This window comes from Moraxella sp. 179-F 1C4 NHS (assembly GCF_045370505.1).
GTDB classification, from domain to species: domain Bacteria; phylum Pseudomonadota; class Gammaproteobacteria; order Pseudomonadales; family Moraxellaceae; genus Faucicola; species Faucicola tetraodonis.
Map to the genome: position 1 here is coordinate 1 of NZ_JBIQEC010000018.1, position 52,407 is coordinate 52,407.

53 protein-coding genes and 2 tRNA genes are annotated in these 52,407 nt (G+C 43.2%); 24 read left to right on the forward strand and 31 right to left on the reverse strand.

Features of this window, described 5'->3' with window-relative positions:
• Window positions 1–359 precede the first annotated feature (359 nt).
• The 8 genes from ACH0AB_RS08775 to ACH0AB_RS08810 all read right to left on the reverse strand — a co-directional run bounded on the left by ACH0AB_RS08775 (window position 360) and on the right by ACH0AB_RS08810 (window position 14,017).
• A complete protein-coding gene (locus ACH0AB_RS08775) occupies window positions 360–2,348 on the reverse strand; it encodes a bifunctional 2',3'-cyclic-nucleotide 2'-phosphodiesterase/3'-nucleotidase (protein WP_406877940.1) in 1,989 nt (662 codons plus the stop codon).
• Window positions 2,349–2,647: 299 nt separating this feature from the next.
• The gene (locus ACH0AB_RS08780) at window positions 2,648–3,742 is read right to left on the reverse strand and encodes an SIP domain-containing protein (RefSeq protein WP_406877941.1); all 1,095 of its coding nucleotides are present in this window, start codon (window positions 3,740–3,742) and stop codon (window positions 2,648–2,650) included.
• Between the two features lie 77 nt (window positions 3,743–3,819).
• Window positions 3,820–5,952 carry a TonB-dependent siderophore receptor gene (locus ACH0AB_RS08785; RefSeq protein ID WP_406877942.1) on the reverse strand — a complete coding sequence of 711 codons (2,133 nt, stop codon included), beginning with the start codon at window positions 5,950–5,952 and terminating at the stop codon, window positions 3,820–3,822.
• 137 nt (window positions 5,953–6,089) lie between these two features.
• Entirely contained in the window at window positions 6,090–7,784 is a 1,695-nt protein-coding gene (locus ACH0AB_RS08790; RefSeq protein WP_406877943.1) for a multidrug ABC transporter permease/ATP-binding protein, read from the reverse strand.
• Between the two features lie 95 nt (window positions 7,785–7,879).
• Entirely contained in the window at window positions 7,880–10,126 is a 2,247-nt protein-coding gene (locus ACH0AB_RS08795) for a TonB-dependent receptor (protein ID WP_406877944.1), read from the reverse strand.
• Window positions 10,127–10,231: 105 nt separating this feature from the next.
• A complete protein-coding gene (gene fhuB, locus ACH0AB_RS08800; RefSeq protein WP_406877945.1) occupies window positions 10,232–12,307 on the reverse strand; it encodes a Fe(3+)-hydroxamate ABC transporter permease FhuB in 2,076 nt (691 codons plus the stop codon).
• Window positions 12,300–13,244 carry an ABC transporter substrate-binding protein gene (locus ACH0AB_RS08805; RefSeq protein ID WP_406877946.1) on the reverse strand — a complete coding sequence of 315 codons (945 nt, stop codon included), beginning with the start codon at window positions 13,242–13,244 and terminating at the stop codon, window positions 12,300–12,302. The genes fhuB and ACH0AB_RS08805 overlap by 8 nt, the downstream gene beginning before the upstream one ends.
• A complete protein-coding gene (locus ACH0AB_RS08810) occupies window positions 13,244–14,017 on the reverse strand; it encodes an ABC transporter ATP-binding protein (protein WP_406877947.1) in 774 nt (257 codons plus the stop codon). The genes ACH0AB_RS08805 and ACH0AB_RS08810 overlap by 1 nt, the downstream gene beginning before the upstream one ends.
• Window positions 14,018–14,188: 171 nt before the next feature.
• Here ACH0AB_RS08810 and ACH0AB_RS08815 point away from each other — a divergent pair, with 171 nt between their 5' ends.
• Window positions 14,189–15,304, forward strand: coding sequence for a TonB family protein (locus ACH0AB_RS08815; protein WP_406877948.1), 1,116 nt, complete (start codon window positions 14,189–14,191; stop codon window positions 15,302–15,304).
• A gap of 150 nt (window positions 15,305–15,454) precedes the next feature.
• Here the strand turns inward: ACH0AB_RS08815 and ACH0AB_RS08820 are convergent, their stop codons facing one another.
• The 3 genes from ACH0AB_RS08820 to ACH0AB_RS08830 all read right to left on the reverse strand — a co-directional run bounded on the left by ACH0AB_RS08820 (window position 15,455) and on the right by ACH0AB_RS08830 (window position 17,480).
• The gene (locus tag ACH0AB_RS08820) at window positions 15,455–16,090 is read right to left on the reverse strand and encodes a nitroreductase family protein (protein WP_065254084.1); all 636 of its coding nucleotides are present in this window, start codon (window positions 16,088–16,090) and stop codon (window positions 15,455–15,457) included.
• A 227-nt stretch (window positions 16,091–16,317) separates the two neighbouring features.
• Complete coding sequence (locus tag ACH0AB_RS08825; RefSeq protein ID WP_007117263.1) at window positions 16,318–16,734, reverse strand: Ohr family peroxiredoxin; 417 nt, start codon at window positions 16,732–16,734, stop codon at window positions 16,318–16,320.
• A 281-nt stretch (window positions 16,735–17,015) separates the two neighbouring features.
• On the reverse strand, window positions 17,016–17,480 hold the full coding sequence (locus tag ACH0AB_RS08830; protein ID WP_007117262.1) for a MarR family winged helix-turn-helix transcriptional regulator: 465 nt from the start codon (window positions 17,478–17,480) through the stop codon (window positions 17,016–17,018).
• Window positions 17,481–17,703: 223 nt separating this feature from the next.
• Here ACH0AB_RS08830 and ACH0AB_RS08835 point away from each other — a divergent pair, with 223 nt between their 5' ends.
• The 9 genes from ACH0AB_RS08835 to ACH0AB_RS08875 all read left to right on the forward strand — a co-directional run bounded on the left by ACH0AB_RS08835 (window position 17,704) and on the right by ACH0AB_RS08875 (window position 24,352).
• On the forward strand, window positions 17,704–18,162 hold the full coding sequence (locus ACH0AB_RS08835; protein WP_159675788.1) for an NfeD family protein: 459 nt from the start codon (window positions 17,704–17,706) through the stop codon (window positions 18,160–18,162).
• Window positions 18,163–18,192: 30 nt separating this feature from the next.
• Entirely contained in the window at window positions 18,193–19,065 is an 873-nt protein-coding gene (locus ACH0AB_RS08840) for an SPFH domain-containing protein (protein WP_095356726.1), read from the forward strand.
• A 120-nt stretch (window positions 19,066–19,185) separates the two neighbouring features.
• Entirely contained in the window at window positions 19,186–19,656 is a 471-nt protein-coding gene (locus tag ACH0AB_RS08845) for a flavodoxin family protein (RefSeq protein WP_007117258.1), read from the forward strand.
• Window positions 19,657–19,766: 110 nt separating this feature from the next.
• Window positions 19,767–21,212 (forward strand): prephenate-dependent tRNA uridine(34) hydroxylase TrhP, encoded by a 1,446-nt coding sequence (gene trhP, locus ACH0AB_RS08850; protein ID WP_007117257.1) that lies wholly within the window; start codon window positions 19,767–19,769, stop codon window positions 21,210–21,212.
• A gap of 383 nt (window positions 21,213–21,595) precedes the next feature.
• Window positions 21,596–21,853 (forward strand): YfhL family 4Fe-4S dicluster ferredoxin, encoded by a 258-nt coding sequence (locus ACH0AB_RS08855; protein ID WP_050324926.1) that lies wholly within the window; start codon window positions 21,596–21,598, stop codon window positions 21,851–21,853.
• A gap of 126 nt (window positions 21,854–21,979) precedes the next feature.
• Window positions 21,980–22,522, forward strand: coding sequence for a hypothetical protein (locus tag ACH0AB_RS08860; protein WP_007117255.1), 543 nt, complete (start codon window positions 21,980–21,982; stop codon window positions 22,520–22,522).
• Between the two features lie 88 nt (window positions 22,523–22,610).
• Window positions 22,611–23,186, forward strand: a complete 576-nt coding sequence (locus ACH0AB_RS08865; protein ID WP_159675793.1) for a hydrolase — start codon at window positions 22,611–22,613, stop codon at window positions 23,184–23,186.
• Between the two features lie 36 nt (window positions 23,187–23,222).
• Window positions 23,223–23,810 carry an HD domain-containing protein gene (locus ACH0AB_RS08870; protein ID WP_406877949.1) on the forward strand — a complete coding sequence of 196 codons (588 nt, stop codon included), beginning with the start codon at window positions 23,223–23,225 and terminating at the stop codon, window positions 23,808–23,810.
• Window positions 23,811–23,827: 17 nt separating this feature from the next.
• Window positions 23,828–24,352, forward strand: a complete 525-nt coding sequence (locus ACH0AB_RS08875) for a hypothetical protein (protein WP_406877950.1) — start codon at window positions 23,828–23,830, stop codon at window positions 24,350–24,352.
• A 66-nt stretch (window positions 24,353–24,418) separates the two neighbouring features.
• On the opposite strand, the gene clpX is transcribed toward ACH0AB_RS08875, so the two are convergent.
• From clpX to rdgB, 4 genes are all read right to left on the reverse strand, one after another.
• Window positions 24,419–25,702: an ATP-dependent protease ATP-binding subunit ClpX gene (clpX, locus tag ACH0AB_RS08880; RefSeq protein WP_309593203.1), complete on the reverse strand. Its 1,284-nt coding sequence runs from the start codon at window positions 25,700–25,702 to the stop codon at window positions 24,419–24,421.
• A 56-nt stretch (window positions 25,703–25,758) separates the two neighbouring features.
• Window positions 25,759–26,433 carry an ATP-dependent Clp endopeptidase proteolytic subunit ClpP gene (gene clpP, locus ACH0AB_RS08885; protein WP_257620036.1) on the reverse strand — a complete coding sequence of 225 codons (675 nt, stop codon included), beginning with the start codon at window positions 26,431–26,433 and terminating at the stop codon, window positions 25,759–25,761.
• A gap of 151 nt (window positions 26,434–26,584) precedes the next feature.
• Entirely contained in the window at window positions 26,585–27,949 is a 1,365-nt protein-coding gene (gene tig, locus ACH0AB_RS08890; RefSeq protein WP_406877951.1) for a trigger factor, read from the reverse strand.
• A gap of 283 nt (window positions 27,950–28,232) precedes the next feature.
• Window positions 28,233–28,883 carry an RdgB/HAM1 family non-canonical purine NTP pyrophosphatase gene (rdgB, locus tag ACH0AB_RS08895; RefSeq protein WP_406877952.1) on the reverse strand — a complete coding sequence of 217 codons (651 nt, stop codon included), beginning with the start codon at window positions 28,881–28,883 and terminating at the stop codon, window positions 28,233–28,235.
• A gap of 523 nt (window positions 28,884–29,406) precedes the next feature.
• On the opposite strand from rdgB, the gene ACH0AB_RS08900 reads away from it, so the two are divergent.
• The gene (locus ACH0AB_RS08900) at window positions 29,407–30,033 is read left to right on the forward strand and encodes a superoxide dismutase (protein WP_406877953.1); all 627 of its coding nucleotides are present in this window, start codon (window positions 29,407–29,409) and stop codon (window positions 30,031–30,033) included.
• A 306-nt stretch (window positions 30,034–30,339) separates the two neighbouring features.
• Here ACH0AB_RS08900 and panD read toward each other — a convergent pair whose 3' ends face one another.
• The 7 genes from panD to ispE form a co-directional block, all read right to left on the reverse strand.
• Window positions 30,340–30,720 (reverse strand): aspartate 1-decarboxylase, encoded by a 381-nt coding sequence (panD, locus tag ACH0AB_RS08905; RefSeq protein ID WP_036589204.1) that lies wholly within the window; start codon window positions 30,718–30,720, stop codon window positions 30,340–30,342.
• Window positions 30,721–30,928: 208 nt separating this feature from the next.
• Complete coding sequence (gene pth, locus ACH0AB_RS08910; protein WP_312524136.1) at window positions 30,929–31,516, reverse strand: aminoacyl-tRNA hydrolase; 588 nt, start codon at window positions 31,514–31,516, stop codon at window positions 30,929–30,931.
• A gap of 37 nt (window positions 31,517–31,553) precedes the next feature.
• Window positions 31,554–32,279: a 50S ribosomal protein L25/general stress protein Ctc gene (locus ACH0AB_RS08915; RefSeq protein WP_007117245.1), complete on the reverse strand. Its 726-nt coding sequence runs from the start codon at window positions 32,277–32,279 to the stop codon at window positions 31,554–31,556.
• A gap of 287 nt (window positions 32,280–32,566) precedes the next feature.
• The gene (locus ACH0AB_RS08920; protein WP_007117244.1) at window positions 32,567–33,517 is read right to left on the reverse strand and encodes a ribose-phosphate pyrophosphokinase; all 951 of its coding nucleotides are present in this window, start codon (window positions 33,515–33,517) and stop codon (window positions 32,567–32,569) included.
• 128 nt (window positions 33,518–33,645) lie between these two features.
• Window positions 33,646–33,721 (reverse strand) — tRNA-Gln (locus ACH0AB_RS08925).
• Between the two features lie 123 nt (window positions 33,722–33,844).
• Window positions 33,845–33,920 (reverse strand) — tRNA-Gln (locus ACH0AB_RS08930).
• 99 nt (window positions 33,921–34,019) lie between these two features.
• Window positions 34,020–34,925, reverse strand: a complete 906-nt coding sequence (ispE, locus tag ACH0AB_RS08935; protein ID WP_406877954.1) for a 4-(cytidine 5'-diphospho)-2-C-methyl-D-erythritol kinase — start codon at window positions 34,923–34,925, stop codon at window positions 34,020–34,022.
• Window positions 34,926–35,054: 129 nt separating this feature from the next.
• Between ispE and ACH0AB_RS08940 the strand changes: the two genes are divergently transcribed.
• Window positions 35,055–35,945, forward strand: a complete 891-nt coding sequence (locus tag ACH0AB_RS08940; protein ID WP_050324937.1) for a DNA adenine methylase — start codon at window positions 35,055–35,057, stop codon at window positions 35,943–35,945.
• A gap of 2 nt (window positions 35,946–35,947) precedes the next feature.
• Window positions 35,948–36,850: a type II restriction endonuclease gene (locus ACH0AB_RS08945; protein WP_007117240.1), complete on the forward strand. Its 903-nt coding sequence runs from the start codon at window positions 35,948–35,950 to the stop codon at window positions 36,848–36,850.
• Here ACH0AB_RS08945 and ACH0AB_RS08950 read toward each other — a convergent pair.
• Together ACH0AB_RS08950 and ACH0AB_RS08955 are read right to left on the reverse strand one after the other, a co-directional pair.
• Window positions 36,824–37,348, reverse strand: coding sequence for a hypothetical protein (locus ACH0AB_RS08950; RefSeq protein WP_282850437.1), 525 nt, complete (start codon window positions 37,346–37,348; stop codon window positions 36,824–36,826). The genes ACH0AB_RS08945 and ACH0AB_RS08950 overlap by 27 nt on opposite strands.
• Before the next feature lie 8 nt (window positions 37,349–37,356).
• Complete coding sequence (locus tag ACH0AB_RS08955; RefSeq protein ID WP_007117238.1) at window positions 37,357–37,569, reverse strand: helix-turn-helix domain-containing protein; 213 nt, start codon at window positions 37,567–37,569, stop codon at window positions 37,357–37,359.
• A 66-nt stretch (window positions 37,570–37,635) separates the two neighbouring features.
• Between ACH0AB_RS08955 and ACH0AB_RS08960 the strand changes: the two genes are divergently transcribed.
• Window positions 37,636–37,851 (forward strand): hypothetical protein, encoded by a 216-nt coding sequence (locus ACH0AB_RS08960; RefSeq protein WP_007117237.1) that lies wholly within the window; start codon window positions 37,636–37,638, stop codon window positions 37,849–37,851.
• Window positions 37,848–38,657 (forward strand): DNA-methyltransferase, encoded by an 810-nt coding sequence (locus ACH0AB_RS08965; protein ID WP_007117236.1) that lies wholly within the window; start codon window positions 37,848–37,850, stop codon window positions 38,655–38,657. The genes ACH0AB_RS08960 and ACH0AB_RS08965 overlap by 4 nt, the downstream gene beginning before the upstream one ends.
• On the opposite strand, the gene ACH0AB_RS08970 is transcribed toward ACH0AB_RS08965, so the two are convergent.
• The 4 genes from ACH0AB_RS08970 to metX all read right to left on the reverse strand — a co-directional run bounded on the left by ACH0AB_RS08970 (window position 38,647) and on the right by metX (window position 42,894).
• Window positions 38,647–39,894: an MFS transporter gene (locus tag ACH0AB_RS08970; RefSeq protein WP_406877955.1), complete on the reverse strand. Its 1,248-nt coding sequence runs from the start codon at window positions 39,892–39,894 to the stop codon at window positions 38,647–38,649. The genes ACH0AB_RS08965 and ACH0AB_RS08970 overlap by 11 nt on opposite strands.
• A gap of 239 nt (window positions 39,895–40,133) precedes the next feature.
• A complete protein-coding gene (locus ACH0AB_RS08975; protein ID WP_050324939.1) occupies window positions 40,134–40,715 on the reverse strand; it encodes a tetratricopeptide repeat protein in 582 nt (193 codons plus the stop codon).
• Window positions 40,716–41,073: 358 nt separating this feature from the next.
• A complete protein-coding gene (metW, locus tag ACH0AB_RS08980; RefSeq protein WP_050324940.1) occupies window positions 41,074–41,682 on the reverse strand; it encodes a methionine biosynthesis protein MetW in 609 nt (202 codons plus the stop codon).
• Between the two features lie 45 nt (window positions 41,683–41,727).
• Complete coding sequence (gene metX, locus ACH0AB_RS08985; RefSeq protein WP_040404239.1) at window positions 41,728–42,894, reverse strand: homoserine O-succinyltransferase MetX; 1,167 nt, start codon at window positions 42,892–42,894, stop codon at window positions 41,728–41,730.
• A gap of 175 nt (window positions 42,895–43,069) precedes the next feature.
• Here metX and ACH0AB_RS08990 point away from each other — a divergent pair, with 175 nt between their 5' ends.
• Together ACH0AB_RS08990 and hemH are read left to right on the forward strand one after the other, a co-directional pair.
• Window positions 43,070–43,465, forward strand: coding sequence for a hypothetical protein (locus tag ACH0AB_RS08990; RefSeq protein ID WP_007117230.1), 396 nt, complete (start codon window positions 43,070–43,072; stop codon window positions 43,463–43,465).
• 126 nt (window positions 43,466–43,591) lie between these two features.
• On the forward strand, window positions 43,592–44,611 hold the full coding sequence (hemH, locus tag ACH0AB_RS08995; protein ID WP_406877956.1) for a ferrochelatase: 1,020 nt from the start codon (window positions 43,592–43,594) through the stop codon (window positions 44,609–44,611).
• 153 nt (window positions 44,612–44,764) lie between these two features.
• On the opposite strand, the gene ACH0AB_RS09000 is transcribed toward hemH, so the two are convergent.
• Entirely contained in the window at window positions 44,765–45,019 is a 255-nt protein-coding gene (locus ACH0AB_RS09000) for a hypothetical protein (RefSeq protein ID WP_007117228.1), read from the reverse strand.
• Window positions 45,020–45,192: 173 nt separating this feature from the next.
• On the opposite strand from ACH0AB_RS09000, the gene ACH0AB_RS09005 reads away from it, so the two are divergent.
• From ACH0AB_RS09005 to ACH0AB_RS09020, 4 genes are all read left to right on the forward strand, one after another.
• A complete protein-coding gene (locus ACH0AB_RS09005) occupies window positions 45,193–45,816 on the forward strand; it encodes a PH domain-containing protein (RefSeq protein WP_312116584.1) in 624 nt (207 codons plus the stop codon).
• 12 nt (window positions 45,817–45,828) lie between these two features.
• Window positions 45,829–46,545, forward strand: a complete 717-nt coding sequence (locus ACH0AB_RS09010; RefSeq protein WP_312536295.1) for a M48 family metallopeptidase — start codon at window positions 45,829–45,831, stop codon at window positions 46,543–46,545.
• 170 nt (window positions 46,546–46,715) lie between these two features.
• The gene (locus ACH0AB_RS09015; RefSeq protein ID WP_406877957.1) at window positions 46,716–48,512 is read left to right on the forward strand and encodes a M61 family metallopeptidase; all 1,797 of its coding nucleotides are present in this window, start codon (window positions 46,716–46,718) and stop codon (window positions 48,510–48,512) included.
• Between the two features lie 169 nt (window positions 48,513–48,681).
• Complete coding sequence (locus tag ACH0AB_RS09020) at window positions 48,682–48,942, forward strand: type B 50S ribosomal protein L31 (RefSeq protein ID WP_007117222.1); 261 nt, start codon at window positions 48,682–48,684, stop codon at window positions 48,940–48,942.
• A 143-nt stretch (window positions 48,943–49,085) separates the two neighbouring features.
• On the opposite strand, the gene ACH0AB_RS09025 is transcribed toward ACH0AB_RS09020, so the two are convergent.
• Window positions 49,086–49,604 carry an RNA pyrophosphohydrolase gene (locus ACH0AB_RS09025; protein ID WP_036596083.1) on the reverse strand — a complete coding sequence of 173 codons (519 nt, stop codon included), beginning with the start codon at window positions 49,602–49,604 and terminating at the stop codon, window positions 49,086–49,088.
• Window positions 49,605–49,948: 344 nt separating this feature from the next.
• Here ACH0AB_RS09025 and ACH0AB_RS09030 point away from each other — a divergent pair, with 344 nt between their 5' ends.
• Both ACH0AB_RS09030 and ACH0AB_RS09035 read left to right on the forward strand, forming a co-directional pair.
• Complete coding sequence (locus ACH0AB_RS09030; RefSeq protein WP_406877958.1) at window positions 49,949–50,395, forward strand: OsmC family protein; 447 nt, start codon at window positions 49,949–49,951, stop codon at window positions 50,393–50,395.
• An 11-nt stretch (window positions 50,396–50,406) separates the two neighbouring features.
• Complete coding sequence (locus ACH0AB_RS09035) at window positions 50,407–50,829, forward strand: MAPEG family protein (RefSeq protein WP_007117218.1); 423 nt, start codon at window positions 50,407–50,409, stop codon at window positions 50,827–50,829.
• Between the two features lie 4 nt (window positions 50,830–50,833).
• On the opposite strand, the gene ACH0AB_RS09040 is transcribed toward ACH0AB_RS09035, so the two are convergent.
• A complete protein-coding gene (locus ACH0AB_RS09040; RefSeq protein WP_406877959.1) occupies window positions 50,834–51,832 on the reverse strand; it encodes a tRNA dihydrouridine synthase in 999 nt (332 codons plus the stop codon).
• Between the two features lie 80 nt (window positions 51,833–51,912).
• On the opposite strand from ACH0AB_RS09040, the gene ACH0AB_RS09045 reads away from it, so the two are divergent.
• Window positions 51,913–52,344 carry a hypothetical protein gene (locus ACH0AB_RS09045; protein ID WP_406877960.1) on the forward strand — a complete coding sequence of 144 codons (432 nt, stop codon included), beginning with the start codon at window positions 51,913–51,915 and terminating at the stop codon, window positions 52,342–52,344.
• Window positions 52,345–52,407 lie beyond the last annotated feature (63 nt).

Consider the following 52,407-nt stretch of genomic DNA (forward strand, 5'->3'; position numbering starts at 1 on the left):
ACTCAGAAGTGAAACTCCAATGCGCCAATGGTAGTGTGGTTCGCCCATGTGAGAGTAGGTCATCGTCAGCTCCCTATTCCAAAACACCCCCTTACAACAGTAAGGGGGTGTTTTTTTGTATTGTACTTTCTCAAGATGTTTTATATAGGGTATTGTCGGAGACCGAAAATGCTGAGACACTACTTTTATGAAAACCCTACAACAAAACACAAGTGTTGTAAAATCTGGTATAAACATAAGAAAGATGGCATGTCAAAGCTTATCTGCTGTACCTTTTAAAGCTTAATAAAATAGAAAAAGAAAAAGTGTGGCAACTACCACACTTTTTAACGATAAATAAAATACAAGTTTTTTGGCGATTATTTTGATAAATCTATCGCATAATCCGCCAAGCCTTTATTTGAACCGTCGTCATTATTTACGATGCTAATATTGGTTAATCCTGCTTTTTGGGCAAAGTCAATTTTGTTTGCACTCGATTTAAAGGTTACAGGACCCGCTGTTTTTACTTTGACAAACCGCCAGCTACGACTGCTACCATTATTGGTTAATGATAAATTCTTAGCCGCTTTGATGTAATTAATCAGCACATCACGATTGGCATCGGGTGATTCGACTACATTGGTACTATTGATGCTGTAGTACTCCTTTAGACCTGATGCACGATAGTTATTGGTTGCGATGATAAATGGTGCGTTGTCTTCAATCGGCTTGCCTTTGTAGGTTAAGTTTTGGATACGGCTACCGATAGGTTTAGTCACATCAATCTCATATTGCACATCGGCTGAGGTAAACATATCAAAGTTATACCCAGGAAAAGTGCTGATTAACGATTGTGGTGTGGTAAGACTTGGGTTTATTTGATTAAAGCGTTTGGCAGAATTCTCTAGCCATTTTTTGATATCACTGCCTTGTATTTTTACTGCAAACACGGTATTTGGATACAGGTATAAATCAGCCGCATTGTTAATGGCGATATTGCCTTGAGCAACATCCGTATAATCTGAACCCCCTGCAAATCCGCTTTTAAATGGGGCGCTCACTGATAAGACAGGGACATCTTTATATTGTGGCAAATTGGCGTCAATATAATCGCTGATATAGTTGGCTTGGGCTTGGTTGACCACTTGAATCGCTGACACATCACCCACATCAGCAAAGTAAGAAGTCATTGAGAAATCGGATGTACCGATTGGGGTTTTGACATAATTAATAGTGGCATTATGTTCTGCTTGAATTAATTGAGCCACTCGCGGGTTAGCTGCTACAAAAGTTTTATCAGCATTTTGGATAGTACGCACTTCCACTTTGGTATTGTTTTTATTGACGACCCATTTTTTGCCATCGAAGGTTAGATTCAATTTGATGACCCCTAACCCTTTACCCCAAAAACTGGGCATGACAGCAGGGACGTTGTTTAAAAAGCCATTAACTTTATCAATACCGGCTTGGTCTAGGCGGGTGTCTTTGCTATTAGCATCGGGAAACACTTGATGTGTGTGTCCCATCAAAATCGCATCAATACCTGCCACTTGCGATAGATACCAACTGGCGTTTTCCATCGTTGGGCTGTATGGTGAGGTATCAATACCACCATGCGACAAGGCGACAATGACATCTGCACCTTCATTTTTCATTTGTGGCACATATTTTTCTGCCATTTCTTTTGCACCGGCGGTGGTGACTTTGCCGTCTAGCCATTTTTTGTCCCATTGCATAATACCGGGTGTGGTAAATCCAATGATACCAATTTTTAGCGGTACGGTAACCGTCTTACCATCTGGTGTGGTTGCCGTAAAGGTTTTGGTAATGATTTTATAAGGCTTGAACAGTGGCTGATTATTGCGAGTGCTAATGACATTGGATAAAACCAAGGGGAAGTTAGGTCCTTTACAAGCACTGGCACTTGCGGTTACGCCATCAACATTAAACTGACTGCCTGTAATTTGATTGAGATAGTTCAACCCATAGTTAAATTCATGGTTACCAATCGTACCTGCATCATATTTTAGGTCATTCATAACCTTATAAATGCCTAGTGTTTCGTTGCATTTGACAGGGTTCACCGTTGCTTGATAGTCACCTAAAGCACTACCTTGAATGGTATCACCGTTATCTAGCAAGATATTATTGGCAAATTCACTACGAGCGTTATTGATAAGCGTTGCGGTTCGCTCAAGCCCAAAACTTTTGTCTTCTGTCAACTTGTAATAATCATAACTCATGACATTATTATGTAAATCTGACGTTTCAAGAATAGTAAAGTTAAGGTTCGTATTGGTAGCGATTTGCTGGGGTTTAGGGTCATTACTATCATTCTCATTGTTATTACAAGCAACAAGTGACATGCTTGCTACAATCATGGATGTAGTGAGGCAAATGCGCTTGATTTTCGTATTCTTATAATAATGTTTTTTATAATGATGGGTCTTATAGTTCATGATCGCTCACTAAATTAGGCTCAAATAAGAGCGTTGATAAATTTGTGAAATATCATAGAAAGGTTGCGTGACAAAATGATGAATAGTGAGGGGCTAATAAAATTCGCTACCCACTCCCTAGTCTTAAGCGACCCTGAAAACATCCAATTGTTACGACCAAGCATCCAAAGACGCATCTGATTGTTTGCCCAATTCTGGGATAACCCTTAGCTTGCTCGCCAATACACCTTAAGTACGCTATTATCCCGACTTAACTGTAATAACTCATCCAATAGCGAACGCAGTTTTTTCGTTGTTGTCGCTTCAAGACCACCCCAGATGTGGTCAATTTTGTGAGGATGTTGTTGTAAAAAATCTTGTAGTATCGTAAAAATCTGCGTATGGGGCAGTTGGTTATCATTCGCCACAATTGGCAACACCGTTGCAGGATACTGGGCTAAAACGTCTTCTAAATAAGCCAAATCTTGCTGGCTTTGTAAAAAGGTCAGTACAATCGGCGGTATTGTCTGCTCGCTCATTTGCCACTGCTCTAACAGTCTGGCTACGGTCGGTAGTGAGGTTTCATCAGCGATTAATAGACTTTGTCCCTGTGGCTGATTAACATCGAGATGGTCGATTTTTTCGGGGAATTCTCGCTCACTGGTAAACACATCGCCTGTTTTTAACGATTTTACCCAAGTTTCGCCAAGACTGATTTCGCCGTTTTTTTCTCCATGACAATAAATATCTATCCAAGCCAGGTTTTGCGTTTCACCATTTTCATTCACGGTTTGCCATGCCTTGCGAAGCGTATAATAGCGGTATGGGCGGGGGTGTTTTTTTAGGTCGGTGTCGGGCAGTTTGACATCAAACAAAAACGCATAACCTGCAGCTAAATCGGATAAATCGCTATCTGTTTGCACTGTCAAACGATACATATGGTGACTGACCGCTTCCACGCTTTGCAGGCAAAATTGACGCTGCTTGATGTCAATGGTTTTTTTACCTTGTTTGCGGTCACTGCGCTGCAATAAGGCGACATACTGGCCGTTAAATTTTTCAAGGGTTTGGGTCGGCTCACTAAATGCCAAAAGCTGATTGTCTAAGTGCTGCTCGTTTTGCGTAAATTGCAAATCCAACAGTAAGCCTTGTTGATAGATTTGGCGCAAGGTCGCATTTTTTAAGGTTTTTTGCTGAACCTTGGTTAAGTTTAGCAAGCCTAATGCCATGTGCTTCATATCATCGCTGTGGTCTTCGTTGATGTGATCGATGATGTCGGCAATTTCGGGGTCATCAAATAAAGTCAGATTTTCTGGGTGCATAGAATGTAATTTTTGTTAAAGGGCGATAAGGAAAGGACTTGGGGCAACAAGTCCTTTGTTTAAATTTATGAACATGATTAAAACTTCGCTGTTAAGCTAACACTGGCTTGTCGCTCTGCGCCCATCCAGCAATTATTGCGGTCATAACAACTACCCACGTAGGTTTTGTCAAACAAGTTACTGACCGTTAAGCCCACATCGAACATGCGGTTAATTTGATAACTGCCAGCCAAATCCACCAAGGTCACGCTTGGTAAAGTATCTGAATTCTCTCTATCAATCTGCATCCCAGCGATGTGCCGCACACCCACTTGCACCGCGGTTTTGGCGTTGGGTTTCATACTTGCCCACAGTGTGGCGTTGTGCTTGGCAATTTGTTGCGGGGTATTGCCAACCAGCTGGGGGTTAAACTCATCCTTGGTGATTTCGGCATCGACATAACCATAGCCGACACCCACATTGAACCAATCGTTGAAACGATGATCGGCAGAAATTTCAAAACCTTTTGATGTGGTTTCACCTGTTTGGGTTTGTTTGGTCCAGTCGATGGCAGTGACCTTGTCATTTTTGCGCGTGATATCGTAGGCAGACAGCGTGGCTTTGGTGGCTTTATCTAGCGAGTTGTATTTTATGCCGACTTCAACTTGGTTGGCGGTGGTGGGTTTAAAGGCTTCACCTGTAATATAGTTGACGCCCAATAATGGTTGAAATGACTGAGCGTAGCTGACATAGGGGGCAAACCCATTGTCAAGTTGATACAGGGCGGACAATCGCCCGGATGTTTGCTTGGCTTCGTTGACGGTGGTTTTTGCATTGCTACCTGTGGCAGTGGTTTTGGTGGTGCTCTTATAGTCATCATGACGTAACCCTGCGACCACAGTGAGCTTGTTCCATTGCATTTCATCTTGTAGATAAACGCCGAATTGACTTTGCTCAATATCATCGGTTTGTTGATAGCCTGTCAAACTAAGGGCAGTTTTGCTAAATAAGTCATAATCAGGATCGCTTAAATCGATGATGGGTACGCCATTGTACATGGCGTCTGCGTACTTAGCCGTGCTGTCAGTTTTTTGATAGTCCACACCCACTAGCAAATTGTGGGAGGTATCATCGGTAATCAGACTATAAGCCAATTGGTTATCGGTTGCCCAGTTGGTCATTTTCTCATCGGTCGTGTAGGCGGTGCGTATGAGCTGGCTGTCTGAGCCTTCGCTAAAGCCTTGATGGTAGGTGTTTTTTTGCTGCGCATCGGCATCGGTATAACGCAAGGTATGTTTAAAGGTCAACAAATCATTGATTTTCCAGTTGATGGTCTCGCTTGGCATAAAGACTTTTTTACTAAAATCATTCCATTTATCGCCGGCGTAGGCATCCGCGTCTAACTTACCATAACTGGCTTTATACACTGTGCCAACGCTTGGTAGTGGGGTAGAAGGGACTTGATGGGGGTCATCTTGATAATACAAATTGGCAAGCACCGAGATATTGTTGCTCGGTTTGTATTCGATAGAGGGATTGAGTAGCACCCGTTTTTCTTCAGTCGTTTGCATTTGTCCGTCTTTTTCACGGGCTAATGCCACCATGCGATAATTGGTGCTATCGTTAATAGGACCTGTGCTGTCAATGGCGATTTCTTTAAGATTATTGGTGCCTGCCCGTAGTCTGATTTCATTTTCGGGAGTGCTTTTTGGGGTTTTGGCGATTTGATTGACCATGCCGCCCGGCTCATTATAGCCGTACAGCGACGAAGCAGGTCCCTTGAGTACTTCCACAGCTTCGGTGGCATAAGCATCGACTTGGGGCATTAAATTCCAAGTTCCATCATACGGCAGCCGCATCCCATCATAAAAGTTGGAATAATTCTTAAAACCACGCAGGGTGTATTCATCAAAAATACCAACCGTCCCACGACTTTCGCTACTGACACCTGGCTCATAACGCAGCGCACTCGCGACACTGTCTGCTTGGCGTTGCTGCAATGTCTCTTGCTCGATACGAGAATAACTCATGGGGGTTTTTTCGGGGTCAAGGGCGGTCTTGGTAGCGGTGGTGCGGTAAGCATCACTACGAATGACCAAGGTATCTAATGTGGTTTCAGGTGCTTCTTCGCTATTGGTCGCAACGTCTGCCAGCACTTGATTGGTAAAAACATGGCTGATACCTACTGCTAAAGACGCCCGTATTGCTACTGATAAAAAAGATAAACGCATAAGTGACCCCGCCCTAATAAATAATTACAGAAATTTACAGTATGTTAAAAGTAATGAAAATAATAACAATAATTATTCTCATTTGCAATTATATTTAATCAGCTGTTACGAGGTTTTAGCGCAGATCATATAGATTCTTAATGCTCACCAATCACTGTAATGGCATCTAGACTGGCTTTTTCGCGTTGCAAACCGGTCAGCTCGCTGAGTTCGCCATTTTTCATCATCAACAATCTATCCGCCTTTTCAAAATAGCTGTCATCATGACTGATAATAAACAGCGTTTTGCCCATTTTTTGCAACATGGGAATAATAGTGTGATAAAACACACGGCGATAGGCAGGGTCTTGGTCGGCAGCCCATTCATCAAGCAGTAAAATAGACTTTTCTTCGGCGACAGCAAGCAGCATGGCAAGGCGTTTACGCTGCCCCTGCGAAAGTTCGGTGGCGCTAAGTTGGTTATCGGTGACGCTGACTTTTTCTTTGATGGCTAAAATATCTAGCCAATTATCGATTAACTCAGCATTGGGCGCATTTTGTGCGTTTCCCATCACAGTGTTAAACAGATAAAAATCGCTATAAATCGCTGAAAATAACTGGCGATAATGGGGGTAATGTTCTGAGGCGACAGGCTGATTATCGATAAAAATACCGGCATTTTCCGCAAGTTTAGGCTGATATAACCCTGTGATGAGCTTGGCAAGTGTCGATTTTCCGCTGCCATTGGCGCCAATTAAGAACACCACTTCGCCCCGTTTTAACGTAAAGTTAATATGTTTTAAGCCAAAATTTGCGCTATTGTCATAGTGATAATTTATATTTTTAAAAGTAATGACTTGCCAATTTGGGGTTAAAATTTGGGTATCAAAATCGGGGCTATAGTCGGCAAGCTGTAATGACTGTATTTTTTCCAAAGCAACTTTAGCCGTTTGCACGGTGGGAAATGCCCCAATCGCCATCAGTAGAGGCGACTGGATAAATAATACGGTGAGGGCAAACGTAGTGGCGGTGGCGGTATCTACCCAGTGATAAATATTGGCTAGGGCATAAATCACCCCAATTACGGCAAACATCATAATATTTGACCAGCTTACGGCTGATAAATGAAAAGTATCTGCTTTGACAATATGGTTGAAATAGTCGCTTGCGTGGCGTTGATAATCATTGGTAAATAGACGTTTGGCACGTTCACGATTTAACGCAAGTTCTTTTCGTCCATCAATCACCGCTTGATAATCTTGATACAGTGCATCATTGATTTCTCGTAATGTGGCTAAATGGGCATACACGTGACCCACGAGTTTACTGCTGATAAAAATGGTCAGCGTAATACACCCCATGACCACAAGCAGCATTGGCAGAGATAAAAACCCCAAATAAACCGCGGTCGCTGTGCAGATAATTACCCCTTGCACCAGCTCAGGCAAGCGTACAAACGCCACGGTAATCGACTGCACATCGGTAGTTAAGCTGGCTAACAGCTTGGCACTACCGATTTTCTCGATTTGGGCGATTGAAGTGTCTAAGATACGTTTTATCAGTTGCGAACGTAATTCAAACACAAAGCGATGTCCCAACTTAGTCAAGGCAAGCTGTGACATAAACGTTGTCGCTAATAAACCCATAATCGCTACCAAAAATATCGCTAATATTTGCCAACTGCCTAAGAGGTTATTATCAGTGCCGACTGCTGCGATTAAAAAACGGTTAATAAAGGCGATAATAGCGACATTCACCAAGGCATTAAGCAGATTGAGCAAGATGACTTTGATAAAGGCAATACGGTGCTGTTGCCAGATAAGGGTCATAAGAGGCATGGTAGTGGGGAACATGTATTTCCTGTTTAGCTTTTATTTTTTAGGCGGTCTCAAATAAAAATCGGACAAAGCAAGCTTTATCCGATGGCAAACGATAACAATGGGTAAAGTTAAAAATCAAAGGTCGCTGACAGCTTCAATGTGCGTGGCTCACCTAAGGTAAGATAGCCTGCACCGTTGTCACCTGCGGTATTTTCATAACCGCCCACCGATGACCAGTAGTCTTTATCGGTGACGTTAGCAATCACCCCTTTGAGCGTGACTGCTTTACCCGCAAGTTGGGTTTTATATCTCGCGCCCAAATCTACAGTGGTGTAGCCATCGACTGTTAGGGTGTTGGCATCATTGGCGTAACGTTTGCCAGTATGGATGACATCGCCTGTCAAGGTTAAGCCGTCTACTTGGGGTAAGTCATATTCTAGCCCTAGGTTCAACAGGTGTTTTGCCGCACCGATAACTTGCTTCCCTTCAGTGGCATCGCTACCGGTGTCTTTTTGCTCGGTATCAAGGAAGGTCACGCCGCCTAGCACTCGCATATTGGCGGTGGGTTGTCCATATACATTGAGCTCAACGCCTTTATGTTGGTTTTTGCCGTGCGCTTCAAAGGTGGTATCAACGGTAGTATAACGCGGCTTGTTGGTTTGAAAAGCGGTGAGACCTGCGCCGATAACGCCGCGGTCGTATTTCACGCCGATTTCGCTTTGTTTGGTGACGTACGGTGACATGGCTTGACCTGCATTGGTCAGCTCAGTTGTTACGCCATCGATGGTGGTGGTGAGTGGGGCAGTTTCGCCTTTGCTGAGGCTTTGCATATAGTTAGCAAAGACTGACCATTCATCGGTTGGGCGATATAATAGGGCAAACGCAGGCGTGGTTTTACTTTCTTTATATTTGCCATTGCTGGCTTGGGTAGTGGGGTCAAAACTTTCATCTTCAATGGTTTGGTGTCTTGCCCCCAAGGTCACTTGAAGTTTATCATCCATGAAGGCTAGGGTGTCTGCCAATGCCACACTGGTGAGGGTGGTTTCGCCTGTCTTAGTAGGATGGTCGATATCGCCACCTGCCAACGCCGCTGCTGACCAGCTGGGTTTGGCGTACGAGGTTGGGTGATATAGATTGGTCGTTAGTGTGTTTTGCCAATCAAATTGATAAGGCGCTTTTATCTGTGATTTATAGATATTGCCAGACACTACCCAGTTATGGTTGATTTTGCCTGAGGTCAGTTTGCCACGAATACCGATTTCACCTGTGTTGATGTCGTCTTCACGGGCATTGTCAAAGCGGTAGGTGGTGCCATCGCCATTTAAATTGGTGACCGTCAAGTTAGCGAGCGAGTTCTCTTCTTCGCCATGACGAAAGCCATACGCGCCATACGCAGTCAAATTTGGGCTAAGGTCATATTCAGCCCGTAATGTACCAAACACATCTTTTTCATTTGAATAACTCCACGGTTGCGACCAGTTGCTTTTGGCATCAGCGGCATTGGGTACACGGGTCAAACCTGACAAGGTGACATTGGTGCGTGTTTTTTGCAGTTCGTTATTTTGATAGCCCAAATCTGCCGATAACCGCATGTTATCTTGGCGATAATCTAAGCCCAACCCGACCAACCCCAATTTGGCTTTTTCATTATCGATTGCTGTACCGCCATCTTGATAAGCGACATTGGCACGCACACCGTACGCTTGATTTGCGCCAAACCGTTGTCCGACGTCTAGGGCAATTTTACCATTTTCGGCATTTTCGCTGCTGATAGTGACTTTACGAATCGGCGTTTGAGTGGCACGCTTTGGCAGTAAATTGACTGTGCCCCCTTTATTACTACCCCCGGGTGCCATGCCATTTAGGAAGGTGCTAGCGCCACGTTGTACTTCGACCCGCTCAAATAGCTCACTTGCGATAAATTGACGAGGCATAATGCCGTATAAGCCATTCATCATGGTATCGTCAGAGTTGGTGACAAATCCGCGAATCAGATAAGCTTCTTGAAAGTTACCAAAGCCACGAGCCACACGCACCGTTGAATCTTTTTTTAGGATATCCCCAACAGAATCCGCTTGTTTATTTAAAATAAAGTCATTGGTATAGGCTGTGGTGGAAAAAGGCGTTTCCATGGTCGATTTATTACCCAACATACCGATACGGCTACCGGTGGCGACTTGCCCACCTTGATAGGCGGGCGGCAAACCAGTTTTTGACGCATCCGCACTTGCAGTCACCACGATTTCATCGAGTAGGGTTTCTGTGGCAGCATCCGTGGTATTTGCTTCTTCTGCCATCGCCACGGTTGATAATAAGCCAACCGTACTTGCTGCCAAAGACGAACGCACGGCTAAAGATAATAGGGATAAACGCATATTCAATCACTCAAAAGACAATAGATAAAACATTTTTGCGAATGATAACAATTATTATTTCTATTTACAATAAGTAATGATAGCGTAACCAAAGAAGTTATGTTTTTAATTTTTCATACCTTTCATCAACCATAAAAAATATAAACCGCCTACGATGGAAGCGATTGTGCCCGCAGGTATTTCATAGGGAAAAATCGCATAACGTCCCACCCAATCAGCAATCAACATCAATCCTGCGCCCAGTAGCGCTGATAAGGCTAATTGGTGAGGTAACTGCACTGCCCCGAGTGTCTTGGCTAAATGCGGCGTCATCAACCCAATAAAACTTAGCGGTCCAACCGCCAGTGTCGAAACAGTGCTTAACACTGCTACAAGGCTAAAAATCAGTATTTCGCTACGTTTTACTGATACGCCCAAACCGCGAGCCATCGTTTCATCTAAGCTAATCACCCTAAGCGGCTTTAGTAGCAAAAAACTGAGCAAAAATAACACTGTACCGATGACCATTAATGCCCACGCTGTCACAGGATAAGCATGATATGTTGTACCCGATAGCCAATTGAGCATCGCTTGTAAGCGAGGGTCGCCTGACAGTTTGATTAAAGTTAACATACCACCCATCAATGCAGAAATCGCCACACCGACGAGTAACAAATAGCTTGAGGATAGCCGACGAGCAAGCCATAAAATCAACAGTAACACCAAAGCCGCACCTAACAGTCCACCCAATAACGGCAATCCCAATGCCCAAAAAGAATCGGTTGCCAGTCCCAGTGTGCCTAATATCACTGGGCTGAACACGAACACCAATACCACCCCCAATGCCGCACCTGAACTGATGCCCATGACTTCAGGACTTGCCATCGGATTTCGAGTCAAGTTTTGTAATAGCACCCCTGCGGTAGCCAGCATCAGACCTGTTGCCATTGCCGATAAGGTACGCGGCAGGCGAAAACTCTCGATAAAACTTGCCTCGGTATGCCACCCAAAACTGCCCATCGCATCAGGGGAAATACCTAATACACCTAGCGTCACAAGCAGCAACAACCCTACCGCAACCGCCCAAAAACCGCCACCAAAGTATCGGCGTTTGCCGACCAACAGGCTAGGGCTTTGTTCGGCAATCATGGGTTGTTTACTTTGTCGAATGACTAACCAAATAATCAACCCTGCACCTAAAATCCCTGTGACCGACCCCACAGGCAGCATCATATTAAGTAATGGTTTGAACCAGGGTGACAGCAGCATCACAATGTTATTAGTGAGCCACAACAACATCGCTCCAAAGGCAAAACCTGCCATTAAGCGTTGCCCAATCGGGCGAATCGCTACTACATTAACGACACTTGCCGCAGCCAAGCCGACAAAACTTAAAACGCCCACGCGGCTTACCACGCTTGCCGTGACGACCGCAACAAGGATTACTACCAGCATACGCACAGCCGCCACAGGCACTCCCAAGGCTTTGGCTTGGCGTTCATCAAGGCTCATGATGGTTAAAGGTTTGACCAAAAACAACAAGATGACGGGCAGGACTAGGCTTATTAGCACAAAAAACTGGCTATTTTGCCAACTGGTTTGGGTTAAGTTACCGCTTTCCCATGCCATGACCCCCATAACCCTTTCTGAGAAAAAAATCATCAACAGTGAGGAAATAGCAGAAAACAAAATATTGACCACCAAACCACCCAAAATGAGCACCACAGGATTCATCCGACTGTTGGCAGCAATCGCAAACACCAAGCCCATACTCAGCAATGCCCCACCAAATGCCACCCAAAAGCTACCATATAAGCCAAAACTGGGAAAAAACAGCGTCACAATTAATAAAGCCAATTGTGCCCCTGTCCCTACCGCAAGCGTACTGTCTGAGGCAAGGGTATTTTTGACCAACTGCTGTAGCAAGACACTGACTACGCCCAGTAATCCGCCGGCAAATATCGCCACTAGCATAGTCGGCAAAATTTGTAACTGCGCCACCATTTGCGCTAAGGTTAGCGACTGTGAACGGGCAAATAATAACCCCAAGGCATCATGCCAAGTGGTTTTAAGGACTAAAGCCGTGGTCATTAAAACCAGCGACAATAAGCCACTAAAAAGCCAAAGGGCAGGGGCATTCAAGGGCTTGATAATTCGCTGATTATCTCGCTGGTTATGTTGTAGCCTAGTTTTATTACCCATTCGCCTTGCCCCCTAACCAATGAGCCTGATTTAATCGCTCGCCAAATACCACCATAGAAGACACGCCACCATACAGCCAAATCGGCGGTAAGACTGCCATACAGCGGCTATTGTTAGCCCTTGCGCCATAGCCTAGACGCTGCCACAGCAAATTCTTGGCTAATTCTTGACGTAGCATAGGACTAAACGGCTCAACCACTACCAAACAGGTATCATCATCAAGTTTTGCCAAATCACCCAATGCTAGCGAATTAAATCCCCAAAGATTACCTTTACCCATCTGATCTTCAAGTGTAATCAAATTTAACCCCATCACCTCAAATGTCGGTCGAAACAGGCTATTGTTGGTATAAATCCGCAAATTATTGCTATCGGCAAACTGCACTACCGCAATTTTTTTGATGTGGGGATACTTTTGGCGAAATGTCGCACCAAGCTCGCCAAGCTGTTTTTTTGACTGGGTTAAAAATTGCTGGGCGCGTTGCGGCTGATGAATAATTTCACCCAGCTGAAGTGTCGGTTCAGCATAGTCCTGCCAAGTCGCTACCGCGTTTTTTGACATAAAACTCACCGACTTATGGGGTGTGTTGCCGTAAGCAGGTCTTAGATGGGCATAAAAATCATTATCAATAATCACCATATTTTCAGAAGCTGAGGTGAGTTGGGCAAGCCGTTCAAAGTTTGGGGTGAATCGTTCCCCAATATCGATGATATCGCTTGGCAGCGAGGGCGTGCCCACCCATTCACGGTAGCTTTTGGTATCGCCTGTGGCAATCGGTGGATAGCCTATGGCAGTGAGTGTCGAAGCCACCGCCCAATCAGGGGTGATGACTTTGACGCTGTGAGCATCTGCGGGCGGCGCTTCAAGCTTTAAATCCCGCTGAGGCTGGCAAGCTGTCAAAAAAAGCAAAACAAGCAACAAGTAACAAGCTCTCATCACACCACCGCCACTTTATTTCCGGTGACTGGGTGACTTAATAAATGCAAATTGATACCAAAAATCTGGTCAAGCACTTGCGGTTGCATGGTACTGGCGATATCACCAACATGACAAAGCTTGCCGTTTTTTAACGCAATAAACTCATCACAAAACTGTGCCGCAAGATTAATATCATGAATAATAATCACAATCGCCTTGTTTTTCTGCCGTGCCAAATCACGAATGAGACGCAGTATTTCAACTTGATAGACGATATCGAGCGGGGCAAGTGGTTCATCAAGTAGCAGATAGGGCGTATCTTGGGCGATACACATGGCAAGCCATGCCCTAGCGCGCTCTCCACCGGATAGCGTTGCCACTGATTGCTCGGCAAACGGCGTGACTTGGGTCAGCGCCATTGCTTCACGCACCTTAGTGTGGTCTTGTGACGTGGGCTTTTGTAGCCATTTTTGATAAGGGTATCGCCCTAACATCACCAGTTCGGCAACGGTAAATTGACTGGCATCAGGCAATTTTTGCGGTAAATAGGCGACTTGCTGTGCGAAGGTTTTTGGCGGTAAATCAAAGATTGATTTGTCAGTGAAATCCTGTAATAAAATCTGTCCGCTAGTGGGGGTGGTTTCCCCTGCCAAAGCTTTAATCAATGTCGATTTGCCCGAACCGTTATGCCCAATTAAGGCATAGATTTTTCCCTTATCAATGGTGACATTGATGTTGTGTAAGAGGGTTTTTTGTTGGCGTATGACGGTAAGCGATTGGGTGGTTAGCATGATTTGCCCAAGGTCAAAGTTTTAAAATAGCAAATCATAGCATTGATGATAATAATTATCATTAATTTTTATAAACAAGAATTAATATCATTTAAGATATTGATAACGATTATCATTCACACTATAATACAGCGATTTTAAGACTTTTCCTAAACATACAGCGCTATAACTATGTCTATCCAACGTCACGCTAACTTTAGTCCAGCCCATTTCTCAAACGATATTAGCAGCATAGTCGATAAAAAGTCGGGCACGTTGGCACTGATTGGTGTATTGAGCTTACATGGTATCGTAGCGATTAGCTTGGCAAATATGGCAACGCCTGATATCAAACCGCCCAAAGTCACGCCACCGTTAGAAATTAGCTTTATCGCGCCACCACCTGCGCCAACCAAGCCTGAAGAGATGAGCGTAACAGCCGAGCAACAACCGATAAAACAACTACCTAAGCCCGTCGAAAAGCCAACAGAAAAGCCCATAGAAAAAATAGCAGAAAAACCAGAAGAAAAGCCGATAGAAAAACCCATCAGCAAGCCTGTTGAGAAAACAGTCGAAAAACCGATGGCTAAAAAACCTGTAGAACAACCGATTAAACCGTTACCCGAACCGTCGAAACCAGCAGACAATCCGATCGTCAAGCCGCCACAAGTTGACCAAGACATTGTCATGGCAAGGCAACTAGCCCTCGCCAATGAGCGAGCCGAACACGCGCAAAAACAACAACTTGAACGCCAACAAGCACTCGCCAGACAGCAAGACTTAAAACAACAACAAGAATTGGAGCGGCAACAAGAATTGGAACGGCAACAAGCGCTTGCACGGCAAAAAGCGTTGGACAACCAATTAATTGAACAACAAGAGCGTGAGCGCAAACAAGCAGAAATGGATCGTCAAAAAGCGTTAGCTGATGCCAAAGCCAGACAAGCAGATGAAGCTAGGGCGAAAGCCGAAAAGGCAAAACAACAACAAGCCGACAAGGATAAAGAAGCGCAACAAGCGCAAAATAATTCACCTGTGAGCTTTTCGGCAGGGCAAGCAAGTTGGCGGCGGCAACCTAGTTTTAGCTGTCATAGTGAAGACCTGGAAAACGGCGCATTAACGGCGATTATTCGCTATACGGTGGACAAACAAGGCAATCCAACCAGCGTCACTTTAGCCAAATCGACTGGCAATGTCAGAGTCGATAGACAACTGTCTATGCAGGCTAAGAGCGGCAAATTTAACCCCTTTACCAAAAATGGTGTACCGGTGGTGGGTATTGTCAATCTACCGGTTCGCTGTCAATAAAGATGATTGTTAAAAAAATCCGTTTTTCATAAAGCTTATCCCCGTACAAATTGCTTTAACCAATATCACTTGCCCATTGTAGATATAAAAAACCCTCTAAATAAGCTATTTAGAGGGTTTTTCTTAGAGATTTTTTTGCTAGCTAATGAATTAGTTGTATTCAATAACAAAATCTTCTGTGGCTACGCGTACTTTCGCCATAGGCGCAATCCAATCACGTGCTGGATCTGCAACACCCACGTACATGATTACGATACTTTTTAGCCCCAGTTTCTCTAAACCTAATACCTCGTCAATCAGCTTAGGATCAAAGCCTTCGGCAGGGCAACTATCTACTTTAAGCTCTGCTGCTTGAGCTAACGCAAGTCCCAAGCCAATGTAAGCTTGGCGAGCGATATGTTCAAAATTTTCGTCTGCACTCTTTTTAGCCACACTTGCTTTGAGCATGGAAGTATAGCTATCAAAACGCCCTCTAGGTAAGCCACGCTCATCTGTGGTCATGTCATACACGGTATCAATTTTTTCGGCGCTATAATCCTGCCAACCTGCAAAAACAAGCACGTGAGAACATTCTTTCATGCAGTCAGGATTGAGCGCACCCGCCACTAGCTGCGCTTTGATGGCTTGGTTTTTGACCACGATAACTTTAAAGGGCTGCAATCCCGATGAGGTGGGCGCCAGTCGGGCGGCTTCGATGATTTTGTCGATATTTTCCTGACTCACGCTTTGGTTTGGATCAAAGGCTTTGACGGCATGGCGCCATTGTAAATTTTCAATCAGTGACATGAAATATTCCTAATCTAGTGATAAAACTATAACGATAATAGTAGAGCGATAAAAGTTATTGTCCGAGCCTTTAAAGCAAGCTAAAGAAAGCTCGATGTTACTAATTTTGTCATAGGCTGTTAGAACGCTTGAAAGGCTTTCAACTTGCTCAACAAAACGGTAAATGTGCCCAAATGAGTCTTTGACATTTGAGCACGCCGCTTGCAATGGAAATTATGTTAAATTGATTATGCCACTACTTGGGTATGCAGACGTACGTCAACATTGCCACGCACCGCATTGGAATACGGGCAGACTTTGTCCGTCGTTTCCACCAAGTCTTTCGCTTGTTCTTCGCTGACGCCGCTAAGTTCAATATACAAATCGATGTCAAGCGCATAACCGCCTTGGGTATTCATGCCAAGCCCAACCACTGCTGAGGTTTTTGAGCTGACCCCTTCTAGCTTCATGCGCTGTGCCACATGAGTCAACGCATTGTCAAAACAAGCGGCATAACCCATGGCAAATAATTTTTCTGGGTTGACGCCTGTGCTATTTTGCTCAGGGGATTGTAAATCAAAGCCCAGTGAACCATCTTCTAGTGCAACGTGACCTGAGCGGCCGCCTGTTGAGGTAGCAGTTGGGGTTTTATAAAAAATTTTCATAAGAGTACCTTTTTTTGAATAATTAACTTGCGTGAATAAATGAAAAAATCGGCGATAGGCGTTATAACATTCGCCACAGTATTTAGGTTTTAATGTTTCGTTTGAAACAATTATATTTTACACAATATAATTTTCAGTGCCTAGACAAGGTAATAAAATTCTCACACGCTGCATACAAACTAATAACAAATGACTAAAAATGCTAAATCTAACGATACCCTGACAAGACGCATGATAATAGATAAGACGTAGGCAGATAGCGCTTAAGGCTAAAAATTTGTTTAATGGTTTTTGGGTGATAGATTGTAGGTACACACCTCTGTATGAGTCGAGCAGAGTTTCTGTGCTACTCGTTGTAGCAGATCTATTGCTTCGTCATCTAACTGCATGGCAGCTAACATAGCACTAGGAATGGTAGCGGCTTGGAGTTTTAGGGCATCCCCTTTGGCAGTGAGCGATATTTGTACCACCCGTTCGTCTTGGGTGGCACGCTCGCGATGCACGAAGCCTTTGCTTTCAAGACGCTTTAATAAAGGCGTCAGGGTGCCAGTATCAAGGTCTAAGAAATCGCCCAATGAGCCGACAGTTTGTGGACTTTTTTCCCATAGCACCAGCATGACAAGGTACTGTGGATAGGTCAAATCCAAGGCTTTTAGCAGGGGACGATAGTGGTTAATGATACTTTTTGACAGTGAATAAATGGGAAAACATAACTGGTTACTAAGTTTGAGGGCATCAAGGCTCATCGTATTTTTTGGGACTCTAGAGATGAAAGGGTCATAGACCACTATAGGAAAAAACGCATCTTTGTGCAATCATTAACCACAGTTAGCGGTCTGTACGGTCAAGCAGTTGATAGCCGATGATAGTGCATAATGTGACAAAGATAGCGGGTTAAATGACGGCATTTGTTTTTAAATTCATAATCTTGCATAATGGGTTTGGTATAGTAAAAATCAAGGTGGGGATATGCTAATTGAGCCTTGGCACTGGCTAATTTTGGGGTTAGTGCTGATTATTCTTGAACTATTCTTGACCAGTTTTGTGAGTTTATCGATTGGTGTGGCGGCGATTGTGGTAGCCGCTTTGTCATGGCTATTACCGTTTAGCTGGTTTTTTTGGCTGATGGTATGGCTGATACTGTCGGTGATTTTTACTATCATTGGTTTTAAATTTATCAAGCCGTATATGCAAAATCGTACCACAGCAGGATTGGGTTCGGGGGTTATCATCGGGGAAACAGGCATGATTGTTCAAAGTCCGCAAGCAGATAAATTGGGCAAGATTCGTTTTAGTGTGCCAATTTTTGGGGCGGATGAGTGGGTGTGTCGTAGCTACCAAAGCGCACCGCTGGCAGTTGGCGATAGAGCCATTGTCGTGGATGTCATTGGAAATGAGTTGCTTGTAGAATCCACCAAGCAACAATAAGCATTAATAAGCATCAATAAAGGAATTGTCATGGAAGCGTTGAGCGGTATTGGTATTTTTCTGGTCGCCTTTGTGCTATTTACCCTTTATAAAGGGGTAAAAATCGTACCACAAGGGTTTAAATGGATTGTACAGCGTTTGGGAAAATACCATCAAACCTTAGAGCCTGGGTTGAATTTTATCATTCCTTATGTCGATAACGTGGCGTATAAAGTGACTACCAAAGACATAGTGCTAGATATTCCATCGCAAGAGGTAATCACCCGTGATAACGTCGTGATTATCGCCAATGCAGTGGCGTATATCAATATCGTGCATCCAGAGCGCGCCGTGTATGGTATTGAGAATTATGAGCAGGGCATTCGTAATTTGGTACAAACCTCACTGCGTTCTATCATTGGTGACATGGATTTTGACAGTGCGCTATCATCGCGTGACCAAATCAAAGCCGCGCTAAAAATGTCAATTTCTGATGATATTGCCGATTGGGGAATTACCCTAAAAACCGTGGAAATCCAAGATATTAGCCCATCACCCACCATGCAAATGGCGATGGAAGAACAGGCGGCTGCGGAGCGTCAACGCCGTGCTACAGTGACCAAAGCGGATGGTCAGCGCCAAGCGGCGATTGCAGAAGCTGATGGACGTCTTGAGGCTTCACGGCGTGATGCCGAAGCACAAGTGGTGCTGGCGCGAGGCAGTGAGCAATCAATTCGCTTGATTAGTGAAGCGGTGGGCGAGCGCGAAATTCCGCTGCTATATCTACTAGGTGAGCAGTACATCAAAGCCATGACTGATATGTCAAAATCACCGAATGCCAAAACCGTGGTACTGCCTGCTGATATCTTAAACACAGTACGCGGTATGATGGGGGAAGTGGGCAATAAAATCCACCGTCCTTAAATTTGGCAGCACTTACCTGCTGACTTGAGCCGCTGACTGAAATCGCTGACTGAAACCGCATCACCTTGCGGTTTTTTATTCGCCAAAATTGGGTAATCATGACATTTTAGGATGTACAGTATGCGTGAAATGAAAAATTTACTATTGGTATTACATACCCCATCAGATAATACCCAGCGATTAGCAGAAGTTGCAAAATCCGCCACACAGCTAGCGGATATTGATAACGTCACCGTGATTGTTAAAACACCGTTACAAACCCAAGTGGAAGATGTGTTAAAAGCGGATGCCATTATCATTGGCACGACCGAAAATTTTGGTTCTATGGCGGGACTAACCAAGGATTTTTTTGAGCGAATTTATTACCCGGTGCTTGAGCAAAAACAAGGGCTGCCTGTGGCGTGTTATATCCGTGCTGGGCTCGACGGTACAGGTAGCAAACGCGCGGTAGAGAGTATCGTCACAGGATTGCGTTGGCGCTGGATACAACCGCCCTTGGTATTAAAAGGTGAATGGTCAAGCGCATTTGATGAGCAAGTTGCTGAGCTTACTATGGCGGTCTGTGCGGGTTTATCATTGAATATTTTATAACGGCTTTAACATGATTTCCGAGTAAATTACTCAAGTTTTTTTCCGCGTGATTATCAAGTTTGTTATAATATCAACAATTTCACATTGTATGACACGCTGTAAGGATAGTTATGACCCGTAAGCCTGAACTTTTATGCCCTGCTGGCACTTTTCGTAATATGCAATATGCGTTTGCCTATGGCGCAGATGCCGTCTATGCGGGACAAGCACGCTATAGCTTGCGGGTGCGCAATAATGATTTTGATGAGGAAAATCTTGCCAAAGGGATTGCCTACGCCCATTCACTGGGCAAGCAATTTTATGTCGTGGTCAATATCCAAGCGCATAATGCCAAGCTTAAAACCTTTATCGAAGACATCCGCCCTGTGATTGAGATGAAACCCGATGCACTGATTATGTCAGATGCTGGGATGATTATGATGGTACGTGAAGCCTTTCCAGAGCAGGTAATTCACCTATCGGTGCAGGCGAACGCGGTAAACTGGGCAACGGTCAAGTTTTGGAAACAAATGGGCGTCAGCCGCGTGATTTTGAGTCGCGAGTTGTCACTCAAAGAAATCGAACAAATCATTGCTGAAGTGCCTGATATGGAAATTGAGGTATTTGTGCATGGGGCACTTTGTATGGCCTATTCGGGTCGTTGCTTGCTCTCTGGCTATATCAATAAACGCGATGCCAACCAAGGCACTTGTACCAATGCCTGTCGCTGGTCATACAACACCTATAAAGCAGAAGAAAACGAAACGGGCGATATCGTGCCCACGCAGCCTATCACGCAGCCTGTTGCCCAAGCTATCAATAGCCCCGAAGTTTTTGTTCCTACTCAAGCCACGCAAGAAGACGCCATTCAAACTGTCAATCTAAATGGTGATGTGGTGATGGGCGATGACTATGTACAGCAGCCATCGGATGAAGTGGTACTGATTGAAGAACAAGGTCGCCCAGGCGAATTGATGGCGATGTTTGAAGATGAACATGGCACTTATATTATGAATTCTAAAGACTTACGTGCCGTCGAGCTAGTGCCTGAGCTGACCCAAATGGGCGTGCACTCACTTAAAATCGAAGGCCGTACCAAGTCGCATTATTATGTGGCGCGCACCGCGCAAGTGTATCGCCAAGCGATTGATGATGCCGCAGCTGGTAAGCCATTTGATACCGGCTTAATCACCGCACTCGATGGGCTAGCCAATCGCGGCTATACCGAAGGCTTTTTACGTCGACACGTACATAGTGATTACCAAAACTATGAATATGGGTCATCAAAAACCGATCATCAACAGTTTGTTGCCGAGATTAGCGACATTACCCCAACACGCTTAACCTTAATAATTAAGAATAAATTGATGGTGGGTGATACCATCGAAATCATGACGCCACAGGGTAATTTGAGCTATCCCCTCAAAGAAATGTGGAATAAACAAGGTGAGCCGATTGATGGCGCTTTAGGCTCTGGCTGGGTGTGTCAAATCGCCAATCCGTTTAAAGAGATGCAAGATGATGTGTTGCAATTTGCATTAATCATGAAAAGCGTCAGTGAACCAATTTTTACCTAACTAGGTAGTGTTGTCGCGGTATCAGGCGGGATTTTAAAGCCATTGAGACGACTTTGGCGGGAATTTAGCGGACAATTTTCGGTTTGTTAACGGTAAAGCAATTCACACTCGCGACAGCTGCCATGAGATTTTACATAACTTATGGCAATCTCGAGACTGGCAGTCTCAACCGCTATTGCCTGAGCATGTTCGCTATCACTTTTTCTCACTCACCGAATGTATGATCACTTTGTATTATAAGCATTAACCGATGGCAGATGTCAGGCAGGAGTTGTGGATGCAAGATGACAGTGTATGGTATATGAGGTATGGCATCTGAGTGCGGTGTCAATCGTTAATCGCTAAAGGTATTAATTGCTAAAGGTAAAAACAGACTACAAGACATGGCATTAAAAATCACTTCCGACTGTATCAATTGCGACATTTGTGAGCCTGAATGCCCAAATGAAGCCATTAGCTACGACAATAAAGTACAAAAAACTTACGTCATCAATCCTGACTTGTGCACCGAATGCATCGGGTTCTATGATGAGCCAACCTGCGATAAGGTCTGTCCGATTGATTGCATCATCAAAGACGATGAGCATCCTGAATCGCCCGAACAGCTACTTGCAAAATATAAGCAAATTTGGCAAAAATAATACTAACAAAAAGTTGCGGTAAATGTTGCCAAAACATTTTACTATAAGTTAATCAATTTTTTTTGAAGTGATTACTGGCATTTTTTATCAAAAACAACATTCAAATTGACATTTAAAGTGACATTCATGTTTAAAAAAAATAACAAAGCGACTGACCCTCAAGCACACCAATCGAAGCGCTCACCACAGCCTCGCAAACAAAAAAACAAAGCTAAAAAGCGTCACGTTGTCGCGAAACTCATTGGCGTTGGTCTGACAGCCACAGCGGCAACGGGCGCAACTGCTGTCCTAGGCAGTTATGGCGCATGGCAATATGCCAAGCAGCAGTATAGGGCGCGCCGCTTATATACCCCTGCATTTAGCGGGGTTGTCACCAATCAGCATTTTAAAGGTAAGGTGCACAAGGTCGGTGAGTATTTAACCTTTGTCACCGATGGCGCTACCTATGCGCTCAATGACCCATTACTACGTATCCAATCACTGTATCAGTCCAATAAAACACCTACTGACAATCAAGCCAGTCATCAAACCAAGCTTATGGATTTGGTACATTGTGATGACGTTACCATTGTTGCGGAACTCAGTGAAAAAGGACATTATGGCTATTTAGGGCATTTGGACTATCAGTTAACCGTGGTGGACACCGCAGATGATGCCATGAATTTTTAATGGCGTTTTTTAATAGAGTATAGTATGGCATTCGTGACATACGAATGATTGTACCACCCAAGTTGAACCATCATCAAAGGAGCTGAAGATGACAACAAAATTTATCCCAAAACCCTATCGTATCGAGCGCAATGACTGCCAAGCCATGCTAATTGATATACAAGAAAAACTTGCGCCCCATATTGCCGACCATCGAAAATTACTCAAAAAAACAGCGATTTTGATTCAAGGTCTACAAGCGCTCAATATTCCCATTATGGTTAATGAGCAATATCCCAAAGGACTTGGGCATACTTTGCCAGAGTTGACGCAGTTGCTATCTGAAAAAAATACGCCAGTCTTTGAAAAAACAACCTTTAGCGCCTGTGATACGCCAACCTCTTGGCATCATATCGCCCAGCAAAATCGCAACAATGTGATTTTATTTGGCACAGAAACCCATGTCTGTGTCATGCAGACGGCGTTAGATTTACTCGATAACGGTATGCAGCCCATCATTATCACCGATGCGGTGGGCTCGCGAGACCTGTATGACCGTAAAATTGCGATTCGTCGTATGCGCCGTGCCGGTGCGGTCGTCACCACCACCGAAGCGATTTTATTTGAGCTGTGTCGTAGCTCAGAAGACCCCGCGTTTAAGACGATTTCAGCGCTAGTCAAGTGAATACGACTTAGACCCTGCATGATTAAGAGGTATCTGATGCAACCGCTTATTGATTATCTGTTGGCATTGGATGCCTTAAAATCAGTCAATCGCCGCAACTATACCACTCAACTGTCTAAAGACACGCCACGACGTCTTGAAAACTCAGCCGAGCATTCATGGCATTTGGCGATGGCGTGTTGGGCAGTCGCGCAGCATTTCAACCTGCAGGTCAATCATGAAAAACTGCTCAAACTGGCACTGGTTCATGACTTGGGCGAAATTGAGGCGGGTGACACGTTCTTATACGCTGATAAACGCTCGCAGGCGCATGTTGATGAGCGCATTGGTGTAGAAAAACTAGCAGCAATGCCTGGCAACCCCGTTCCAGAATTGTTAACGCTGTGGGATGAGCAAGAAACAGGTCATAGTGCTGAAAGCAAACTACTTAAAGCAGTAGATAGGCTATTGCCCTTTATGCTCAATATGGTGACAGATGGGGGTGCGTGGACAGATCATCAAGTCAAGCGCTCCCAAGTCGAAGCCGCCCAAGCATTTATCAGAAAGGATTTTCCCATCATTCACGACTGGATAACCGAGCAAATTGCCATTGCGGTACAACAGGGTTGGTTGATTGAGGATTAAATGCTTCAGGGGGTCATATGATTAAAAAATTAGCGATTGCTTTAGGATTGGCTTTAGGTCTTACAGGTATTACCCATGCAGAAGTTTACAAGCTAGACCCAAAATCAACTCAATGCTATCTTTTTAGCCATGATAAATTACAGCAAAAACTCGCTTGCAATATGACAGCCACCGCTGCCACGGGCAAAGTTTGGTGGACGAAGCGAAATTTTAAGCTAGCCAATGGCAAAACTATTAAAACATTTGCCAAAGACACCCAGCGTAAATCCCTATCCAAAACCGATAAAATTTTGATGCCTTTTACTTCAGAGCTAGACAGGGGTGATGACCAAATTAGCATTGCCACCATTAACGATCAACCTGCAATTCGTCAAAACCGCTGGCTAAAAGATTACCGTGTGATGAATTGGGCGGAATTTTGGGGCAATCATACTGAATTATTGCCTAATCAAATGACAGACAGGTTGGCGTGTTTACAATTAGAGAATAAGTCCTTCGAGATTTGCACGCCTTACAATCACAATGATTTTCGTACCGACTGAGCCAAATAAAAAACTAAGCCAAATAAAAAACGTGCGACATAGGCACGTTTTTTAACTCAAGCATTATCAAACAATCTCTGGCGATTGGTTATTATCAATCACTGCCTCATTGACTGTCACGGTTTTGCCAGGTGTCATTGAAGGCAGTTCATACATGGTATCGAGCAGGGCGTTTTCAACAATGGAGCGTAGACCACGCGCGCCGGTACGACGCTTTAAGGCTTGTTTGGCAATCGCCACCAGCGCATCATCGGTAAACGATAACTTCGCATTTTCCATCTCAAACAAGTATTCGTATTGTTTGACTAGCGCATTTTTTGGCTCGGTTAAGATTTGTACCAATGCTTCTTCATCCAATTCTTCCAGTGTCGCCACCACAGGCAGACGACCAATTAACTCTGGAATCAGACCAAATTTAATCAAATCTTCTGGCTCGACTTGCTTGAACAATTCACCGGTTTTTTTGCCACTGTCTTTGGCTTTTACCTCAGCGTTAAAACCGATACCGGTTTTTTCGGTACGCTGTTGAATGACATTGTCGAGACCGGCAAAAGCACCGCCACAAATCACCAAGATATTACTGGTGTCGACTTGAATCATCTCTTGGTTTGGGTGCTTACGACCACCTTGCGGTGGAATATTGGCAACCGTACCTTCAATCAGTTTCAACAGCGCTTGCTGTACGCCTTCACCCGACACATCACGGGTAATCGAAGGGTTTTCGCTTTTACGGCTGATTTTATCAATTTCATCGATATAGATAATGCCTTTTTGCGCTCTCTCGACATCAAACTCTGCCGCTTGTAACAGTTTTTGTACGATGTTTTCCACGTCTTCACCGACATAACCTGCTTCGGTCAAGGTAGTGGCATCGGCGAGCGCAAATGGGACATCAAGTAGGCGGGCAAGGGTCTGCGCCAGTAAGGTTTTGCCAGAGCCCGTTGGACCAATCAGCAAAATATTACTTTTTGATAGCTCAACCATCGCATTATCGGCGCCAAGTGTCGTCAACGCTTTATCTTCACTCAGCTTTTCACTCACCTTTAAGCGTTTGTAGTGATTGTAAACGGCTACCGCCAAAGTTTTTTTGGCTTTATCTTGACCGATGACATACTCATCTAAGTGGCTGCGGATTTCTTTGGGCGTTGGCAATTTGCGCGCTGCCCAGTTTTCACGCTCATTGGTATCACTACCGTCGCTGCCCGATGACTTTGATTCGGCGATTAAATCATCGCACAGTTCAACACACTCATTACAGATATTGGCGTCTTGACCTGCAATTAGCTTTTTGACTTCATGTTTGGCTTTACCACAAAACGAGCAGTGTGGCTCAATGTCATTTTTTGACATAAAAAAACGCTCCTAAAATTATGCTTGTCTTAATTGCTTTGTGATGGTGTAACCTATTAAGCAATGCTTGGACGTTTTTCTAATACTTCATCAATCAGACCGTATTCTTTGGCTTCTTGGGCATCTAGCCAATAGTCACGCTCGACGTCACGGGCGATTTTCTCAAGTGGTTGACCGGTACGTTCTGCCAAGATTTTATTCAAGCGTTCACGGATTTTTAGGATTTCACGCGCATTGATTTCAATATCGGTCGCTTGACCTTGTGCCCCACCTGACGGTTGGTGAATCATCACACGCGCATTGGCTAAAGCATAGCGTTTACCTTTTTCACCCGCCGCGAGTAAGAATGAACCCATGCTATAAGCACCGCCCATACAAATCGTTGACACTTGTGGCTGGATAAAGTTCATAGTGTCAAACACGGCAAGACCTGCACTCACAGAGCCACCTGGTGAATTGATGTACAAGTTAATGTCTTTTTCTGGATTTTCCGCTTCTAGGAACAACAACTGGGCGACAATTAAATTCGCCATGTGGTCTTCAACTTGACCGGCTAAGAACACCACACGCTCACGCAATAGGCGTGAATAGATGTCAAATGAGCGCTCACCGCGAGCCGATTGCTCGACCACCATAGGTACTAAAGCACTTTGTGGTGACAACACGTCACGGGTTACGGTATTTTGGATTTGACTCGTCGCGAAAGGCGAGTCCAAGAATTTTTCTAACATGTTATTGTCCTTTTTAAATATGCAAAAGCCCTTATCGTTTATAAGGGCAATTGGCATAAAAACAAGTTACTAAGCTGACTAAAAATACATTCTTAAATGCCTAAGCTTAAATATCTAAGCTTAAATGCCTAAGAATGGATTAAGCCAATTATTACATCATCGCTTGTTGTTGGCTAGCTAGTAAGTCTTGGTAAGATACTTCAGTATCAGTCACTTTACCTTGAGACAAGATATGATCGACCACTTGATCTTCTAACACCACCGCTTCGATGTTGGCACGTTCTTGCGCATTGTTGGTGTAATAGTCGATAACTTCGTTTGGATCTTCGTAGTTTTCTGCCATTTCGTTGATGTATGTGGTCACACGTTCTTGGTCAACTTCAAGTTTGTTTGACTCAATCAGGCTCGAGACGATGATGCCAAGACGGGCAGCGCGCAGGGCTTGCTCTTCAAATAATTCGTTTGGTAGCATGTCTTTGTTAAAAGTTTTAGGATCGGCACCAAATTGTTGGGCAAAACGGTTTAACATCATGTTACGTTGGCGATCGATTTCTTGCTCAAGCATCGATGCAGGTACGTCGATTTCATTTTTTTCAAGTAGGGCGTTAAATGCCGCTTCTTTCACTTGGTTACGGGCAGCGCTTTTTACTTCGCGCTCCATGTTTTTACGCACGTCTGCTTTAAGTTTGTCTAAGCCGCCTTCTGTTACCCCAAATGCTTCAAGGAACTCATCGTTTAATTCTGGTAATTGTGATTGCTCAACTGATTTGACGTTGATTTTGAACTGTGCTTGTTTGCCTTGTAGGTTTTCGGCTTGGTAATCTTCTGGGAACGTCACATCGATGGTTTTTTCTTCGCCTGCTTTCATGCCTTTGATACCATCTTCAAAGCCTGGAATCATACGACCACTACCTAAGACTAGGCTAAAGTCTTGTGCGCTACCGCCTTCAAATTTTTCACCGTCGATTGAACCTTCAAAGTCAAACTTGACTTGGTCGCCTTCGGCTGCGGCATCATCTTTGGTAACGTAAGTTTGGCGTTGTTTTTGTAGGTTTTCAATCATGGTGTCAACGTCTGCATCGCCCACGTTGGCAACTTGACGCTCAACTTCAATGTCTGATAACCCTTGAACTTCTACTTCTGGGAATACTTCAACCGTTGCTTGATAAACCAAAAAGTCGTTTTCAAGTTTCACGTCATCAATGTTTGGCATACCCACGGCGCGGATGTTTTCTTGACGAATCGCATCAAATACGGTATCGCGAATCACGTCATTGATGACTTCTTGTTGGATACCTGCGCCATATTGAGCGCGAATGTGTGATACGGGCACTTTACCTTTACGGAAACCGTCGATTTTAGCGGTTTTTGCCACTTGATTGATGCGTTTTTCCACACGACCTTGAATGGTTGACACAGGTACTTTAACCGTGAGTTGGGTTTCAAGGTTTGATTTTTTGTTGGTAGTTACTTCTAAGTTAGTAACTGTTGAATCTGACACATTTGAATTTGACATAACAAAACCTTCCATAAAATATCAAAAAAGAGCAGCGTGGGTGCCACTCATAAGGGTAAATAGCGATAAGTTATCAGGCTTTTAAGGTGATTGAAAAAAGCCTATAAAATACGCAATCCAAAATCTGTTGGTTAACGCATGCTAAAAGGCAAAAATTAACCGAAAGTGGTATAGTATAAATTAATCATCTAGTAAAGTAAAAAAATTGTTGCTGTAAAATCTCTGTATCGACTACCTTAGCAGTCACACCCTGTCTATCTGCAAGAGCGTGAGTTGAAAACCTTTACTTCATCAATTGCATTAGCAGTTGCTGCATCGCTTGCCCACGATGACTGATGCGGTTTTTATCGGTCTTTTGCATCTCGGCAGCGCTTTTTTGTACGCTAGGTACCCAAAATAGCGGGTCATAACCAAAACCAAGCTCACCTTGCGGGGCGGGCAAGATTTCACCTTGCCAAATCCCTTGTGCAATGATGGGTAGCGGGTCATCGGCATGGCGCACGAGTGCCAACACGCAAACAAACTGCCCGATAATCGGCTCATTCGTGTGTCTGTGGCGTTCAAGCAGCCGCAATAATTTTTGGTTATTGGCTAAGTCTTTATGCTGGCTAAAGCTGGCTTCATCTTGGGCAAAACGCGCGGAATAAATTCCGGGTTGACCGCCCAAGATAGGTACACATAAACCCGAATCATCAGCAATCGCAGGCAGTCCGCTAATATGGCTGGCATGACGGGCTTTAATCAGCGCGTTTTCAATAAAGCTCAGTCCATCTTCGATCGCATCCTCGATGTCCAATTGCCCTTGTGGGGTGACTGTAATCTCAAGATTGGCTTGTTCAAATAATTGCTTGAATTCCGCGAGTTTGCCTTGGTTATTACTGGCGAGGGCTAATTGGCGGGTAGGAAATATTTGCTTGGGGATAGAAACTGACATACAGACCCACTGTGTATTTTGCATAAAAAACTTGACCTTATCATAGCATAGTTAACAGTGGCTCGCGCTACAAATACTCACATTGCAAAAGCCTTATACCAAACCACTACAGTTTTTTTTCAGTAATTTGCTATCATCAAATAGCAAGTAACGGGTTAAAAATCAGCTTATTAGCATGCACTCATTGATTTTTACCCCACAAGATAATAAATCCCCACTATAGAAACGGTTAAATTCTGCCAATTTTTATGGCAAAATAACCCATGTGTTATGAGGATATTATCAAGGCTAATGATAGCAAGGTTAATAAGCAAAGCTAACGATAGCAAAATTAGTGAGTGGTTTTAACCCTTGATAAAGCTTGATGAAGCATAGATAAATAACATAAACCCAGCCAACTTGCCATTTTGGATATGGTTTTGATATATGCGCTTTTAATACAAAGCTTTTATCATACAAATGGCATGTGGTTACTTTTATCATAAAGTCATCACAACAATAGCGAAGGAAAAAGGAAAACAACATGTCACACATTACATTACCAGATTTACCATACGACAAAAACGCGCTTGAGCCACATATCAGTGCAGAAACCCTAGAATTCCACCATGACAAACACCATGCAGCGTATGTCAACAAACTAAATGAGCTACTACCAGGTTCAGGTCTTGAAGGTAAAGAGCTAGATGAAATCATCAAAGCCACCGCAGATGATAGTAGCAAAGCCACCATCTTTAACCAAGCGGCACAAGTTTGGAACCATACTTTTTACTGGAACTGCCTAACTGCCAATGGTGGCGGTGAGCCAACAGGCGATCTAAAAGCCAAAATCGAAGAAGCATTTGGCTCGTATGCAAAATTCCGTGAAGAATTCAAAAACGCGGCTGTAAGCCAATTTGGTTCAGGTTGGGCATGGTTAGTGGCTGACAGCGTTGGTGGTAAATTATCAATCATTAAGACTGCAAACGCAGACACCCCATTAGCCCATAACCAAGTTGCGGTATTGACTTGTGACGTGTGGGAGCATGCTTACTACATCGACTACCGTAATCGTCGTCCAGACTACGTTGACACCTTCCTAGATAAACTTGTCAACTGGGATTACGCAAACGCCAAATACAAAGGTCAACCAGCTGGCGTAGAAAAATAATCGCCTATCTTGGCTTCTTTAAGCCCTTTAGTCGTTTAAAAAAAGCCGAATCAATTTCGGCTTTTTTTTATTAACAGACACTAAAAGTAAACGTTATTAATTCTATAGCAAGCCTTTCGTTGTTTGCCACATTGGTGCTAATTAACCTATCGCAAGCAAACTATAAACGTGCAATTTAGGCTAGACCCACCTATCAATCTACTATCAGCTAAACGCATTGTTTAAATAAAAAATACAGACAAAAAAGGCGAGTATTTAATAGCTCGCCTAATTTATTTGCACATTTGTGGTGACGATAAAGCTGTGTTAAGAGACTTGCACAGGAATCACGTTGGCAGTGTCTTTAACAATATTACCTTCATCAAGGTAAACCAAGCGTGGATGATGGTTGTCGGCTTCTTTCTCATCCATTTGCGCGTAAGCAGCGATAATTACCACATCGCCTAAATCCGCCATGTGAGCGGCTGCTCCGTTGAGCGAAATCATTTTTGAGCCTGCTTCTGCACGAATCGCATAGGTGCGAAAGCGTTTACCATTGTTGACATTGTAAATGTCGATTGATTCGTTCTCACGGATACCCGCCAAGTCGAGTAACTCGCTATCAATGCCACATGAGCCTTCGTAGTGAAGTTCACAATGGGTCACACGCGCGCGGTGAAGTTTGGCTTTTAATAGGGTTAATAACATGATCGTTCCTTACCTTGTCAGGTTAACGCGATGCGCGTCATTGTGGTAAAAGTGAGCAGGCTAGTCATGAGAGGCTGTTAACCAACTCGATAAAATTTAAACATGATTGAAATCTAAGGTGAGAAATTCATCCATCTTGCAATCAATATATGGAAGGAAAATAAAAGTTCAAGGATAGACCCTAAGATTTATCAATCTTGTCCTTTGGTTAGGCATGAGGTAGTTTAAAACTATTGATGGCTTGCTGGGCTTTGGCTAAGTCACCTGTCACCAAGTCGGGCAGGGTACGCATGGCAGCATCTAGCATACTGTCAAATGCGATTTGCTCATCAGCGGTCGGTTTGCCAAGCACATAACCCGATACTTTGGACTTATGTCCTGGATGACCAATCCCCAAACGTAAACGGTGAAAATCCGCGCCGATATGCGGCACGATATCACGCAGTCCATTATGACCGCCATGACCACCGCCTGTTTTTAAGCGCATACGACCCACATCAAGGTCAAGCTCATCATGAACAATCAGCAGTTCGTCATTGTGGATGCCATAAAAACTCACCATCGGCACCACCGCTTCCCCTGATTTATTCATAAAAGTATGCGGTAACAATAAGCGTATATCCATGCCATACACTACGCCACGTCCAACCAAACCATGAAATTTTTTATCCAACGTCATGGTGATGTTAAACGTCTCGCTCATACGCTCCACAAACCAAAAGCCAGCATTATGCCGTGTTTGGGCATACTGCTGACCTGGGTTGCCAAGTCCGACAATCAGTTTAAGTTTTGACACGCTGATTATTCCAACTTAAGCGGCAAATGACAAATGATTATTCATCATCAGATTTTGGGGCATCATGGGTGTCATCTTGTGCTTGAAGCTTGCGTGCTTCTTCGTCACCTTCAGGATCACGAGTACCGGCAGCTTCTTCATTTGCTTCTGGCTCGATTGGCTCTTCAACTTCCACCGTTGGCGCTTGCATAGTAGCCACAGTACGGTTAAACGGTTCAGTCACTTCAAGCTCACGAATGGCAACGCCTTCAGGTAACTGGATATCTAACAAGTGAATCGAATCACCGACGTTCATGCCAGATACATCTACTGTCAAGTATTCTGGGATTTTTGAAGGAATGGCAGTGATTTCAAGTTCAGTGGCATTCGATACAAAGATACCGCCTGCTTTATGACCTGGTGCATCTTCAGCGCCTACATAGTGTACAGGAACAGTGATGTGCATCGCTTGACCACGGACGATACGTTGGAAGTCAGCGTGCATTGGGGTGTTTTTAGCTGGATGACGTTGTAGTGCTTTAATCACCACTTCTTCCGTACCTTGACCTTCTACGTTGATGGTCAAAATGTGAGAGAAGAAACTTTCTGTTTCAAGTGATTTAATCAATTCATTGTAACGGATAGCAATAGAGGCTGGCTCTTTGTCCGCACCGTATACGATTGCTGGTACTAGGTTTTGTTTACGAAGGCGGCGGCTCGCACCTTTACCTTGTAACTCGTCGCCACGTACAACAGCGTTTAATTCAAAAGTTTGGTTACTCATGGGAGTTTCCTTGGGTTAGGCTAGTCATGGGTGCCTTGTCAGTATGGCTTGGCTTTTTGCCTTTATTTACAAAGCTCTACTTACAAAGCCTTAGTTAAAAAGATTGGCAAGTGACTAGCGAGTGAAAAAAAGCATAAATTTGCGACCAATTTATGCGTTATGCGCCACTTTTTTAAAAAATGGCAAAACTTTAACAATTATTTTGCAAATAGCAAGTTAAGAATAGCAATATGGACGGAACCAATAAGCTCGCATCTTACATGTTGGCTAGTATTGCCTAAAATCACCTACATAATATCAAACATCGCACTTAATGATTCTTCATTGTTGATACGACGTAGCGCTTCAGCCAGCATAGGCGCAATGGTCACTTGGCGAATTTTGCCCGTGTTTTTTGCGGCATCTGACAGTGGGATAGTATCGGTTACAACAAGTTCATCAAGCACTGACGCTGCAATTGTTTGGATTGCTTTACCTGACAATACAGGGTGAGTGATGTAACCCACCACCCGGCGCGCGCCACGTTCTTTTAATGCGGCGGCGGCTTTGCACAGGGTACCTGCGGTATCCACCATATCATCGATAATCACGCAATCACGGTCTTTAACATCACCGATGATATGCATCACTTCTGATTCATTGGCTTTGGCGCGGCGTTTATCGATAATGGCCATGTCGGCATCGCCTAACTGTTTTGCCATTGCACGGGCACGCACCACACCGCCCACGTCAGGAGATACCACCATCAAGTTATCGTATTTTTGCTCACGCAAATCTTTAAATAAAACCGGCGTACCGTAAATATTGTCTACAGGGATATCAAAGAAACCTTGAATCTGGTCTGAGTGCAAATCCACGGTAACGACACGGTCAATGCTCACGATATTGAGCATATCAGCGACCACTTTTGCTGAGATAGGGACACGCGCTGAGCGAGGACGACGGTCTTGACGCGCATAACCAAAATAGGGCATCACTGCCGTAATACGACCTGCACTGGCACGACGCAAGGCATCTGCCATTACCATGATTTCCATCAAATTGTCATTGGTCGGTGAGCAAGTTGATTGTAGGATAAAGACGTCTTTACCACGTACATTCTCTTGGATTTCAACCGCGACTTCACCATCCGAAAAACGCGTCACATCGGCACGTCCCAGCGGAATATGTAAGTGATTGGTGACATTTTTTGCCAATTCTGGATGGGCATTTCCGGTAAAAATTGCCAAATAAGGCATATGCGAGTCCTATTTTTCTAGACCAACGACGGTTTCATTAAACAAAAAAAACTCATCAACTAACTTTTACAATTAGGATGAGAAAAACGTCATTACGTCAACTACTAAAAATGGGTTAGTAAAGAAAATGGCAGGGGTAGCTGGACTCGAACCAACGAATGCCAGGATCAAAACCTGGTGCCTTACCAACTTGGCGATACCCCTGTGACGGTGCGAACTATACCGATTTTAGGCAATTTTGTCAATGTAAAATGTCTTGAACAGCGCAGATTTTATGACAAAATTTTTACTACGTGATGCACAAGAAAATCTGTACATCTTTGAATATGGCAGGGGTAGCTGGACTCGAACCAACGGATGCCAGGATCAAAACCTGGTGCCTTACCAACTTGGCGATACCCCTGTATTGGAAGCGATATTTTAACCAAAAAACATAAAATTGCAAGCTTTTTTTGGGCATAAACACCAAAATTTTTGCAATCGTTGATTTTCCAAAATTTTGTTACAGCGTATGCACCCAATACGCGTGAAAAGGTGATGATTGTAGCCAGTGTTTGATGGTGTTTTTATCAAAATCGCTAGGTACTGGCAAAAACACACAGCTCCCTGAGCCCGTCATGCGCGGTGTGGTGTGGGTGTTGGTGGCAAGCGTCCTTAAAACCTTCATCGCGGCGTTGACGTCTGCAGATAAGGCACATACCACAGGTTCAAAAACATTGGTAAAGCCATCGGTTAACTCATTGGTAAAGGCATGACAGTGGCTTTGCAAATAGTCATGAGAAAGGCTTGCACAGTCCCGTTTTAGCAGCGGGTGGGCAAAAAGTTCAGCCGTGCTGATATGGGCATCGGGTTTTAACAATAAAAATTGCTGCGCAGGCAAGTCAATCGGTGTTAAAACCTCGCCAATGCCTTCTGCAATGGCGTCTTTGCCAAAAATAAATATCGGTACATCTGCGCCCAGTTTTGCGCCAATAAGGCGTAGCTGCTCATTGCTCAATCCTAGTTGCCATAAGGTATTGAGCGTCATCAGGGCTGTCGCACAATTAGACGAACCCCCGCCCAAGCCTGCCCCCATCGGAATGTGTTTATCGAGGTGAATATCAACAATCGGTAATTGGGCGATTTGCGAGTCATTCAAGATTTGATGATTTTTGGCAAAAGCTAATAAGGCAATGGCCGCTTTAATAATCAGATTGTCGGCAGGGTTGTCGGTGACGTGCTCGGCATTGGTAAGGGTGACGGGCAAATTGTCGCCAATGGTTTTATCCGTATGACTAAAAGTGAGCGTATCGTACAAATCTATCAGCCGAAATACGGTTTGTAGATTGTGATAGCCGTCGGGACGTTTACCGGTAATATGTAAAAATAGATTGATTTTGGCAGGGGATTGTTGGGTAAGGGTCGGCATATTTTTATAATGAATGACAGGTTGGCTTGAAATTTTAACATATCAATTTGCATTGAAGTTCATTGAAAGGATAAAAATCGGCTGTGTTATAATGCCTTTCCTTTTTGATTCGATGTTCAAATTTAAAAAATGCCTCAACTTAAACCTTTTCTAAAATGGGCTGGTGGTAAATCACAACTCATCGGTGATATACAAGCACGTTTGCCAAATTATACAGCCAATCAAGATTTCTGTATGATTGAGCCATTTTTGGGCGGGGGTGCGGTCAGTTTTTGGGCATTATCTAACTTAAAGTATCTAAAAAAACTTATTATTAATGACTTTAATGAAGATCTAATAAATGTCTATCAGGTTATCAAGGCAGATGTTCAACAGTTAATGATTGAGTTAGATAACTTGCAAAAAGAGTATGATAGGTTGTTAGATAAAGATGCAAAAACGCCTTATTTTTATGCTAAACGTGCAAGTTTCAATCAAAGAAATCTTGATCCAGTGAAGCAAGCCAGTTTATTTATATTTTTGAATAAAGCCAGTTTTAATGGGCTATATCGAGTTAATAAAAAAAATCAGTTTAATGTGCCAATAGGTAGTTATAAAAGACCGATTTTTTTGGATAAAGCATTATTACTTGCAGTCTCTGACGCGTTGCAAAAAGTCGTGATTTTACAGGGTGACTACGAGCAAACGATTAAAGCGCTACCAAACAACTTACCTTGCTGGTTTTATCTTGATCCACCTTATCGCCCGATTAGCGAAACAGCAAGTTTTACTGCGTATTCTCATCAAGTTTTTGATGATAGTGAGCAACGTCGGCTACATGAATTTTGCCAAAAAATTGATAAATTGGGGCATCAGTTTTTATTAAGTAATTCTGACCCAACGACGCACAGCGAGTATGATGATTTCTTCGACATACTCTATCAAGATTTTAATATCGAGCGAGTAACGGCTAATCGTGCTATTGGGGCAAAATCAACCAGTCGCCAAGCCGTCAATGAATTATTAATACGGAATTATTAGTTATGGATAGTCAATTGTTTGCAGATGAACATTTTAAAAAGTTCATTGAGACACTAAATTTAAAAGGTATCACTCAGTTTGATTATTTTGTGAACTGGGGAAAGGTGTTTAAAAATATTACCCCAATCGAAAAAGAGCTGAATTTGTTAAACACTGCCATTGGTAAAGAAGATATCGAAGCGGCATTGTTCGATATTCTTAAGACTTATCCGAAGACAATTAAGACAGTACCCACTCTTTTGGCAATTCGAGACAAATCAATTGAAGTTTTGATTGATAGCACGGCTTTTATTTATAAAAATTTTGATTTTAATTTAAAAGAAGTCACAGATGAAAAAATTCACGATGTGGTAAATCTCTTGGTCGAAAGTGGTTTTGCGGAATTGATCAAAACCAAGCAAATTAAAAGTATCCCTGACTATTGTATTGGTGTAGAAGTTGGACTTGATTCCAACGGTCGAAAAAATCGTGGTGGTACATCGATGGAAAAACTCGTTGAATCCTTTGTCGCCATATTTTGTCATGAACACAATTTAGCTTATTTGGCTCAAGCCAATGCTAAGAAAATTAAAGACGTTTGGGACATGGATATTGCTGTCGACAAATCTTCGAGAATCATCGATTTTGTAATCAAAAAAGATGGGCAGTTATTTTTTATCGAGTGCAATTTTTATGGCGGTGGTGGCTCAAAGTTAAAATCCACCGCAACTGAATATATCGAAATGAGCCGATTTTGGGAGGCTCAGGAGGTTACTTTTATTTGGGTGACCGATGGGAAAGGTTGGCTGACAACTAAAAATCCATTACAAGACTATTTTGAACGCAACAATATTTTGCTCAATATTGAAATGTTAAAAGATGATTATTTGGGTAAAATTTTATTCCCAAACAATCTTATTAAGTAAGTCAGCAACATTAAAAAAGTAGTCCGATTGATTATCTCGAATATATTGTAATGGGTCTTTATATTTAGGCTTATCAAACCATTCGCTTAGTAAGTAATAAAAATGAACTTGTTTTCCTAAAGGGGTAAACATTTTCTGATATTGCTGGGTTTTAAAAGGAAAAGTTGTCAGTTTCTCATCAACTGACCCGCCTGTATTTTGAAACTTTTTCTCTATGATATAACATGACTTTTGGGTAATTAATACATCATCAGGCAATAATTGAGAGCTAATAAAATCTTGCCAATTTATTTGATTAAGCAATAAGTAATTTTTGTACAAGCCATACTTAGAAAAATGTTCAGCGACCAAAATATTTTTCAAATAAATTTTATTATTTACCGTATGAAAATTAGGTAGAGCATCAATCACTGTCAAAAGATCCATGTTTCTTTCAAAGGTTAGACCATTAATATTGGTTTGTGCCCCACCGCCAAAACTATTAGGCTGTCTTGCCATTATTTATCCTAAAAATCAAATAATTCACTTAACGACAAATCAAACGCGTTAGCAAAAATCTCAATATTGACTAACGCAGGATTTCGCTCGCCACGTTCGACCATGCCAATATAGTTACGATGAAACCCTGTCAGTTCTGCTAACTGCTCTTGACTGAGATTTTTAGCTTTGCGCAGTTGGCGAATTTTTTGCCCAAACTTGATTAAAATGTCATTTTCCATTGCGTTATTCTCACTGATTGATTAAAATTAACTACACACAATAAGTGTTATTTTGGAATTATTGACATGCATGTTGCTTACAAGTTCAATGATGATTGTGAATGGCTAGCGGATGAAGGCATCAAAGGCAAAATTGTGAATACCTTGCGAATGCTTAGCTTGGATAGTCGGTTAGAAAACCAGACGGTTTTCATTCCTGATGGTTGTGAAGAAATGGGGTTTTTAGAAGGGAGTTATGATATCGCGTCAATGTTGCACTTTATTGCGGATATGATGGAATGATTTTTTATCAATCAGAACTACAAGATTTCACGCTGCTGCAAGGTGATTGCTTACACATTTTGCCGACAATCGATGATAAATCTATCAATATGATTTTTGCCGATCCGCCTTATTTTTTATCCAATGACGGATTAACGGTAAAAAATGGCATGGTGCAATCTGTTAATAAGGGCGAATGGGATAAATTTAGTGATGATAATGAAGTCTATATTTTTACTTATGATTGGCTAAGCCAAGCAAAGCGAATGTTGGCAGATAATGGCACGATTTGGATGAGTGGAACCCACCACAATATTTTTACGCTAGGGCGAGTATTATCACAACTCAATTTTAAAATCTTAAACATGATAACTTGGGAAAAACCCAATCCACCGCCAAATTTTTCTTGTCGCTATTTCACCTATTCAACTGAATGGATAATCTGGGCAAGAAAAAACCCAAAAATTCCGCATTACTTTGATTATGAATTAATGAAGTCGCTCAATGGTGACAAACAAATGAAAGATGTTTGGCGTCTGCCTGCGGTATCAAGCTGGGAAAAGCAATTTGGCAAACATCCTACGCAAAAACCGTTAGGATTGTTGTCAAGGATTGTTTTGGCGTCTACCAAAGCCAATGATCTCGTGCTTGACCCATTTACAGGCTCATCGACAACAGGTATTGCTGCCAATTTATTTGGTAGAAAATTTATCGGAGTTGACCAAGATAGTAATTTTTTAACCTTAAGCAAAAATCGCTATCTTGGGTTGGATGAAAAATCACGCCAATATTTTAAAGAGAGAGTAAAGCAACAGATTAGCTTGTAGCTTTCATTATTTTCGGCTCTTGAATCGGCAGATTGAGCACAGCAGCTAAGGCAGCCAGTGCCATATCGGCATACCACATATACTGATAATTACCAAATTTATCGACCACAATTCCCCCCAAGTAGGCGCCCAAAAACCCACCAACTTGGTGACTAAATAACACCAATCCAAACAAGGTCGCCAAATATTTGACCCCATACAACTTGCCGACGGTTGCCGCAGTCGGGGGTACGGTGGCAAGCCAAGTTAGACCCAAGCTAACCGCAAATATAAAAAAAGTCGTTGCGGTTTTGGGTGCCATCAAGAAAATCGCAATCAAGATAGTACGGCTCAAATACATCCAAAACAAAATATATTTACTGCGAAAATGACCCACACACCAACCGACAAACAAACTGCCGACCACATTTGATAAGCCAATCAACGCGAGCGACCAAGAGGCAACATTGCTACCGAGACCCGCCAACGTTACTTCCATCGGCAAATGAGTGACCAAAAACGCAATATGAAAACCACAGGTAAAAAAGCCGATATGCAGCAGCCAATAGTTACGATCGCTAAGCGCGCGTCGGATGGCTTGTGATAGCGTTTCGTGGACTTGGTCATGAGCAACCGCCGACGAAGCGGCAGGCGCATGTTTACCAACATTGTTACCGTGCGTGAGATAATAGGCCAACGGCAAACACAGCAAACTTGTCCCTGCCATAAAATACATTGCCCCTGTCCAACCTATCAATGGCAGAGCAATTAACCCTTGTAAAATCGGCGCAAATAAAAATTGTCCAAACGAGCTACCTGCATTAATAATACCCGATGCAGTGCCGCGCATATGGGGTGGGGTTTGATTCGCCACTTGTCCCATCAGCACTGAAAAACTACCCGCCCCTGTCCCAAATGCGACCAAAATCCCAAGCGTGACCACCAAACCAGCGGCACTGACAAAATAGGGCACACTAAAACAGCCAATCGCCAGTAGCAAGGTACCGAACAATAGTACCTGCCATGCGCCAAACTTATCCGCCAGTGCCCCTGTCACAGGCTGTGACACGCCCCACATCAGCTGTGTCACCGCTAAGGCAAAACTGATTTGCACAATGCCGATATGCGCGCTAGCATCAATCGGTTTGATAAATAACCCAAGCGATAGGCGAATCCCAGACGTTATCAATAAAATAGCCGCAGCGGCGGCAACTAACAGCCAAAGCTGATTTTTTGACGGTAGGGCAGGGCTTGACATAGGGCATATCCAAAAAAAGGTAGCAAAAACTGGGGTGGCAACTACTTGGCTAACGCGCTAGTATCTGACGCATAAAACTGTTCAAAAAAATCCATGAATGCGCGATTTCATACAATCAATGTGCGCCGAGCAATCTTGATTAATTTAACCCATAAAAACAAAAAACCCTAGTAAATACTAGGGTCTCAGGGATTTTAATGGTTAGGTTAACACTTAACCAAACATTCGTTGTATTAAATTTACTTGCTTTGGAACCAAGAATCCGCACGGCTACGTGCAGTGGCAATATCTTGTGATGACAAGTTTAATGCCAATTGACCGATTTTGCTTTGCGCGCGGGTGCGTACTTGGTCTGATAGCATGCCGTCACGAGCCGCTAGGTCATACCATTTGTAGGCATCGACCAATTTCTTTTCTTTTTCATCTAGCATGGCTAGGGTATAGCTGGCACGGTTATCACCCAGTTTTGCCGCTTTTTCTAACCAATAACGCGCTTGCCCAGCATTAGGCTGCACGCCTTCGCCACGAATATACATCATGGCAAGATTTAATTGTGCAGGTGCAATGTCTTGTTTGGCGGCGGTGGTGTACCACTGGATGGCTTGTTGGAAGTTTTGCTGAATGCCGAGACCTTTTTGGTAGCGTTTGGCTAGGAAGAATTGGGCTTGTTGATTGCCAGTTTTAGCTTGGCTTAGTAATGCCATCGGTTCCATGCTGTCATAGCGTGAGCCATTGAGTGGAATATTGGCAACCAGTTCAGCGCTTGCAACGCCTGATAAGCTTAAAAATGCAGTTAATACGGTGACTTTTAATAATTTCATAACCAACTCCGAGTATCAAGCTGCAGCCATCGCAAGCTTGCCTAGGTTTAGATAAAATAAACTTAATAAATAGGTAAACGAATTAACAGAAAATCTTAAATTTTACAATGATTTAGCCATTCGTTATGTTTTAATAGGATAACGCAATCTTTTGATTGTTTTAGGTTAACACTGTTTGCTTTGCGTTTCAAATATTTAAGTGAAAATGTAAACAGTTGTTACAATATTTCACAGGGGAAACAAGGCTTGCGATACTTGGTGTCGTGTAGGGCTTTACTTTTGTGACATATTGTTAGATTAGACGATAATTTATCGGCTCACCAAATCTTCATAGGCATAGAATCAGCGATAAAATAGCTTAGTTTTTGGTAACCCGATAGATTGCCACATCGGCAAGTAAGTTGGGGTTTTTGCGGATAATTTGTGCAAGTGCCCAAGGATAGGGCTTTTCACTTTCTTGTACCGCAAAACGATTGATGATACGGATGTCATTGTCATCACACAGCTTTTCAAAGTCTTTAAAGGTACACAAGTGAATATTGGGCGTGTTGTACCAAGCAAACGGCAGGGCTTCAGACATTGGCATCATGCCTTTGATACCCAAGTGAATACGGTTTTGCCAATGCGCAAAATTAGGGAAAGTGACAATCACTTCTTTGCCAACACGTACCATATCGAGAAGTAGTTGGTCGGGCTCTTTGACCGCTTGTAGGGCGCGCGCCATCACCACCGTGTCAAAGCTTGCGTCGGCAAACCGCGCCAATCCATCATTTAAGTCTTGCTCAATGACGTTAACGCCTTTGGTAACACAGTCATTGATTTTAGTTTGGTCGATTTCGATACCATAGCCAAACACGCCCAATTTGTTTTGTAAATGCGCGAGTAAATCACCGTTACCACAGCCTAAATCCAAGACTTTGGCATTGGGTTTGATCCAGCGTTCGGCAAGTTGATGGTCAATTTTCATTCAATTCTCGTTAAATCCAAAGTTAAATACAAGGTTAAATACAAGTTAGGCGGTTAAAAAATTAAATACCGATTGACGATAGGTCGGGATATCAAACAAAAACGAATCATGTCCATAGGCGGCATCAATATTGATATAGCTTACGGGTTTACCATTGGCAATTAGCGCATCCACAATTTCTTGCGAGCGCTCCGGGCTAAATCGCCAATCGGTGGTAAAGGATATAATTAAAAACTTACACTGGGTATTTGCCAATGCCAACCGTAGCGCATCGGTATCACTCAAACTATCATTGATAATGTCATCCTCAATCGCGCCACGCGCTGGGTCAAAATAATCCAGTGCTTTGGTCATCAGCAAATAGGTATTGGCATCAAAACGTTCACTAAACTGCTCACCTTGATAGCGTAAATAACTTTCCACTTGAAACTCTACATCGTAATTGAACATCAGCTTGCCGGCTTTCAAATCGCGTCCAAATTTCATCCGCATCGCTTCATCGGTGAGATAAGTGATATGACCGACCATACGCGCCAAAATCAAGCCGCGTTTGGGGATTTTGCCTTGCTCGATATAGCGTCCTTCACAAAAATCAGGATCGGATAAAATCGATTGGCGTGCCACCTCGTTAAAGGCAATATTTTGCGCAGATAGCTTGGGCGTACTGGCAATGACCACACATTTTTTTAGCCGGCTCGGATAGTCAATTGACCACTGCATGGCTTGCATACCACCCATTGAGCCACCAACAATGGCATGCCAGATATCAATGCCGAGATAGTCAGAGAGCATGACTTGGGTTTTTACCCAGTCTTTGATGGTGACTAAGGGAAAATCAGGACCATAGGGCTTGCCGGTTTCTGGGTTGGTACTGGTTGGACCCGTCGAGCCGTAGCAGCTACCAATGTTGTTAAGACACACCACAAAAAAACGCGTGGTATCAATCGCTTTGCCAGGACCGATAAATGTATCCCACCAGCCTGCTTTTTTATCATCGCTGCTATGATAGCCAGCCGCATGATGACTGCCCGATAGCGCATGACAAATCAATATCGCATTGGATTTATCGGCGTTGAGCTCGCCATAAGTTTCCACCATTAAATCAAAAAACGGCAGCGTGCGATTGCATTCTAGCGTCAAGGGAGTATCAAAATGAATTTTTTGCGGTGTGACGATACCCACAGATTTGCCACCAGATTTGGCAAAACTAATAGGATGATCGTCGTCAAAATTTTTAGGGACAGTCAATTCAGCTTCAGGTAAAATCTTGGTATGTGGTTTGTGTTGCTGTGTACTCACCCGCTTTCTCACTAATTTTTGATTGATAACGCATTAAAAGTATAGCTATTGTAAGGGTTTATATGGGTTATCACAACTTGGAATTCAAATGCCAAATTTAGCATCATCACCCCAACATATACTCCTATCGCTCACAGGATTGGCGCTCACGGGGTTTTTGGCATTGACGTATTTGGCGTTTCATCAGCCGATGTTTTATCAGGCAACAGCGGTTTTGGCTGCCAATGCTAGTAAAGTCACAAGCGACACAACGATTATCCATCATCAAAGCCATCATCCCCTCAGCCATCCAAACAGCCACCAAAACCACTATCAAAACCAACAGCACCAACAGGCCAAGCAGCATAACCACCAAGCAGACGGTGATTCGGCTAGCAGCCCCTCACAAAACGCAATCTTTAAAAGTAAAAGTCCTGTATCATCTGAGCAAAATTCCCGCCTAGTGGATGCGCTACTGGTCATGGGTGGGATAGGTTGTCATTGATTCGAATATAGCTTAAAAAATGCAACAATTAAACAATTTCAGGTGATTATCCAGTACGCGCGCCCTAGTAAATATGCTAATCTTAACCCCACTTTTTTTGTGATTTTTTTGGATTAAAGACAAATTATGAAACCAAGCAATCCGCCTGAAATTGCCGTTGTCCTTGTGAATTTGGGAACACCCGATGCACCAACTGAAGCAGCGGTGCGCCGCTATCTCAAACAATTTTTGTCCGATCCGCGCGTGATTGAAATTCCGCAGTTTATTTGGCAAATCATCTTAAACTTGTTTGTGCTACGCAGTCGCCCCAAACGGGTTGCCCACGCCTATGCTAGCGTGTGGGACGGTGATTCCCCACTGCGTAAAATCACGCTTGCCCAAGTGGACTTGTTGCAGCAGCGTTTTGACCAACATCAACTGCCTTGCAAAGTAAGCGTCCATGCTGCCATGACCTATGGCAAACCTGCGTTAACAGATGTGCTATCGGCATTAACTGCCAAAAAAGTAGAGCAAATCGTAATGTTGCCAGCTTATCCGCAGTTTTCCGGTTCCACCACTGGCGCGGTGTTTGATGTCGTCGCCAAATGGGGGCTTAAGCAGCGTAATTTACCCAGCATCAGCTTTGTCAAAGATTATTTTGCCCATCCGCAATACATCCAAGCCTTGGCTGAGAGCGTCAAACGCTTCCAAGATGAACATGGCAAACCTGAAAAACTGCTATTGAGTTTTCACGGGATTCCAGAGCCATATGAGCAAAAAGGCGATCCGTATGCCAGACGCTGTCGCTGTACGGCAGCGCATTTGGCGCAAGTGTTGGGGCTTGAGCGTCATGAGTGGGAATGTAGTTTTCAATCACGCTTTGGTAAGCAAGAATGGGTCAAACCCTATACGGATGTCACCTTAACCGAGTGGGGCAAGCAAGGGATCAAGTCAGTGCAGGTGCTAAGTCCGGCATTTTCGGCAGATTGCTTAGAGACGTTAGAAGAGTTGGCAGTCGAAAATCGAGAGACATTCCAGTCCAATGGCGGTGGGGATTATCATTATATCCCTGCACTTAATGTAGATGCTGCGCATATTGACTTGTTTGAATCATTGGCATTGCCACACGTGCAAGCGTGGCAACAAAATCTGCAAGGATGGTATTAAGACTTATTGTTAAAGCTTGAGATTAAAGCGGATTATTAAGCGCATTAATAGCAAGTCTTATTAACAGCAAGCTAATAAAAAAGGTTGGTAGCTTACCAACCTTTTTGGTGTTTCTTTTTGACCTTTAAATACAAAAAATTTCAGTACAGGAAATCAGTCTTTATAACTTTCATCTGCGGCATCAGGGTCAGCGATATCACCAATAGTCGGATAGTGCTCTTCGCTAAAGCTATCCTCAACCAGTAATTCATCAATCCGCTGCTCATCAATATTTTGGCGATGAATCGGGGTCAAACCACTTTCACCCGCTTCAATATGGCTTGATGACAAAGATTCATCATCCAATTGCACAGTAAAACTATCCGAATCAATATCGGTCAAATTGCTAGATGTTGGTTTGGCTTTCATTTTTGTTCCTTAATTTTCATTTATTGTTTATTATCAGTGTTATGTCGCTATCATAGCCAGTAATCAGCATGACATCTATGTTGCCAATGTGATATTTGTGTTATGTTATCGAAAACAGTTTTTCGCACAGACAGCGTTTTTAACAATTTTTATGGATAAAACAGGAAGTGGCTATGTTTAAAAATCTTGCCTCAGATGCATTGGGTTTGAGTGACATCGGTAAAATCATCCCACCGAGCCAGTTTAACCAAACCGATATTGATGACTATATTTTTCACGAAGATAACGAGCGCATTTATTTTGTGATTAAGTCAAAAATGGACGAATATTGCTTTACCAATGTCGCCTTTATCCACCTTGATGGGCAGTCGGCGACCAGTAAAAAACGCCTGCTAAAACGCTATCCGTACCGCAATTTTCAGCCCGCCAATATCATGATTGAGACGGCAGGCACGATGGATATGGACGCTGAGCTAAAATTTAGCTTGGGCGGTATGGCATTTTCGATTGATATCGACAAAAATCAAATCGAGCAAATCCGTGACATCTATAAGGTGCTGACTGCGATTAGCGAGCAGTGCAAACGCATTGCCCATGAAGAAACGGTGCTAGAAAAATCCTTTAATACCGTCACCAATATGTTTAGCTTACGCGAACTGTCAGAAAACGTGGTGCTTAATTTGCCTGATGTCATCAACCAAACTGTGGCACAAGTAGAAAATGCCTATGGCGAGCGTTTAAAGACCATTCGTAATTATGACTTTGGGGCGATTTTTGAGCATTATTTGCGTCAATAATTGCTAAAATTTATGCAAACTGTACTCACCGCCTACGCTGAGCAAGGTATCAAACTTGCGATTGAAAGCAAACGGGTCAAACATATCAACTTTCGTATCAAATCGATTGATGAAGCACCGTTTACCAGCTTGCTCAGCGTGTCTTATCCCATGCGTATGCCACAACACCTGCTGATGCAATCGCTTGAACATCGCCTTGCATGGGCAATCGACTGTCAGCAAAAACAACGAAAACTCAAAGAACTTAAAGCCAAAAAACCTGCCTATATCAATGATGTCAAAGATTTGGCAAATTTGACCCTTGAAAGCAACATTTATTTTGAAGGGCAAAAAATGACAGTGCAAGCCTTATTTGAACGCCACTTTGAAAACTCGGATTTTTCAAAAACGGATATTCCACGCACCTTAACGAGTCTTTATAAAGCTTGGCTTGGTCAATTTATCCAAAACCGCCAAGCGTTTTGGCAAGACAAAGTGGGTAAATCCGCCAGCAGAATCACGCCCTACACCATGAAAACGCGCTGGGGCAGTTGTAGCACCCAAGCCAAAACCATTCGCTTGTCCGTTTGGCTGGCGCAATTCCCGCCAGACTGCGCGGATTATGTGTTGGTGCATGAGCTTTGTCATCTGATTGAGCCCAATCATTCGGCACGGTTTTGGGCGCAAGTGGCACGAGTCATGCCAGATTATCAACTGTGGCATCAGCAATTAAAATTTGGCGAGCTGTAATTATTCAAGCGGTCACGATTCAAGCTTTAATTATTAAAGCCAAAAAAAAGCCATCTCGCTATGAGATAGCTTTTTGGTAGCCGTAAAAGTTGCAAATTCTTAAAATCTATCTGCTAAAATATAACCCTATTTCAATATTTAAATATAATCACTAAAAAAGCAGCTAAAAAATGTCCCAAATTCATTACCAATTCGATTTTAAAAAATTTCGTGAACATCTTGTCGATGTCACATTGACCTTTACCGCAGACCACGACAACCCCGTTATTTGGCTACCTGCTTGGATTGCGGGTAGTTATATGATTCGAGAATTTAGCAAACACATTACGGCAGTCACTGCCACCATTCATGACCCCAACGCCAAGAACAATCAACGGCTTAAAAAACTGGATAAAAACCACTGGCAAATCCACGCCAAACAAGGCGACCGCATTAGTGTCACTTATGAAGTCTATGCGTATGACTTATCGGTGCGTGGGGCGTATGTCGATGAAACTCGCCTGTACGGCAACTTCACCTCCCTAGCATTAGCGGTACAAGGGCAAGAAAACCAAGCGATTAAAGCCGAACTCATTTGCCCGCAAGACTTTTATGAGGTAAACGGCGTGGAAGTCAGCCTAGCCACCGCTTTACCCGAAAAAATGCACCAACAAGCCAAACAAACCATCTATCAGCTAACTGCCGACAATTATGAGCAACTCACCGACAGCCCGTTTGAAATCGCTGAGCAAGATGAATTTTGGTTCGATGTAGAAAGTGGTGAAAACACCATTGCACACCGATTTGTGATTTCTGGCGTACACCACAGCGACCTTGAACGGCTAGAAACTGACCTTAGCAAAATTTGTCAAAGCTATGTCGATTGGCTGGGTGATACGCCGTTTGATGATTATCTGTTTATGACCATGGCAACTTCAAGCGACTATGGCGGACTTGAGCACCTTGCCAGTACCAGCTTGATTACCCCACGAGATGACCTACCCACATTTTTTGAACAAGCTGAGCCAAGCGAGAGTTATCAACGCTTTTTGGGCTTGTGTAGCCATGAATATTTTCATGCGTGGTGGGTTAAAACCGTGCGTCCCGAAGTTTTTTTAACCGCCAACTTTAACCAAGAGACGTACACCACCTTGCTATGGGTGTTTGAAGGCTTTACCAGTTATGTGGATGATTTTATGCTACAAAAAAGCGGGGTTATTTCGCAACATAGCTATCTAAAGCTACTTGCCGAACAAATCAATCGCTACTATCAAACCCACGGACGCGCCTTGCAAAGCGTGGCAGAGTCAAGCTTTGATGCGTGGATAAAACTATATCGTAGCGATGAGAACACCGCCAACGCCGGGATTAGCTACTACAACAAAGGCGCGCTGGTGGCGTTATGTTTAGACTTGACTTTGATAAACCATGGCAAACGTATTTTTGATGTGATAAAAGTTTTTTATGACAAAGCCAAAGCCCAAGATAATCGCCGTTTTGGTATGACGGACGCCAATCTAGATGACGTCATGAATGAATGTTTACCCAAAGACGTTTGGCAAGATTTTAGAGCCAATTATATCGACGGCACGACAGAATTACCGCTATTTGAACTGTTGTCAGAGCAGGATGTGAGTATTGAACAAAAAGACGATGATATTACTTGGGGCATGAAATATATGAGCGAGGCTACTGGGTTAAAAGTGCAACGTGTTGTGCGAAATAGCCAAGCCGCCGCTGCAGGGATTTCTGCTAATGATGTCATCGTGGCAATTGATGGGTTAAAGGCGAGCGAAAAATGGCTAAAATCTACGGCTAAAACCCAAACAATTAGTGAAGACCCTGCCGTGTGTCATGTCTTTCGCCGTGATGAGCTGCTGGTGCTTGAAGTGCCACCTGTGAGTGACGCGCATGTTAAACAACCGCAAACATGGACGCTGATAGCAGGCGATACGATAAAATTAGACCATTGGCTTGAATGGAAATAACTTGCAAAAACAATAGAAAACCTTTAAAATTCGGCTTCCAATTTTATCAATCCATCCTGTGTTGGCTTTAATCGGTTGGGTGTTTGGGTGAATTTTTAACAAAATAAACATTCACGCCAAGCATACTAACTGCAGACCAAAGGGCAGGATAATGACTAGAGACCTAACCATGCGCGCAGATATCCATCCAGCTTATCAAGAAGTTCTATTCCACGACACCAACGCTGACGTTTACTTTTTAACTCGCTCTACTATCAAATCAAAAGTAACTCGCGAATACGAAGGTAAAGAATACCCATACGTCGCACTCGATATTTCAAGTGCCTCACACCCATTCTATACCGGCGAACAACGTAAAACCCAAAACGAAGGTCGTGTGGCAAGCTTCAACAAACGTTTCGGCGCATTTGCAGGTCGTAACAAAAAATAAGTTTAATCGCTTATTGTCAAAAACCCTTTGCGATTGCGAAGGGTTTTTTATTGGCTGGAATGGGGCAATACTGGCTAATCCCTAACAATACGCCGTAAAAAAGCTCACCGAAGTGAGCTTTTTTTGGATTTATTTGTTTAGGTTTAATAGGAATGAATTTTTACGTTTTTGGGTAGTAACAATTCTTTTTTGAGTGGCAACTGCGGTGATAACTCAAACAAGGCGCGGCGATATACATTACGTTTAAATGCCACCACTTGGTTAAGTGGATACCAGTAACTGACCCATTCCCATCGGTCAAATTCAGGTTTTGCCGTATCAAAACGGATATGTTCTACATTGTTCTCATCTAGCTGGAGCAAAAACCATTTTTGTTTTTGTCCAATACACAAAGGATATTGTCCTTGTCGTACAAAACGTTTTGGCAACCGATAACGAAGCCAATTTTGGGTTTGTGACAACACTTTGACATGCTGAGGATACAGTCCGACTTCTTCCCACAATTCTCGATACATTGCATCAAGCGGCGTTTCACCAAAATCAATGCCGCCTTGTGGAAACTGCCAAGCATCGTGACCCACGCGTTTTGCCCACAGTACTTGTCCGTGTGTATTTGCCAAGATGATACCTACGTTGGCTCGAAAGCCGTCTGCATCAATCATGACGATTACCTTCAATTTAATGGTTAAAATTGGCAGGCAATCACATTATCAAGTTTTTTGGGTCACAAGGTTTACACACATCCTTGCAGACCATTATTAAAGTTTTGGTCAATCAAATCATCGGGAATAAACCCATCTCTACCAACAGACGCTTATTTTATTATTTTTGCTAAAAAACATGGACAATGTAATCACTGCCTTTATTACCCACTATTAAACCAGTTTTTATGTCAAAAGTGTAATGTTTATTTGCTATAAATTGTTTCACGGACATAAAAAGCGCATAATATCGCTTGATTTTATACAAAATATTTTTTTAAAAATTATAAGCATGTGGGGATAGTATGAAAGCAACGGTAAATTGGTTAAAAAACGAAGACATTAATTTTGCAGCCGTGACTGAAAATGGCAATAAAATTATCATGGATTCAACGGAAAAATTGGGTGCCAAACCCATGGAAATGGTTTTGATGGGGCTTGGTGGCTGTGCCAGTTATGATGTGGTCAGTATCCTGCAAAAAGCCCGTCAGGCGGTGAGCGATGTTGAGTGTCAGCTATCGGCTAAGCGTGCCGACGCGATTCCTGCAGTATTTACTGATATTCATCTGCATTTTATAGTCAAAGGCAATGCTATCAAAGAAGCGCAGGTTAAAAAAGCCATCGAATTATCGGCAGAAAAATACTGCTCAGCCAGTCGTATGCTAGAAAATGGCGGTGTCAAAATCACCCATGACTATGAAATCATTGATGAAACCCCTAGTGAAATGACTGATAAAACGGTCAAAGGGTAGGGAATAACGGCATGTTTCCCTATCTAAGTGCTGTTCCTGCCACCAATAGCAGCGTGGTGCTGGCAATGATGGTTGCCAGTTTATTGCCCTTGGTGTTTGCGATATTAGCAAAGGTCTTTGGCGGATTTAAAAGCAAAGACAATGCCAATCCGCGCGAGTTTTTGGGTAAACAAACGGGCGCGGCAGCGCGTGCCAATGCCGCCCAGCAAAATAGTTATGAAACCTTGCCGGTATTTTTGGCAGCGGTGATTGTGGCGTTGCTATTTTTTGTACCGCTGTCAGTGGTGACGCAGTTGGCGTGGTTGTATGTCATATTGCGGATTATTTATGGGTTGGCATATATTGCCAATTGGGCAACTTTTCGCTCAATTATTTGGTCGCTTAGCCTCGCCTGTCCGCTGATGTTGTTTTATTTAGCGATACGGTTGAGCTAATTTGCTATGAGCAATCGCCAGCTTGGGATTGTGCTTGCAACATCGCAACAATGGTCTCAAGCTGTTTTTGTCTCTTTACGTTTTGCCAAAGCTCGCTGGCTTCTTCATAGCCTTGGGTCAACATGCCAAGCCACTGTTTGTAACGTCCCACCAGCATATTATCGCTACGGGCATGTCCTTGCAAAAACGCAATTTGTAGCTTGAGTAGCGCGTGCCAAGCCATATTTTCTGCCCTGTCACCTTTATCCATCGCTTTGATTTGATTGACTAAGTCAGGACGAGTAACTGCACCACGTCCGAGCATGATATGTGGGGTGTTGGCTTGTTTGCGGCAACGCATGGCTTGTTCAGTCTGCCAAATTTCGCCATTGGCAATAATCGGTAAGCTTAACCGCTGCGTCAGGGGCGCGATTAACTCCCAATAGGCTGGGGGTTTATAGCCTTGGGTTTTGGTACGGGCATGGATGGTCAGCCAACTGGCATTGGCTGATTGCACCGCATCGCCGATTTCTTGGGTTAGAGAGGTATCTTCATAGCCGAGTCGGATTTTTGCTGATACAGGCGTATCTGATGGCACGGCTTGGCGTACTGCATGAATGATTTGATACAAGGTTTCAGGTTCGGTGAGCAACACCGAGCCACCGCGGTGACTATTGACAGTTTTAGCAGGGCAACCAAAGTTAATATCAATGGCTAACGCACCAAGCTCGACCGCTCTGATGGCATTACCCGCCATCAAGTCAGGTTCACTGCCCAATAACTGTACATGTACTGGCGTGCCGTGAATAGTTTTGCCTTTTAAACCATCCTCATGCAAAAGTTCGGGTACAAATTTATAAAACACATGCGCGGGTAGGACGTGCTGGGTGACGCGAATAAACTCACTCACCGTCCAGTCGTAATGTCCGATGCTGGTTAAAATATCCCGCATCAATGGGTCGGTCAGTCCTTCCATCGGCGCAAGGACAATTTGCGGCTTATCAAAATTTGGGTAATATAACATATAATATTTCAATTAAATAAATCAGGTATTATAAAGCATTAATAAATAAAATAATGGTAGTTATTTTGGGCGAGGTTTAAGTGAATTTTGGATTTCTTATAGATAAGTCAGAAGTGAAATGTCAAAGTTTTAGTATTATACCTAATGAAAATTTTGACGAATATATTTCATGGTTCTACTATAATATGGAAGTTAGTAATGGCTGGATTTATCCACCGTTTAAAGCTTTAAAGCACAATGATGAAGAATTAAAAAAATTTAAAAAATCTGCACCCTTAGTAAGAAGTAATTTTTATAGTTTACCTTGCACCCATATTCTACAAACTCAGAACTTTACTGATCAACACGAACGTTTTCTTATTCTCGGATACGGTTTATTGCAAGGACTTTATTTAAACCCACAAAACTATATGTACCTTGGCAAGACTCCCTATACTCCTTCAACTTTAAATGGTCTTGTGTTAGGAAAAAATGATAGAGTAAAAGGCTTGGAAGCTATTAGGTTCTGTTGAACATTCAAAGCTTCAGCCAATGATAAGCAAAGGCTAGAGCGACCAAATTCTCATAATTACGTT

What these genes read in the sequence shown, in the direction of transcription:
- clpP (WP_257620036.1), bottom strand. Translation starts at nt 26,433, where the DNA reads ATGTTAGAAAAATTCTTGGACTCGCCTTTCGCGACGAGTCAAATCCAA.
- ACH0AB_RS08795 (WP_406877944.1), bottom strand. Translation starts at nt 10,126, where the DNA reads ATGCGTTTATCCCTATTATCTTTAGCCGTGCGTTCGTCTTTGGCAGCA.
- ispE (WP_406877954.1), bottom strand. Translation starts at nt 34,925, where the DNA reads ATGCCGACCCTTACCCAACAATCCCCTGCCAAAATCAATCTATTTTTA.
- ACH0AB_RS08810 (WP_406877947.1), bottom strand. Translation starts at nt 14,017, where the DNA reads ATGCTAACCACCCAATCGCTTACCGTCATACGCCAACAAAAAACCCTC.
- ACH0AB_RS09005 (WP_312116584.1), top strand. Translation starts at nt 45,193, where the DNA reads ATGTTTAAAAATCTTGCCTCAGATGCATTGGGTTTGAGTGACATCGGT.
- ACH0AB_RS08820 (WP_065254084.1), bottom strand. Translation starts at nt 16,090, where the DNA reads ATGTCACTGATTGAAAATTTACAATGGCGCCATGCCGTCAAAGCCTTT.
- ACH0AB_RS08835 (WP_159675788.1), top strand. Translation starts at nt 17,704, where the DNA reads ATGCTAATTGAGCCTTGGCACTGGCTAATTTTGGGGTTAGTGCTGATT.
- panD (WP_036589204.1), bottom strand. Translation starts at nt 30,720, where the DNA reads ATGTTATTAACCCTATTAAAAGCCAAACTTCACCGCGCGCGTGTGACC.
- ACH0AB_RS08815 (WP_406877948.1), top strand. Translation starts at nt 14,189, where the DNA reads ATGTCTATCCAACGTCACGCTAACTTTAGTCCAGCCCATTTCTCAAAC.
- ACH0AB_RS08920 (WP_007117244.1), bottom strand. Translation starts at nt 33,517, where the DNA reads ATGCCTTATTTGGCAATTTTTACCGGAAATGCCCATCCAGAATTGGCA.
- ACH0AB_RS08875 (WP_406877950.1), top strand. Translation starts at nt 23,828, where the DNA reads ATGATTAAAAAATTAGCGATTGCTTTAGGATTGGCTTTAGGTCTTACA.
- ACH0AB_RS08860 (WP_007117255.1), top strand. Translation starts at nt 21,980, where the DNA reads ATGTTTAAAAAAAATAACAAAGCGACTGACCCTCAAGCACACCAATCG.
- trhP (WP_007117257.1), top strand. Translation starts at nt 19,767, where the DNA reads ATGACCCGTAAGCCTGAACTTTTATGCCCTGCTGGCACTTTTCGTAAT.
- rdgB (WP_406877952.1), bottom strand. Translation starts at nt 28,883, where the DNA reads ATGTCAGTTTCTATCCCCAAGCAAATATTTCCTACCCGCCAATTAGCC.
- ACH0AB_RS08940 (WP_050324937.1), top strand. Translation starts at nt 35,055, where the DNA reads ATGCCTCAACTTAAACCTTTTCTAAAATGGGCTGGTGGTAAATCACAA.
- ACH0AB_RS09025 (WP_036596083.1), bottom strand. Translation starts at nt 49,604, where the DNA reads ATGATTGATGCAGACGGCTTTCGAGCCAACGTAGGTATCATCTTGGCA.
- ACH0AB_RS09010 (WP_312536295.1), top strand. Translation starts at nt 45,829, where the DNA reads ATGCAAACTGTACTCACCGCCTACGCTGAGCAAGGTATCAAACTTGCG.
- ACH0AB_RS08830 (WP_007117262.1), bottom strand. Translation starts at nt 17,480, where the DNA reads ATGAGCCTTGATGCCCTCAAACTTAGTAACCAGTTATGTTTTCCCATT.
- ACH0AB_RS08855 (WP_050324926.1), top strand. Translation starts at nt 21,596, where the DNA reads ATGGCATTAAAAATCACTTCCGACTGTATCAATTGCGACATTTGTGAG.
- ACH0AB_RS08775 (WP_406877940.1), bottom strand. Translation starts at nt 2,348, where the DNA reads ATGTCACTTGTTGCTTGTAATAACAATGAGAATGATAGTAATGACCCT.
- ACH0AB_RS08955 (WP_007117238.1), bottom strand. Translation starts at nt 37,569, where the DNA reads ATGGAAAATGACATTTTAATCAAGTTTGGGCAAAAAATTCGCCAACTG.
- ACH0AB_RS08840 (WP_095356726.1), top strand. Translation starts at nt 18,193, where the DNA reads ATGGAAGCGTTGAGCGGTATTGGTATTTTTCTGGTCGCCTTTGTGCTA.
- ACH0AB_RS08915 (WP_007117245.1), bottom strand. Translation starts at nt 32,279, where the DNA reads ATGAGTAACCAAACTTTTGAATTAAACGCTGTTGTACGTGGCGACGAG.
- ACH0AB_RS09040 (WP_406877959.1), bottom strand. Translation starts at nt 51,832, where the DNA reads ATGTTATATTACCCAAATTTTGATAAGCCGCAAATTGTCCTTGCGCCG.
- ACH0AB_RS08950 (WP_282850437.1), bottom strand. Translation starts at nt 37,348, where the DNA reads ATGGCAAGACAGCCTAATAGTTTTGGCGGTGGGGCACAAACCAATATT.
- clpX (WP_309593203.1), bottom strand. Translation starts at nt 25,702, where the DNA reads ATGTCAAAAAATGACATTGAGCCACACTGCTCGTTTTGTGGTAAAGCC.
- ACH0AB_RS08865 (WP_159675793.1), top strand. Translation starts at nt 22,611, where the DNA reads ATGACAACAAAATTTATCCCAAAACCCTATCGTATCGAGCGCAATGAC.
- ACH0AB_RS08945 (WP_007117240.1), top strand. Translation starts at nt 35,948, where the DNA reads ATGGATAGTCAATTGTTTGCAGATGAACATTTTAAAAAGTTCATTGAG.
- ACH0AB_RS08845 (WP_007117258.1), top strand. Translation starts at nt 19,186, where the DNA reads ATGCGTGAAATGAAAAATTTACTATTGGTATTACATACCCCATCAGAT.
- ACH0AB_RS08870 (WP_406877949.1), top strand. Translation starts at nt 23,223, where the DNA reads ATGCAACCGCTTATTGATTATCTGTTGGCATTGGATGCCTTAAAATCA.
- ACH0AB_RS09035 (WP_007117218.1), top strand. Translation starts at nt 50,407, where the DNA reads ATGTTTCCCTATCTAAGTGCTGTTCCTGCCACCAATAGCAGCGTGGTG.
- hemH (WP_406877956.1), top strand. Translation starts at nt 43,592, where the DNA reads ATGAAACCAAGCAATCCGCCTGAAATTGCCGTTGTCCTTGTGAATTTG.
- ACH0AB_RS08780 (WP_406877941.1), bottom strand. Translation starts at nt 3,742, where the DNA reads ATGCACCCAGAAAATCTGACTTTATTTGATGACCCCGAAATTGCCGAC.
- ACH0AB_RS08965 (WP_007117236.1), top strand. Translation starts at nt 37,848, where the DNA reads ATGATTTTTTATCAATCAGAACTACAAGATTTCACGCTGCTGCAAGGT.
- ACH0AB_RS08785 (WP_406877942.1), bottom strand. Translation starts at nt 5,952, where the DNA reads ATGCGTTTATCTTTTTTATCAGTAGCAATACGGGCGTCTTTAGCAGTA.
- ACH0AB_RS08975 (WP_050324939.1), bottom strand. Translation starts at nt 40,715, where the DNA reads ATGAAATTATTAAAAGTCACCGTATTAACTGCATTTTTAAGCTTATCA.
- ACH0AB_RS09015 (WP_406877957.1), top strand. Translation starts at nt 46,716, where the DNA reads ATGTCCCAAATTCATTACCAATTCGATTTTAAAAAATTTCGTGAACAT.
- ACH0AB_RS09030 (WP_406877958.1), top strand. Translation starts at nt 49,949, where the DNA reads ATGAAAGCAACGGTAAATTGGTTAAAAAACGAAGACATTAATTTTGCA.
- ACH0AB_RS08960 (WP_007117237.1), top strand. Translation starts at nt 37,636, where the DNA reads ATGCATGTTGCTTACAAGTTCAATGATGATTGTGAATGGCTAGCGGAT.
- ACH0AB_RS08790 (WP_406877943.1), bottom strand. Translation starts at nt 7,784, where the DNA reads ATGTTCCCCACTACCATGCCTCTTATGACCCTTATCTGGCAACAGCAC.
- ACH0AB_RS09000 (WP_007117228.1), bottom strand. Translation starts at nt 45,019, where the DNA reads ATGAAAGCCAAACCAACATCTAGCAATTTGACCGATATTGATTCGGAT.
- ACH0AB_RS09020 (WP_007117222.1), top strand. Translation starts at nt 48,682, where the DNA reads ATGCGCGCAGATATCCATCCAGCTTATCAAGAAGTTCTATTCCACGAC.
- ACH0AB_RS08970 (WP_406877955.1), bottom strand. Translation starts at nt 39,894, where the DNA reads ATGTCAAGCCCTGCCCTACCGTCAAAAAATCAGCTTTGGCTGTTAGTT.
- ACH0AB_RS08805 (WP_406877946.1), bottom strand. Translation starts at nt 13,244, where the DNA reads ATGAGAGCTTGTTACTTGTTGCTTGTTTTGCTTTTTTTGACAGCTTGC.
- ACH0AB_RS08825 (WP_007117263.1), bottom strand. Translation starts at nt 16,734, where the DNA reads ATGAAAATTTTTTATAAAACCCCAACTGCTACCTCAACAGGCGGCCGC.
- ACH0AB_RS08900 (WP_406877953.1), top strand. Translation starts at nt 29,407, where the DNA reads ATGTCACACATTACATTACCAGATTTACCATACGACAAAAACGCGCTT.
- metW (WP_050324940.1), bottom strand. Translation starts at nt 41,682, where the DNA reads ATGAAAATTGACCATCAACTTGCCGAACGCTGGATCAAACCCAATGCC.
- ACH0AB_RS08990 (WP_007117230.1), top strand. Translation starts at nt 43,070, where the DNA reads ATGCCAAATTTAGCATCATCACCCCAACATATACTCCTATCGCTCACA.
- fhuB (WP_406877945.1), bottom strand. Translation starts at nt 12,307, where the DNA reads ATGGGTAATAAAACTAGGCTACAACATAACCAGCGAGATAATCAGCGA.
- tig (WP_406877951.1), bottom strand. Translation starts at nt 27,949, where the DNA reads ATGTCAAATTCAAATGTGTCAGATTCAACAGTTACTAACTTAGAAGTA.